This is a genomic window from Brachybacterium rhamnosum, from assembly GCF_039526185.1.
Lineage (GTDB): Bacteria > Actinomycetota > Actinomycetes > Actinomycetales > Dermabacteraceae > Brachybacterium > Brachybacterium rhamnosum.
In genome coordinates, this window is the sequence record NZ_BAAAIS010000001.1 from 54132 (window position 1) to 109312 (window position 55181).

Genomic DNA, 55181 nt, shown 5'->3' on the forward strand with positions numbered 1-55181 from the left:
TCGTCGCGGATGTCGCGGAGGAGGTCGCCCGCGCGGACCGGGACCCGGTCCTCGTCGCCTGCTTCCGGCCGCTCCCCACGGAGGCGGACGTCATGCCGCTCGCCCGTGCCCTCGCGGAGGCGGGCGCGGGGATCCTCTTCCCGGTCGCGACGGGCGGCGAGGAGCTCGACTGGGTCCTGTGGGACGAGGACGAGACGGCCTTCGCCCCCTCCCCCGCCGACGGCTTCGGGGCGGAGCCCACCGGGGACCGGCTCGGCGCGGGGGCGCTCGCCACGACGCACCTCGTGCTCGCGCCGGCGCTCGCGGTGGACCGCTCGGGGACGCGGCTCGGGCACGGCGGCGGGTACTACGACCGGGCGCTCGCCCCGGCGCGGGTCCGCGTGGTCGCCGTCGTGCATCCGACCGAGGTCCTCGCCGCAGGCGCACTGCCCCGGGAGGGCTTCGACCGACCTGTGGCCGAGGTGCTCACGGCGGAGGGTCTCGAGCGCGTGGGGGACGGCACAGGGGCGTGAGCACGCCGCGGTCGTAGAATCGACCCGGCCCCGAGGCCGGGGCCCCAGCTCATCCCGGAGGATCCCGCGTGCCCACCTATGTCTACGCCTGCAAGAACTGCGGTCACCGCTTCGAGAAGTACCAGTCCTTCTCCGAGGACTCCCTCGTGACGTGCCCCGAGTGCGCGCAGGACGCGCTGCGCAAGGTCTTCGACTCCGTGGGTGTGGTCTTCAAGGGCTCGGGCTTCTACTCGACCGACGCGAAGTCCGCGGGCGCCAGCACCGGTCCTGCGAGCTCCTCGGAGAGCAGCGGCGCCTCGAGCACCCCTGCACCGAGCACGCCCGCCCCGAGCACCGCCGCGAGCTCGAGCAGCTCCTCGTCCTCCTCGCAGGCCGCCTCCTCCTGATCCGCAGGAGCCGGGCCGCGACCCTCCGGCGCCGAGAGGTCTGAGCGTCTCTCCTCCCCATCACCGCCCCGTCCACAGCGGGCCGACGGGCGACCGTCGTGCGTCCCGCGCCGCCCTACGGTGCGGGCATGCTCCCGAGGATCCGTGCCCGTCTCCCGCTCTGGCGCCGCGCCCTGCGCCGCAGGCGCCGCCTGCTCCTGCTGCTGCTCGCCGCGGCGCTCACCGCGACCGCGCTGCCCGGCATCGCCGCGGCCGTGGTGCCGCCGGGCGCGCACGGCACGGAGGTCGTCGTCGCCGCCCGGGACCTCGACCCGGCGCAGCCCCTCACCTCGGCGGATCTCAGCACCGTGCGCGTCGCTGATCAGCTCGTGCCGCCGGGAGCCGTCTCCGATCCTGCCGCGCTGCTGGGCAGCCGCACCTCCCTCGCGATCCCCGCGGGCACCGCGCTGCAGCCGGCGCTGATGCGCGGCGGCGGGGTCACCGGGCCCGGGAGCGGCGAGGCGCTCATGGTCGTCGACGCGCCGGCCGCGCTGGCCGCGCACCTGGCGACCGGCACGGCGCTCGAGATCCTCGCGCCGGATCCCGAGAGCGGGCTCGCCCGGCGGGTCCCCGCGCGGGTGATCGAGGTGACCGACGGGTCACCAGGAGGGGCGGCGATCGCGGGGGCCGGGGGCGCCGGCACGGTCGAGCTGCTCGTGGCGGTGGGACGGGAGGAGTCCGACGACCTCGCCGCCGCGCAGCGTGGCGGATGGTTGACGGTCTCGGTCGTCGGCTAGAGTCCCCACCGATATACCCGTCCCCTTCCCCCAGCAAAGGATGAGACCCATGAAGGGCTTCAAGGACTTCGTCATGCAGGGCAACGTCATCGATCTCGCCGTCGGCGTGGTCATCGGCGGCGCCTTCACCGCACTCGTGACCGGCTTCGTCGACTACATCATCAACCCGGTCGTCGCCGCGGCCGGCGGCTCCGGCAGCATCGGCCTGGGCTACCAGATCATCGACGGCAACGAGAACACGTTCATCAACGTCGGCGCTCTGATCTCCGCGATCATCACCTTCCTCATCACGGCCGCGGTCGTGTACTTCGTCTTCGTGCTGCCCATCAACCGGGCCCGCGAGTTCGCGAACCGCAACAAGCCGGCCGAGGTCGAGGCGGCACCCGAGGACATCGTCCTCCTCACCGAGATCCGTGACGCCCTGCGGGCGAACACGACCCCCAAGGCCTGATCAGCAGCATCGGCCAGGTCCGCTCGACGGACCGATCCCCACGGCGGGGCGGGACCTCAGGGTCCCGCCCCGCCGTCGTGCGTCCGGGGTCCGCGGCGGTGTACGGTCCCGAGGTGCCCGAGACCCCCGCCCCGCTCACGACCGGCGCTGTCGACGCCGTCCTCGCCTGGTACGAGCAGTCCGCGCGGGAGCTCCCGTGGCGCCTCCCGGAGGCCGGCGCCTGGGGCATCCTCGTCTCCGAGATCATGCTCCAGCAGACCCCTGTCGTGCGGGTCCTCCCGCGCTGGATCGACTGGATGGCGCGCTGGCCCAGCCCGGCGGACCTCGCCGCCGCACCGACCGCCGAGGTGCTGCGGGCGTGGGACCGGCTCGGCTACCCCCGTCGCGCTCTGCGCCTCCAGGACTGCGCCCGCGCGATCGTCCGCGACCACGACGGCGTGGTGCCCCACGGGGAGGACGCGCTGCGGGCCCTCCCGGGCATCGGCGAGTACACCGCGGCGGCCGTCACCGCCTTCGCCCATCACGACCGCGCCGTCGTCGCGGACACGAACGTGCGCCGGGTGATCGCCCGCGCGGTGCAGGGCGACCCGCTCCCCGCGCGCTCCTCCACCGCCGCCGAGCGCTCCCGGATCGCCGCCGCGGTCCCGGAGGACGTCCCCCGCTCGGTGCGCTGGAACCAGGCCGTCATGGAGCTCGGGGCGCTCGTGTGCACGGCGCGGTCGCCGCGCTGCGAGCAGTGCCCGCTCGCGGCACACTCCTGCGCCTGGGTCGCCGCGGGGAAGCCGGCACCCCAGCCCGGGGCCCGCCGCACCCAGGCCTTCGCCGGCACCGACCGTGAGATGCGCGGGCTGATCATGGCGCAGCTGCGGGAGCACGGCGCCGTCGCGGTCACCGCTCTGGACGCCCTCGACCCCACCGACCCCGCCCGCGTCGCACGCTGCCTCGCCTCGCTGCTCGTGGACGGTCTCGCCGTGCGCGAGGACGGGCGGGTCCGTCTCCCCTGACCTCCGTCGCCGCCCGGGGCCTGCGACCCGCCGATATGATGGATCCATCATGCCGATCACCGAGACACAGCTCCCGCTATACGAGATCAAGGCCGATCTCTTCAAGGGCCTCGCCCACCCCCAACGCATCCGCATCCTCGAAATCCTCTCCTCCGCTGCGGAGGTCCCCGTCGCCGAGCTCCTCGAGGAGACCGGGCTGGAGTCCTCGCACCTCTCCCAGCACCTCGCCGTGCTGCGCCGTCACCGGCTCGTGCGCTCCGAGCGCCGCGCGAGCCACGTCTACTACCGCCTCGCGGACCCTCGCACGGCCGAGCTGCTCGCCGTCGCCCGCGCCCTGCTCCTGTCGATGCTCGACACGGACTCGCAGCGCCTGGCCACCGCGCACGAGCTGCCCGACCTCCCCCGGGTCGGCGCCTGATGCGCACCGCCGCCCCCGCCGCGCTGCGGCACGCCCTCACCCTGCTGCCCGGCCCCGGCGACTACCGCGACCTCCGCCGCACCTGGAAGGGCGACCTCCTCGCCGGCGTGACCGTCGGCATCGTCGCCCTGCCCCTGGCCCTCGGCTTCGGCGTCAGCTCGGGCCTCACCGCCGAGCAGGGCCTCGTCACCGCGATCGTCGCGGGCGTCCTCGCCGCCGTGCTCGGCGGCTCGAACGTGCAGGTCTCCGGCCCCACCGGGGCGATGGTCGTCGTGCTCGTCCCGATCGTCGCGGAGCGGGGCCCCGGGGCCGTCGCCGCCGTCACCCTCCTCGCCGGCGTGATCGTCCTGCTCGCCGGGGTGCTGCGACTGGGCCGGGTCGTCGGCATCATCCCGTGGCCCGTCATCGAGGGGTTCACCCTCGGCATCGCGGTGACGATCTTCCTCCAGCAGCTGCCGCTGCTGACCTCCGCGCAGCGCGCCGGACCGGGAGAGCTCTCCACCCACGCGATCATCGCCACCGGTCAGACCCTCGCCGCCGCCGATCCGCGCTACCTGCTGTGGGCTCTCGGGGCGGTCGCCGTGGTGGTCGCCTGCATGGTCCTCGCACCGCGTCTGCACCCCTCGGTCCCGGGCTCCCTGCTCGGCATCGCCGTGGTCGCCGTCCTGGCGGCGCTGCTGCCCTCGCCGCTCGCGCTCATCGGGACGATCCCCTCGACGCTCCCCTCCCCCTCCCTCCCCTCCTTCGACCTCGGCACCGCCCGCGACCTGCTCCCCGCCGCCGCGACCGTCGCCGCCCTCGCCGCGATCGAGTCGCTGCTGAGCGCACGGGTGGCCGCCGGCCTCGGGGACACCGGCGACTACGACCCGGACCGCGAGCTCGTGGGCCAGGGCGTCGCCTCCCTCGGCGCGAGCCTCGTGGGCGGCATGCCGGCGACCGGCGCGATCGCCCGCACCTCCGTGAACATCCGCTCGGGAGCCCGCAGCCGGCTCGCCGCGATCGTCCACGCGCTCGTGCTGCTCGCCGTCGTGCTCGTCGCCGCGGGGCCCGTGGGGCGGATCCCGCTCGCGGCCCTCGCCGGGGTGCTCATGCTGACGGCGGTGCGGATGGTGCACCTGGCCACCGTGCGCACGCTCCTGCGCTCCACGCGGTCCGACGGCCTCACCTTCGTCATCACGGCGCTGATCACCATCTCCTTCGACCTCATCGCCGCAGTGCTGATCGGGGTGGTGCTCGCGGCGGTCCTCGCGCTGCGATCGCTCTCCCGCACCACGGAGGTGACGATCGAGCCGATCAGCACCGAGCGGGCGCTGCCCGGGGACGAGGAGATCATCCAGGTGCGGCTGCGCGGGCCGCTGTTCTTCGTCTCCGCGGACCGCGTCTACGCGAAGGTCATGGGGATGGGGCACACGACGGTGGTCATCCTGCGCATGTCCGGTCTCGAGCTGGTCGACGCCTCGGGCGCGCGGATCCTCTCCGATCTCGTCACCGGTCTCGAGCGGCGCGGGATCACCGTGCTCATCAAGGGGGTGCGTCCCGAGCACACGGCGCTGCTGCGCCAGGTGGGTGTGCTCTCCGCGCTGCGGCACCGTCGGCACCTGTTCGCCGATCTCGACCCGGCGATCGACCACGCCCGCTCGCACGTGGAGCGGGCCCGCGCGGCCGGCTGACGGTCCCTCAGAGGTGGGCGATCATCCTCGTGTTGCCGAGGGTGTTGGGCTTGACGCGGGCGAGGTCGAGGAACTCCGCGATGCCCTCGTCCGGGGAGCGCAGCAGCTGGCTGTACAGCTCCGGGTCCACGATCTCCGCCATCTCCTCGAAGCCGTGGCGGGAGAAGAACTCCGTCTCGAAGGTCAGGCAGAACACGCGGGCCAGGCCCAGGTCCCGAGCGCGCTGCAGGAGCGCCTCGAGCATCCGGTGGCCCGTGCCGGTGCCGCGCAGGGCGTCGCTCACGGCGAGGGTGCGCACCTCGGCGAGGTCCTCCCACATGACGTGCAGGGCCCCGCAGCCGACGACCGTGCCGTCCTCGTCGACGGCGACCAGGAACTCCTGGACCGCCTCGTAGAAGGAGACGAGGTCCTTGCCCAGCAGGATCCCGCTGTGGGCGAGCGGCTCGACGAGCGCGTTGATGCCGCGGACGTCGGCCGGGAGTGCGAGGCGGATCGAGATGGTCACGGACGGGTCTCCTCGGGGGACGAGCTCGGTTCGGCGCCGGGGGCGACGAGGTGCCCGGTGCGGTCGGCATCGGTCCCTGCATCGGCACCGGCTTCGGTGTCGGTGCCGGCGGTGTCGTGGGTGTCGGAGCCGGCGTCGGACGTGGAACCGGCGGCGGCTCCCTCCTCGACGGCGCGACGATCGACGCGCCGGTCGAGCACCCGGTGGACGGCGTTGATGACCCGCTCGACGACGAGCGCGAGGACCACGGCGGCGACGAGGGCGACGGTGATCGCGAGCAGGTGGTTGTCCTCGAACCAGGCGCCCGCGAGCGAGCCGATCGCGCACGAGTACACGGCCCAGACGAAGGTCGAGAGCAGCGAGCGGGGCCAGAACTCGCGGTGCGGGTAGCGCACGGCTCCGGCCACGAGGTTCACGGCGGTGCGGCCGAAGGGGATGTACCGCGCCGTCATGAGGAAGATCAGCGCGCGACGCTGCAGCCCGCGCTCGGCGGCCTCGACCGCGCGGCGTCCCTTGCCCTCGCGCAGGAAGCGGAAGCGCTGCCAGCCGATGGTCCGCCCCAGCAGGTAGCCGAGGTTGTCACCGGTCCAGGCGCCGAGCCAGGCGGCGAGGCCCACGAGGATGATCGACGGGCGACCCGAGGAGGCCCACAGCGAGGACAGCGTGACGATCGTCGACTCGCTGGGCACCGAGGGGAAGAAGCCGTCGAAGGCGGCGAAGAGGTACACCATCAGGTGCACCCACCAGGCGTCGGCGACGCCGAGGATCCACTCCTCGAGGATTCCCGAGAGGTGGAGCACCTGGTCCAGGAAATGCTGCACGGGCTGCCGCTCGCTTCCCCGGGCGCACGCCCGGATTGAGGACGGGCCGGCCCCCACCCCGGAGGGTGGGGACCGGCCCGCGGCGATCAGGAGGCGTTGGCCTCCGCGCTGTCGGAGGAGTCCGCGTCCGAGCGCCCGTCGGCATCGGGATGCGCGACCTCGTCCGACCGCGCCTCGGTCATCCGCTCCACGTCGATGGCGTCGCTGATCGGCTCGAGGGAGCCGTCCTCACCGCGACGGGAGAAAGTGAGCTCGCCGAGCAGCCCCTCGCCCTGCGCGTCGACGACGATCTCGTCTCCCACCCGCACCTGGCCGAAGAGGATCTTCTCGGACAGCACGTCCTCGATGTCCCGCTGGATGGTGCGGCGCAGCGGCCGGGCACCCAGCACCGGGTCGTAGCCCTTCTCCGCGAGGAGGGCCTTCGCCGGGGCGGTGAGCGCGAGGCTCATCTCCTTCTCCTCGAGACGCGTCTCGAGCTTCGCGACCATGAGGTCCACGATCTCGACGATCTCCGACTGCGAGAGCTGCGGGAACACGACCACGTCGTCGACGCGGTTGAGGAACTCGGGCTTGAAGTGCTGCTTGAGCTCCTCGTGCACCTTGGACTTCATCCGCTCGTAGTCCGTGGACAGGTCGCCGCCGGCCTGGAAGCCCATCGACACGCCCTTGGCGATGTCCCGGGTGCCCAGGTTGGTGGTCATGATGATGATGGTGTTCTTGAAGTCGACCACCCGACCCTGCGAGTCGGTGAGACGGCCGTCCTCGAGGATCTGCAGGAGCGAGTTGAAGATGTCCACGTGGGCCTTCTCCACCTCGTCGAACAGCACCACGCTGAACGGCTTGCGGCGCACCTTCTCCGTGAGCTGGCCGCCCTCGTCGTAGCCGACGTACCCGGGGGGCGAGCCGAACAGGCGCGAGGCCGTGTGCTTCTCGCCGAACTCGGACATGTCCAGCTGGATGAGGGAGTCCTCGTCACCGAAGAGGAACTCGGCGAGGGCCTTGGCGAGCTCCGTCTTGCCGACGCCCGTGGGGCCGGCGAAGATGAACGAGCCGCCGGGGCGCTTGGGATCCTTCAGACCCGCGCGCGTGCGGCGGATCGCCTGGGACAGCGCCTTGATGGCCTCGTCCTGGCCGATGACGCGCTTGTGCAGCTCGTCCTCCATGTGGAGCAGCCGCGAGGACTCCTCCTCGGTGAGCTTGACGATCGGGATGCCGGTCGAGGCCGCGAGGACCTCGGCGATGACCTCCTCGGAGACGGTCGTGACGGCATCGGACTCGCCGTGGCGCCAGGCCTTCTCCTTCTCGTCGCGCTCGGTCTTGAGCTTCTGCTCCTCGTCGCGAAGGCTCGCGGCGAGCTCGAAGTCCTGCCCGTCGATCGCCTCCTCCTTCTTCTTCCGCGTCTCCTCGATGCGGGTGTCGAAGGCCTTGAGCTCCGGCGGGGCGGTGAGGCGGCGGATGCGCAGGCGCGCGCCGGCCTCGTCGATCAGGTCGATCGCCTTGTCCGGGAGGAAGCGGTCGTTGACGTAGCGGTCCGCGAGGTTCGCGGCGGCGACGAGGGCGCTGTCGGTGATGGTCACCTTGTGGTGCGCCTCGTAGCGGTCCCGCAGGCCCTTGAGGATCTCGATCGTGTGGACGATCGAGGGCTCGTCCACGGTGATCGGCTGGAAGCGGCGCTCGAGGGCCGCGTCCTTCTCGATGTGCTTGCGGTACTCCTCGAGCGTGGTCGCACCGATGGTCTGCAGCTCGCCGCGGGCGAGCATCGGCTTGAGGATGCTGGCCGCGTCGATCGCGCCCTCGGCGGCACCGGCCCCGACGAGGGTGTGGATCTCGTCGATGAACAGGATGATGTCGCCGCGGGTGCGGATCTCCTTGAGCACCTTCTTCAGGCGCTCCTCGAAGTCGCCGCGGTAGCGGGAGCCCGCCACGAGGGAGCCGAGGTCGAGCGTGTAGAGCTGCTTGTCCTTGAGCGTCTCGGGGACGTCCCCGGCGACGATCGACTGGGCGAGGCCCTCGACGACGGCGCTCTTGCCGACGCCCGGCTCGCCGATCAGCACCGGGTTGTTCTTGGTGCGGCGGCTGAGGACCTGCATGACGCGCTCGGCCTCGTGCTCCCGACCGATCACGGGGTCGAGGTTGCCCTCTCGCGCGGCCTGGGTGAGGTTGCGGCCGAACTGGTCCAGCACGAGCGATCCGGCGGGCTGCCCCTCGGCGGGGCCGCCGGCGGCGGCGGGCTCCTTGCCCTGGTATCCGGAGAGGCGCTCGATGACCTCCTGGCGCACGGCGGCGGGCTCGGCCTTCAGGCGGGACAGGACCTTGACGGCCGTCCCCTCGCCCTCGCGCAGCAGGCCCAGCAGGATGTGCTCGGTGCCGATGTAGTTGTGGCCCAGCTGCAGGGCCTCGCGCAGGGACAGCTCGAGCACCTTCTTCGCGCGGGGCGTGAAGGGGATGTGCCCGCTCGGCGTCTGGTTGCCCTCGCCGATGATGTCGCGGACCTGCTCACGGACGGCGTCGAGGGTGACGCCGAGGGCCTCGAGGGCCTTCGCGCCCACGCCCTCGTTCTCGTGGATCAGGCCGAGCAGGATGTGCTCGGTGCCGATGTAGTTGTGGTTGAGCAGGCGAGCCTCGTCCTGCGCCAGGACGACGACGCGGCGGGCCCGGTCGGTGAACCGTTCGAACATGGTCCTCCCCCATTCGTGGTGGTGATGGATCGAGACTACGCGCGAATCCCGGAGGGGTCAGTGCTGTTCGCCGCGGGCGTGACGACGCCGCCCCGGCTGTGCGCGCGCCGTGCCCCGCCTGGGCGCGGGCCGTGCCCGGCGGGGTGCGCGGGTGCCCCGCGTGGGGCCGCCGGGACGCGCGGCACTAGGATCCGAGGGGTCGGCCCTCCCCCGCCCCCGAACCCCTGGAGAGTCCCTGATGACGGCAGCGCTCGCGGTGACCGATCGTGCGATCGAGGCGATCCGCCGGATGATCCAGTCCGGGGAGCTCGCCCCCGGCGACCGCCTCCCCCCGGAGAAGGAGCTCGCGGAGGGGATCGGCGTGAGCCGCAACTCGCTGCGCGAGGCGGTCAAGGCGCTGTCCGTGATCCGCGTGCTGGACGTGCGCCAGGGCGACGGCACCTACGTCACCTCCCTCGCCCCGGACCTCCTCGTGGAGTCCCTCGCCTTCATGCTGGACCTCCATCAGGGCTCGGCCGAGGGGCAGATCCTCGAGGTGCGCCGCCTCCTCGAGCCGACGGCCGTGGAGCAGGCGTGCCCGGCGCTCACCGCGGAGGACCTCGCGGAGCTCGAGCGCCTCACCGAGGGGCTCGGCGGGGCCTCCGACGTCGAGGAGCTCGTCGCCTCGGACATCGCCTTCCACCGGCTGATCGTCTCCCGCTGCCCGAACGCCTATCTCCGCTCGATGCTCGACGGTCTCGCGAGCGCCACGTCGCGGGCCCGGGTGTGGCGCGGGATCACGGAGGACGACGCCGTCGAGCGGACGGTCGCCGAGCACCGCCGGATCCTCGACGCGCTGCACAGCGGACGCGGGGACCTCGCCCGCGTGCACGCGGCCGCGCACATCGCCGGGGTCGAAAGCTGGGTGCATCGCACGGCGACCGGTGCGGTCCCGGAGTCCGACGCCACCGGGTCCCCCACCGCCGACTGAGCAGGCCGCCCGCCCCGAGGCACGCGGTCCGGTCCCCGCTCAGCCCTCCCCGCGGCGCCGGTACACGCGCGCCGCCGTCCCGTGCAGCACCTGCTCGGCGACATCGGCGCCGCACGAGCGCACGAGGTCGATCAGGGGCGCGAACGCGCTCCCGGTCGAGAAGGGCTCCGGGGCGATCGGCCAGTCGCTGCCGATCATCAGCCGCTCCGGGCCGAACAGCGCGAGGGCGAGGTCGAGCACCCGCTCGAGCTGCCCCGCACGCGGACCCGAACCGCTCGTGCGGAGACCGGAGACCTTGGCGACGGTGCCCGGCGCCGCCGCGAAGGCGCGCAGCCGCCGCTCCCACTCCGCCAGGGCGCCGTCGTCCCCTGCGTCCCCGAGCGGAGGCTTGCCGAGGTGGTCGAGCACCACGGTGAGGCCCGGGACCTCGTGGGCGAGGGCCGTCGCCTGCCCGAGGTGACGGGGGAAGGCGTCGGGCACGTCGAGGGCGAGACCCGCCGCCGCGACGAGCGCGAGGCTGCGGCGCACCGCGGGGCGCTCGAGGACTCCCGGGTCGGGGTCGTCGTGGACGAGCGCCCGCACGCCGACGGTGCGCGGCAGGGCGCGAGGCTCCTCGAGGATCCGGGCGACGGCGGCAGGGTCCTCGAGCGGGAGCCAGGCGACGACGTCCGCCCGCCGGACGGGCGAGGCATCCGCCTCGATCGCGGCGGCCGCCGACTCGAGCTCGCGGGTGTGGACCACGGAGTCCTCCGCCTGGACGAGCACGACGCGGGTGACGCCGAGCCCGGCGAGCCCGGGCAGGGCCTGCGACCAGCGGGCGTCACGGCGCAGCGCCGGCGGCGCCTGCTCGAGCCAGCCGAAGCGCCCGGGCGCACGCTCCCAGAGGTGCAGGTGGGCGTCGGTGATGGCCGGGCCAGGGGCGGGATCAGGCACCGATCTGCTCCCAGAGCTCCTCGGGGATCCTCGCCGCGGCGCGGGCGAGGTTCTCACGCACCTGGTGCGCGGTGCGCATGCCGAGCACCACGGTGGTGATCGCCGGGTGCCGCAGGGGGTGCTGGATCGCGAGATCCGGCAGCTCGATCCCGTGGTGGGCGGCGGCCGCGGCGAGGGCGCGGGCGCGCTCGAGCATCTCCCGGGGTGCGGCGCCGTACTCGTAGGTGGCGTCGTCGGGCACGGTGGGCCGGGCCAGGATCCCGGAGTTGAAGACCGAGACCGCGACGACCTCGATCCCGCGCTCGAGGCAGGCGGGGAGCAGCGCCGCGGCGGCCGGCTGCTCGAGCAGCGTGTACCGCCCCGAGAGCATGACCTGGTCCACGAGCCCGGTGCCCACGGCCTTCAGCAGCACGTCGACGTCCTTGGAGCCGACCCCCACCCGGCTCACGAGCCCCTCCTCGCGCATCGCCGCGAGGGCGGGGAGCGCCTCGGCGAGCGCCTGCTCGGTGGGCCCCTCCTCGGGGTCGTGGAGGTAGAGCGTGTCGACGCGGTCGGTGCCGAGCCGCTCGAGGGACTCCTCGTGGCTGCGTCGCACGCCCTGCTCGCTCATGTCCCAGACCCGCTCGAGGTCGTCGGGCACGGCGAAGCCGTTCTCGAGGTCGTCCCCGCGCCCGGGACCGGGGCGCAGCAGCCTCCCCACCTTGGTGGACAGGAGCAGCTCCTCACGCGGGAGGCCCGCCAGCAGCGCCCCGAGCCGGCGCTCGCTCGTGCCGAGCCCGTAGTGGGGAGCGGTGTCGAACAGGCGGATGCCGCCCTCCCAGGCGGCGTCGACGGCGCCGCGGGCCTCGGCGTCGGTGGTGCGGCGGTAGAGGTTGCCGAGCTGGGCGGCGCCGAATCCGATCCTCGGCATCACCGGCCGCGTCGGCCGCAGCACCTCGCTCACGACTGCTCAGCCGGGGGCGTGGCGGGGAGCGACCAGACGTGCTCGATGCCGTCGTCCTCGGCGTCGTAGGAGTCCGCGACCTCGAGGAAGCGGTTGATGTGCTCCTGCCAGCGCTGGTTCGCGGGATCCGCGGCGAGGGTGCGGCGCATGGCCTGATAATCCTCGACCTCGACGAGGTGGAAGAGGTCGCGGCCGTCGCGCCAGATCCGCCAGCCGTGCACGCCCGCGCGTCGCAGCGCCGCGTCGAGCTCCGGGGGCACGACCGCGTGCTCCCGCACGTAGTCGGCCTCCGAGCCCTCGGCGATCCGCGTGTGCAGGGCGATGGTGCGCGTCATGCGCGGGCCTCGGGCTCGAGGCGGATCTCGAGCACGGGCAGGAGCACCTCGGGCCGGCGGATCGGCAGCGTGAAGGTCACCGTACCGGGGGCGAGACCGTCGATGGCCATGTTGTCGTGCACCGAGTGCTCGGGCTGCGCCGTCACGCGGAAGGCGACCTCGGAGCCGTCGTGCAGCAGCCGCGCGGCCCGCACGCCGCCCGGCAGCCCGGTCAGGTGGAGGCTCTGCATCGGCCACGCGGTGAGGTGCACGTAGAGCCGGTCCCCGCGCCGGGTGAGGATCGTCCCCTGCGGGGCCTCGATCCCGCGAGCCGGCCCCGCCCCGTGCACCGCGTCCCCGTGCAGGTCCATCCAGTCGCCGATCTCCGCGAGCAGCGCCAGGTCCTCGCGGCGCAGCCCGCCGCGGCCGTCGGGGCCGACGTTCAGCAGCATCGAGCCGTTCTTGCCGACCGAGTCCACGAGCATCCGCAGCAGGAGGTCTGCGCTCTTGAAGTCGTGGTTGTCGCGGTCGTAGCCCCATGAGCCGTTCGTGGTCTGGCAGGACTCCCAGCGCACCTCCTGGCCGTCCGGCCCCACCATCGGGGCGACGGGCTGGTACTGCTCAGGGGTGACGAGGTCGCCGGACAGCCCGAGGCGATCGTTGACGATGATGCCCGGCTGGAGCTCGCGCACGAGCGCGAGCAGCCGCTCGCTGTCCCAGTCCTCGGGGCCCTTGCCGTCCTCACCGGGGTAGGTGAAGTCGAAGAACAGGTAGTCGACGGTGCCGTAGCCGGTCAGCAGCTCGCGCACCTGCCCGTGGAGGTACTCGCGGTAGCGGGCCATGTCGCGGCCCGCGTCGAGCGCCGCGCGGTCGGGGTGCTCGCGCAGCGGGTGGACCCGGTCGATCGTGAAGTCCTCGTGGTGCCAGTCGATGAGCGAGTGGTAGAAGCCGACCTTCAGCCCCTCCTCCCGCAGCGCGGCGACGAACTCCGCGACGAGGTCGCGGCCGCACGCGGCGACGGAGGTGTAGTCCGTGAGCGCGCTGTCCCACAGGCAGAAGCCCTCGTGGTGCTTCGTGGTGAGGACGGCGTACCGCATCCCCGCCGCGCGGGCCGCGCGTGCGATCGTCCGGGCGTCGAAGCGGTCGGGGTCGAACAGCTCGGCATAGCGCTCGTAGTCCTCGGGGGTGCGCTGCTCCCTCGACATGACCCACTCGTGGCGGGCGGGGATCGCGTAGAGGCCGAAGTGGATGAACAGGCCGAAGCGGCCGAGGTCGAACCAGGCCCGCGGATCGGCGTGCTCGTCCTGCAGGGTCGGGGTGGGTGCGGGGGTGCTCATCGCAGGAGTCCTCTCCAGACGGGGCCGTCGGGGAATCGGTGGGTGCTGAGGGAGTCGGGGAGCATGCGGGCGCCGGCACCGGGGAGCTCGGGCGCCCGGTAGCGGCCCGCCTCGATGATCGCGGGTTCGACGAAGTGCTCGTGGAGGTGGTCCACGTACTCGATGCGCCGGTCCTGCACCGTGCCGCTGATGGCGACGTAGTCGAGCATCGCGAGGTGCTGGACCATCTCGCAGAGGCCGACGCCGCCGGCGTGGGGGCAGACGGGAACGTCGAACCTCGCCGCGAGCAGCAGGATCGCGAGGTTCTCGTGGACACCGCCCACACGCGTCGCGTCGATCTGGACGACGTCCACCGCCTGGGCCTGCAGGAGCTGCTTGAACATCACGCGGTTGTGGACGTGCTCCCCGGTCGCGACCCGGATCGGGGCGATGCGGCGCCGGATCTCGGCGTGGGCGAGCACGTCGTCCGGGCTCGTGGGCTCCTCGATCCAGTAGGGCGAGGCGGGGGCGAGCGCCTCCATCGCCGCGACGGCCTCGGCGACGCCCCAGCGCTGGTTCGCGTCGGCCGCGATCGGGAAGTCCTCGCCGAGGACCTTCCGGGCGATGCCGAAGCGGCGGAGGTCGTCCGCAGGGTCCCCGCCGACCTTGAGCTTGACCATGTCGAAGCCCTCGTCGCGTGCCTCGCGCAGCAGGCGCTCCATCTTCTCGTCGGTGTAGCCGAGCCAGCCGGGTGTCGTCGTGTAGGCCGGGTAGCCCTCCTCCCGGAGCCGCGCGATCCGCTCCGCGCGGCCGGGCACGGAGCGCTCGAGGATCTCCAGCGCCTCCTCTCGGGTCATCACGTCCTCGAGGTAGCGGAGGTCGACGAGCTCCACGAGCTCCTCGGGGGACAGCTCGGCGAGCAGGAGCCAGAGCGGCTTGCCCTCGCGCATGCACCGCAGGTCCCAGAGCGCGTTGACGACCGCGCCGATCGCCATCTGCATGACGCCCTTCTCCGGGCCGAGCCATCGCAGCTGCGAGTCCTCGATCATCGCGGCGCCCGCCCGGCCGATGCCGGCGAGCACCTCGTCGACGTCCCGCCCGACCAGGTGGTGGGAGAGCGCGCGGATGGCCTCGCCCTGCACGTCGTTGCCTCGCCCGATCGTGAACACGAGGCTCGCGCCGCTCTCGCCGGAGGAGGTCCTCAGATCGAGGTAGGCCGCGGAGTAGTCCGGGTCCTGGTTCATCGCGTCGGATCCGTCGAGGGTCCGCGAGGTCGGGAAGCGGACGTCGGTGACGTCGAGGGACGTGAAGGTGGGCATCAACAGGCTTCCTGGCAGGAGTGGCGGTCTCGCCGGGTCGCGGTCGACACCGATCCGCAGACCTCGGATGTCTATGGACATTACGGGACTGTCGGGGTGAGATCAAGGACCATCATTCCTGTAAGAAGCCCGGATCACCCTCGACGCCATCGGTCAGTGATCGGGTCTCTGTCGATGCTGGACGAATGCAGCCAGCGCCGACCGCTCTACGGTCGCCCGCCGCCCCCGGCAGCGCTCACCGCGGCTCCTCGGTGCTCGCCCTCACCGCGCCCGTGAGGTCCGGGACGGGGGCGCCGGTCGCGTCGTGCACGAGGACGGTCTCGAGCACGGCGCCGCCCCCCTCGAGCTCGATGGTCAGCTCGTCGGCGTCGATCGCGCGATCGAGCCGGTGGATCCGCCGCACCCCCACCGTGCCGCCCTCGGCGAGGAGCGTGCCGTCCGCGCCGCGCAGCCGGTGCGCCCGCACCCGCTGGCCCTCGACGAGGCGCTCGCGGATCTCGACGTGGTCGAACCTCGTGCCCGCGGGAAGGTGCGCCCGCACGGTGCCCTCCTGCTGCTCGAGGGTCTCCGCGGGGACGGGGCGCCCGAACCGGGCCTCGAGGGCCTCGGCGAGCTCGGCGACGCGCGCGGCGTCCGCCGGGTCGATCCGGCCGCGACGGTCCGGAGGGATGTTCAGCAGCAGGTTCGCACCGAGACCGATCGAGCGGTCGTGGATCGCCAGCAGGTGCGGCAGCGACTTGGGCTCCTCCCCCTCCTGCCAGAACCATCCGGTGCGCAGGGACACGTCGCACTCGGGCGGCAGGTAGCGGGGTGCGGCGGTCTCGATCGTGTCCGCGTCGTAGTTGTTGAGGTCCGCGCTCGTGGTCACGTACTCGACAGGGTCCGAGGCGAGGCCGTCCTCGTTGCCGACCCAGCGGATCGTCGCCGGGCCCATGTTGAAGATCATCGCGCCCGGCTGGAGCTCCGCGGCGAGCGCCCCGATCGCCTCCCAGTCGTACTCCCTGCCGGCGGATCCGGCACCGTCGAACCACAGCTCGTGGAGCTCGCCGTACCCGGTGCACAGCTCGCGCAGCTGGGCGAGGTAGAGGGCGTCGTAGGCGGCGGGGTCGGCGTACTCGGGGGCGTGGCGGTCCCACGGGGAGAGGTAGAGGCCGAGCTTCAGGCCGTGGCGCGCGCAGGCGTCGGCCACCTCCCGGACCACGTCACCGTCGCCGTCCCTCCAGGGCGAGGAGGCGACGGAGTAGTCGGTCGTCGCGGTGGGCCAGAGGCAGAAGCCGTCGTGGTGCTTCGCGGTCAGCACCACGTACCGGGCGCCGAGGGAGGCCGCGGTGCCCACCCAGTCGTCGGCGTCGAGGTCGCTGGGGTCGAAGATCGCCGGGTCGAGGGTGCCGTCGCTCCACTCGAGGCCGGCGAAGGTGTTCACGCCGACGTGGAAGAAGACGCCGAGGCCGTCCTCCTGCCAGGCGAGCTGCGCGACGGTGGGGACGAGGGGCGCGGGGCCGGTGCGCTCGGGTGCAGACATGCCACCATCCCAGCAGAGATCGGGTCTCTGCGCCAGTTCCTCCCAGTTCCTCCCGCACGTTCCTGTCCGGCAGCGGAGTGACGCCAGCAGACATCGGGTCTCTGTCGGTAAACCTGAGGGGCCTTCTGGCAGCGGTCGACCGTCGCCCCACCCCGCGCGCACGGCTACCCTGAGCCGCATGGACGACTCCCGCCGCCCCTCCGGGCCCTCCGAGATCCCCTCGTGGGCGATGCGCATGAACGAGGCGATCGAGCGGGTGGCGGTCCTCGTCCTCATGAGCCTCACCTGGCTCGTGCTCACCGTCGCCGGCCTGGTCCTGCTGGGCATCGGTCCCGCGACCACCGCCGCCGCCGAGGTCGTGCTGGCCCTGCGCGAGGGCGAGCGGGCCCGGGTGCTGCCCCGCATGTGGCGCACGTTCCGGGAGGAGCTCGTGCGCGCGAACCTCCGGATGCTCCCCCTCCTGCTCGTGCAGGGCGGAGCGCTCATGCTGCTGTGGATCGCGACCGCGGGGCTCGCCGGCGGCCCGGGCGCCACGCTCGCGCTCGGCGTGGTCGCCGCGATCGCGGGTGCCTGGACCACCATCGCGCTCGCGGCGATCGCCGTCTCCCCGCGGGTGCGGCGCCAGGACCCGCTCGTGTGCTGGCGCCTCGTGCTGCTGCTCCCGGGCGCCCTCCCGCTGCGCGCCGTCGCACTCGTGCTCCTCGTGCTGCTGTGGAGCCTCGCCTGCTCATTGCTGTGGCCGCTGGCCCTGCTGCTGGGACCCGCGGTCGCGGTCGAGCTCGCGGTCGCGCTCCTGTCCCGTCGCATCAGGGAGCTGCTCGCGCAGATCGACGCGTCGACCGCCGCGGCCTGAGTCCCCCGCGCGGGGAGCGATCTCCCCCGCACGGGGGACATGGGCCGCGGGGGCGCCGGGAAGGCTCGACGCATGGACACCAGACCGGACCTCACCCGCCCCCACCTCGTCACCGGCGTCGCGCTCAGCGCGGCGGCGATCCTCGCGGTGCTCACCCTCGTCCTGTTCCCGGACGGCCCCCTGCCCCAGCCCACCCCGCGGACCTCCTTCCTCATCGCCCTCACGTCCCCGGCCCTCACCGCGGGCGCCGTGCTCCTCACGGCGACGCTCGGCGTGCTGAGCGGGGGTCTCGCCCTCGCCGGGCGCATGCCCCGCACGCTCCTCGCCGCGGTCGCCGCCCTGCACGTCCTCGTGATCGGCGTGGGCACCGCCTCGATGTCCACGCTCATGGTCGCCGGCTATCTCACCGCGCTCGCGGTGCCCGTCGCCGTGGTGCTTCTCATCGTGCAGGGGCTGCGCCGGAGGGGACCGGGCCGGATCGTCGCCGCGATCGCCGGCCTCGCCCTGGTCGCCGGCCTCGCCCTCCGCGGCGGGGTGATCCTCACCCTCGCCGGGGACCTCGGACCGAAGATGCTCGCCGGGATCCCGGACATGGTGCTCGCCCTGCTCCCCGTCCTGATCGGGGCGAGCTGGGCGGTCACGCTCGTCCTCGTCGCCCGCGGCACGGAGGCCGCGCGCCGCGCGACCACCTGGGTCACCGACCACCGCGTGCCGCTGACCGTGCTCGCCGCCGCCGGTCCGCTGCCCTACGCCGCCGCGCGCGCCACCTGGCTCACCCCTTGGCCGTTGTTCGCTCCCGACGCGGTGCAGCTCACCGCCGACATGCGCCTGTGGGGGATCCTGCTCGGTGCGGGCGGCCTGCTCGGCTCGCTGCTCACCCTGCTGCTGATCACCCCCTGGGCGCAGGTCTTCCCGCGCTGGATGCCCGGCGTCGCCGGGCGCCCCGTGCCGCTCGCCGCGGCCGTCGTCCCCGGCGGCCTCGTCGCCTCCCTGCTGTGCTTCGCGGCGGTCCCGACGCTGCACGGCGCGGCGATGATGGATCCGGCGCTCGTGCTCGAGTTCGCGCTGATCTTCCCGCTGTGGCTCTGGGGCCCGTCCCTCGCGCTCGCGGTCTGGGGCTTCACCGGTGAGCGGCTCGGCGCCGGGAGCTCCGCCCGGGAGGCCAGCGCCCGGATCACCCTCCCCTCGGCCCCGGGACAGGACAGGATGGGGGCGTGAGCTCCCTGCGACGCCTCGGGCGACGGACGGCGTGGCTGATGGCCGGTGCGGCCATCGGCCTCGCCGTCGTCCTGCTCGTCGCCGCGCTCGCCGTGCTCCTCGTGGGGATCGTCGCCGGGCCCCGTGCCGTGCTGGGCACCCCGACCCCGGCAGCCTTCGCGCTGTGCGCGATCGCGGCCGTGCTGATCGGCGCCCTGCTCGGTCTCGTGCCGGGGGTCCGCGAGCTCGAGGTGACCGGCGCCCGCGCCATGCTCGGCGCGCGCGGCGAGCTGATCGTCCCGGAGGCGCCGCGCGCCGGGCACCGGGTGCGCACCGTCGCCTTCGTGGTCCTGCACCAGCTGCTGGGGCTCGCGGTCGTGTCCCTGCTCGGCATGGTCCTCCCGGGCGGCGTCGCGGCCCTCGTGGAGGCGGTCACGGGCAGCGCGACCGGTGTCGGCCCGGCGCTCCCCCTCGACGGGGGCGGACGTGCCCTGCGGGTCCCGCTCGGGCTCGCCGAGGTCGCCCTGGGTCTCGGCGGCGCGTGGCCGCTGGGCCTCCTCGCCGCCGCTCTCGCACCGCCGCTGCTGGGCCCCACCCCGGCCGACCGCCTCGCCGCCGCCCAGGCGCGCGCGGACCGCGAGGAGGAGCACCGGCGGATCGCCCGCGACCTCCACGACGGGATCGGCCACGCCCTCACCGCGATCGGGATCCAGGCCGCCGCCGCGCGGCGCGTGGGCGCTGACGACCCCGCTCTCGTGGCGGGCGCCCTCGAGGCCGTCGAGAGCACGGCCCGGGAGGCGACCGCGGAGCTCGACGCCGTGCTGGCCGTCCTGCGGGAGGAGCGGGAGGCGCCCCCGCCCACGAGCCCGCCGCCCGCGCGCTCCCTCGACGCCCTCCTGGACCGGCACCGCCGCGCCGGCATGGAGCTGCGTGCGCAGGTGGACCTCCCCGCCGACGTCGCGCCGCTCGTCTCCCGCCATCTCGAGCGGATCCTCGCCGAGCTCCTCGCCAACGCCGCCCGCCACGGCGGCACCGGCCCCGTGGACGTGCACATCGGGCACTCGGACGCCGAGCTGCGCATCGAGGTCACCAATCCCCTGCCGCACTCCCGGCCGTCGCCCCCGGGGCGGCGGAGCGGCCACGGGCTGGACGGCCTCCGCGAGCGGGCGGGCCTGCTGGGCGGGAGCCTCGAGGCCGGCCCGGTCGACGGCCGCGGTGCGCCGGCCTGGCGCGCTGTCTCCCGCCTCCCCCTGCTGACCCGACCCGAGCATCGGAGCTCCTCATGACACCCGATCCGAGCACCGGCGGCACGCGCACGGGCGGGACCCCTCTCCTGCGCGTCCTCCTCGTGGACGACGAGCCGCTCGTCCGCCAGGGCCTGCGGCTGATCCTCGACGCGGAGGAGGACATCGACGTGGTCGGCGAGGCGGCCGACGGCGCCGAGGTCCCCGCGCTCGTGCGCTCCCGGCGCCCCGACCTCGTCTGCATGGACGTCCGCATGCCGGGGATCGACGGGATCCGCGCGACGGAGCTCGTGCTGCGCGAGCCCGACCCGCCGACGGTCCTCGTGGTGACCACCTTCGCCCACGACGACCACGTGGCCGACGCGCTGCTCGCGGGCGCCTCGGGCTTCCTCCTCAAGCGGGCGACGGCCGAGGAGATGGTGCAGGCGGTGCGCACCGTGGGACGCGGCACGAGCCTGCTGTTCCCGGACACCGTCCGCACGCTGCTGCGCCCGCGGGCCCGGGGCGCGCGCCGCGCGGGGCCCGCCCTGACCCCGCGCGAGCAGGAGGTGCTCGAGCTGCTCGCGCTCGGCATGAGCAATCCCGAGATCGCCGGGCACCTCGTGCTGGGGCTCGAGACGGTCCGCACCCACGTGGCCGCCGTGCTCACCAAGCTCGGCGCCCGCGACCGCACCCAGGCCGTCGTCACCGCCTACCGCAGCGGTCTCGTGGACCCCGGGCCGGGGTGAGCGTGCGGAGCATGCACAGGCCAGGGGGGATACGCTGGGACGCGGCCGCCCGGCAGGCGCGCCCGCACCCCGCGGCGATGCGGGGGCCGTGCGTCGCCGGGAGCACACGAACCAGCTGGAACGGAGAGACATGGCTGACCTCAGGGTGGACGTGACCCGCGCGGACGCGGTGCTGATCGGTGGGGGCATCGCGAGCGCGACCCTCGCGGCGATGATCAGCGAGCTCGAGCCCGGCTGGGACGTGCAGGTGATCGAGAAGCTCGACGACATCGGCCTCGAGTCGAGCGACGGCTGGAACAACGCCGGCACCGGCCACAGCGCGCTGTGCGAGCTCAACTACACGCCGCAGGACGTCGACGGCTCGGTGAGCCCCGCCAAGGCCATCACGATCAACGAGCAGTTCCAGGTGAGCCGCCAGTTCTGGGCGCACCTCGTGGAGAACGACCGCATCGGCGACCCCGGCGCGTTCATCCACTCCGTGCCCCACATGAGCTTCGTCCACGGGATCGACAGCGTGGACTACCTGCGCCGCCGCCACGAGGCGCTCACGGCGAACCCCCTGTTCGACCGGATGCGCTTCACGACCGAGCACGCGCAGCTCTCCGAGTGGGCGCCGCTGGTCGCGCAGGAGCGGCCCGTCACCGAGACCGTCGCCGCGACCTGGTCGCCGGACGGCACCGACGTCGACTTCGGCGCGCTGACCGGCCTGCTGCTCGAGCACGCGCGCCGCGTCGGCACGACCGTCAGCACCGGCTGGGAGGTCGTGGACCTGCGTCGCATGGGCACGGACTGGGGCGTCATGTCGCGCTCCACGAGCACCGGCGAGACCCGGGTCGTGCGCACCCCGTTCGTGTTCGTCGGTGCGGGCGGCGCCGCCCTGCCGCTGCTGCAGAAGGCCGGGATCCCCGAGATCGACGGATTCGGCGGCTTCCCGATCTCCGGGCAGTGGCTGCGCTGCACCAACCCCGAGGTCATCGCCCAGCACGACGCGAAGGTCTACGGGAAGGCCGCCGTCGGCGCCCCGCCGATGAGCGTCCCCCACCTCGACACCCGGTACATCGACGGCGAGCGCTCGCTCATGTTCGGCCCGTACGCCGGCTGGTCGCCGAAGTTCCTCAAGACCGGCAGCTACACCGACCTCTTCGCCTCGATCACCCCGAAGAACGTCACCCGCATGATGGCCGTGGCGCCGCCGAACATCGACCTCATGACCTACCTCGCCTCGCAGCTCGCCGCGACCTCGAAGCAGCGCTTCGCGGCGCTCGAGGAGTACATGCCCTCCGCGCGCCCCGAGGACTGGGAGCAGATCACCGCCGGTCAGCGCGTCCAGGTCATCGCCCCGGACAAGGACAAGCACGGGGTTCTGCAGTTCGGCACCCAGGTGATCACCGCGGCGGACGGCTCGATCGGCGGCATGCTCGGCGCCTCGCCCGGCGCCTCGACCGCGACGGATATCATGATCCGCCTGCTCACGCGCATGTTCCCCGAGCGCCAGGACGCCTGGCGCCCGATCATCTCGCGGATGGTGCCCAGCTGGGGCACCTCGCTCTCCTCGGACGCCGACGCCGCGCACGCCTCCCTCGAGCGCACCGCCGCGGCCCTCGGCCTCACCCACGACTGACCACCAGGCGGCCCTCCCGGGGCCGCGGACCCGGGAGGGATCCGAATGCGCATCTCGCTGATGACCACCTGTCTGGTGGACGTGATGGCGCCCGACGTCGCCGCGTCGACCGTGCGCCTGCTCGAGCGGCTCGGCCACGAGGTGGTCTTCGACCGCCGACAGACCTGCTGCGGGCAGATGCACACGAACACCGGCTACTACACGGAGGCCGCCCCCGTGGTGCGGCAGTTCGTGGACACCTTCGAGCCCGCCCTCGACGAGGTCGACGCGATCGTCATGCCCTCGGGATCCTGCGCCGGCTGCGTCCGTGACCAGCACGCGCTCGTCGCCCGCCACGAGGGGGACAGCGAGCTCGAGGAGCGCGCCGGCCGGGTGGCCGCGAAGACCTACGAGCTCTCCGAGCTGCTCGTGGACGTGCTCAAGGTGACCGACGTCGGCGCCTACTTCCCGCACACCGTCACCTACCACCCCACGTGCCACTCGATGCGCGTGCTCAAGGTGGGGCCGCGCCCGCTGAAGCTCCTGCGGGCCGTCGAGGGCATCGAGGTGGTGAACCTCCCGGAGTCGGACACCTGCTGCGGCTTCGGCGGGACGTTCTCGGTGAAGAACGACGCGACCTCCGACGCGATGGTCACCGACAAGGCCGCGAACGTGGTGCGCACGGGCGCGGACTTCGTCGTCGCCGGCGACGCCTCGTGCCTCATGAACATCGGCGGGAAGCTGCACCGCACGGGCGCGGCGCCCAAGCCCGTGCACCTCGCGCAGATCCTCGCCTCGACCCGCGAGGAGCCGTTCGTGCCCTCGGAGACGATCCTCGGGAGGGCCTCATGAGCGCGACCGTGAACCTCGGCATGCCGGCGGTGCGCCCGCAGCACGCCTCCCCCTCCTCGACGCTGCGCGGGACCCGCGGGTTCCCCACCGCCGCCCGCGAGGAGCTGACGGACGAGGTCCTGCGCGGCAACCTCCGCCATGCGACGACGACCATCCAGGCCAAGCGCGCCGGCGTGGTGCGCGAGGTGCGCGACTGGCAGAAGCTCCGCAACGCCGGCAGCGCCCTGAAGTGGCAGGTCACCGATCACCTCCCGGAGCTGCTCGAGCAGCTCGAGGCCTCCGTGACCGCGGCCGGCGGCACCGTGCACTGGGCGCGGGACGCCGAGGAGGCCGGCGAGATCGTCACCTCCCTCGCGATCGAGCGCGGCGCCCGCGAGATCCTCAAGGTCAAGTCGATGGCCACGCAGGAGATCGCGCTGAACGAGACCCTCGAGCACGCGGGCATCCGCGCGATCGAGACGGACCTCGCCGAGCTCATCGTCCAGCTCGCCGGGGACACCCCGAGCCACATCCTGGTCCCCGCGATCCACCGCAACCGCGCGCAGATCCGCGAGATCTTCCTCGAGTCGATGCCGGACCTCGACCCCTCGATCACCGACGACCCCGCCGAGCTCGCCGGCGCGGCCCGCCGCTACCTGCGCGAGAAGTTCCTGGACTCCCCCGGCTCCGTCGCGGTCTCCGGCGCGAACTTCGCCGTCGCGGACACCGGCACCCTCGTGGTCGTGGAGTCCGAGGGCAACGGCCGCATGTGCCTGACCCTCCCGCGCACCCTCATCTCCGTGGTGGGGATCGAGAAGGTCGTGCCGAGCTTCCAGGACCTCGAGGTGTTCCTCCAGCTCCTGCCGCGCTCCTCGACCGGGGAGCGGATGAACCCGTACACGACCCTCTTCACGGGCGTGCGCGAGGGCGACGGCCCGCAGGAGTTCCACCTGGTGCTGCTCGACAACGGCCGCTCCGCAGTGCTCGAGGACCCGGACGGCCGCTCCGCGCTGCACTGCATCCGCTGCTCCGCCTGCCTGAACGTGTGCCCCGTGTACGCGCGCGCCGGCGGCCACGCGTACGGCTCGACCTACCCGGGCCCGATCGGGGCGATCCTCTCCCCGCAGATGACCGGGGTGCAGGACAAGGACGACCCCTCCGCGACCCTGCCGTACGCCTCGAGCCTGTGCGGGGCGTGCTACGACGTGTGCCCGGTGAAGATCGACATCCCCGCGGTCCTCGTGCACCTCCGCGCGAAGGACGTCGACCGTCGTCGCGGCACCCGCGGCGAGTTCCACGGCGCCTGGGACGTGTCGATGAAGGGCGCGAGCCGGCTCATGTCCTCCCCCCGCGCCTACGACATCGCCGTGCGCTCCGCGGGCACGCTCGCGAAGGTGATGCCGGGCAAGAACATCGGCACGCTGCCCCATGCGCTGCCGATCGTCCCGGGCTGGACCGACCACCGCGACCTGCCCAAGCCCGGGCCGTCCTTCCGCTCCTGGTGGGACCAGCACGAGAAGGAGCGTGCCGCGGGCTCCTCGTCGGGAACGGGCGCCGCACCGGCGACGAGCGGCGACGAGCAGCAGGAGGGCCAGGCATGAGCACGAGGCCCGCCGCCCGTCCCGTCCACACCCCGGGGCTGAGCGCCAAGGAGGAGATCATGGCGCGGCTCCGCGCCGCCCTCGACGTCCCCCGCCGCGACGCGGTCACCGAGGCGGCCGACGTCCCCCGCGACTACCAGCGGGCCGACGACCGCCAGGAGGTCTCCACGGACCCCGCCAAGGTGCGCGACGTGCTCGCCCAGCGCATCGCGGACTACCGCGCGACCGTGCACCGCACGACGCCCTCGCAGCTCCCGGCCGCGATCGCCGAGGCGCTCGACGGCGCCGGGTCGGTGATCGTCCCGCCCGGCGTCCCCGAGGACTGGACCTCCGAGGTCACCGCGGCCGTGCAGGTCGACGACGGCACCCCCGGCCCCCGCGAGCTCGACGTGATCGACGCGGTCCTCACCGGCTGCCACACGGCGATCGCGGTGACCGGCACGCTCGTGCTGCGCTCCGACGACCTCTCCGGACGCCGGGCGCTGACCCTCGTCCCGGACCGCCACGTGGTCGTGGTGCAGGCCGACCAGGTGGTGCTCGGCGTGCCCAAGGGCATCGAGCGCATGGGCGAGGACCCCTCCTCCCCCTGGACCCTGATCTCCGGGCCGAGCGCCACGAGCGACATCGAGCTCGAGCGCGTCGAGGGTGTGCACGGCCCCCGGCAGCTGCACGTCGTCCTCGTCGACCCCGAGCCGGAGCCCGAGCCGGAGCCCGAGCCCGACTCCTCCGCCCCGGGCGACACCCCCGCCCCGACATCCCAGGAGACCTCCCGATGACCGTCCCCTCCCCCGCGACCCGCGACCGCGGCGCGCTGCTCGCCCTCGCCGCCGGGCCCTACCGGGCCGAGGTCTCGACCGTGGGCGCGACCCTCGAGTCGCTCACCGTCGACGGCCGCGACCTGCTGGTCCGCAGCCCCGAGCAGGGTCCCATGGCCCACTACCGCGGGGCGATCGTCGCGCCGTGGCCCAACCGCATCGGGGACGGCGCCTACACCTGGGACGGCCAGGAGCTGCAGACCCCGATCACGGAGGTCGAGCGGGGCAATGCCCTCCACGGCCTGGTCTCCTTCCAGGAGTTCGCGGTCGCCGAGGCCGGGGAGGACGAGCTCGTGCTGCGCACCGAGCTGTTCCCCACCCCCGGCTACCCCTTCCACCTGCTGCTCACGGTGCGCTACGCGCTGCACGAGGGCACGGGGCTGACGACCACCGTCACCGCCCGCAACCTCGGCGCCGCGGACGCCCCCTACGGCGTGTGCCCCCACCCGTACCTGGTGGCGGGGCCGGAGCCGCTGGACACGTGGACCCTGCAGGTGGGTGCGGCGACCGTGCTCACGGTGACCGAGGACCGCCTGCTGCCCACCGGCACCGTCCCGGTCGCCCCGGGCTCCGACTTCGACTTCTCGTCGCCGCGCGTGATCGGCGACCTCTTCATCGACCATGCGTTCACGGATCTCGCGCGGGACGAGGACGGCCGGCTGAGCGTCACCATCACCGCCCCGGGCGGCACGGGCGTGGAGCTCAGCGCGGGCGAGGAGTGCCCGTGGCTGCAGCTGCACACCGGGGACCGGCCCGAGCCGGAGAACCACCGGCTGGGCCTCGCGACCGAGCCGATGACCTGCCCGCCGGACGCCTTCCGCTCCGGCACCGACGTGGTGCGGCTGCGTCCGGAGGCGGAGCACACCGCGGCCTGGTCGATCCGCGGCTGGTGACCGCCCGTCGCTGAGCGGCGCACCGCACGACGAGCTCGGGCCCGTCACCCCCGGAGGGTGACGGGCCCGAGCTCTCGGATCACCGCGGATCAGTCGCGGTGGGCCTCCTCGTAGGCGGAGCGCAGCGAGGCGGCGACGCGGCCGCGATCGGGCACCTCGTAGCCGTTCTCGCGGGCCCACTCGCGGATGCGGGCGGAGTCGCCGGAGGAGGCGGCGCGGCCGGCGCGGGTGGTCGAACGGCGACCGCCCACGCGGCGGGCCTTCGCGGTCCACTCGCCGATGTCCTCGCGCAGCTTCGCGGCGTTCTCCTCGGAGAGGTCGATCTCGTAGGAGACGCCGTCGAGCGAGAAGCTCACCGTCTGCTCCGCCGTCGAGCCGTCGATGTCGTCGACGAGCTCCACATAGGTCTTCCGGGCCATGTCGGTACCTCCTAGGTACACGTTGTTCTCCGACTTCCTGAGAAGTGGAGGTCGATGGGCGTGCACCATTATGTGCGCGGTGGCCGGATATTCACAACCGCCGCGCCGAATTCAGGAGGAATTCCGTGCCGTTCCGGTTCCCTCCGCCGCATCCGGATCGTCGATTCCGTGACGGAGCCGGTATTCCTTCTCCGCCGCCTTCTCGGCGTCGCGCTCATTCTTGTCCGAGCGCAGCAGCGAGCGCATCACGAACCAGAACACGAGGCCCACGCCGACCGGCGGGAGCAGCGAGCCCGCCTCGTACCAGAATCCGCTGTCCATCTCAGGCCCCCGGCTTCACGAGCGGGAAGAGGATCGTCTCGCGGATGCCGAGGCCGGTGATCGCCATGAGCAGGCGGTCGATGCCCATCCCCATGCCGCCCGTCGGCGGCAGGGCGTACTCCATCGCCTCGAGGAAGTCCTCGTCCAGGAGCATCGCCTCGTCATCGCCCTGCGCGGCGAGGCGCGCCTGCTGCTCGAAGCGCTCACGCTGGATGACGGGGTCCACGAGCTCGGAGTAGCCGGTGCCGAGCTCGAAGCCCCGCACGTAGAGGTCCCACTTCTCGACGACCCCGGGGGTGTCGCGGTGGGCGCGCACGAGCGGGCTCGTCTCGACCGGGAAGTCCCGCACGAAGGTCGGAGCATGGAGGTGGTCCCCCACACGGTGCTCGAAGAGCTCCTCGACGAGCTTCCCGTGCCCGAACTTCGGATGGTCGAGATCGAGATCGAGGGAGCGGGCGATCGCGCGCAGCTCCTCGACGGTGGTCTCCGTGGTGATCTCCTGGCCGAGGGATTCCGAGAGGGAGCCGTAGACGGTGATCTTCTCCCATTGGCCGGAGAGGTCGTATTCGGTGCCGTCGGCGAGCGTGACGACCTGGGATCCGGTGACCGCCTCCGCGGCCTCCTGCACGAGCTGCTGCGTCAGCTCGCCGATCGTGTCGTAGTCCCCGTACGCCTGATATGCCTCGAGCATCGAGAACTCCGGGGAATGGGTGGAATCCGCGCCCTCGTTGCGGAAGTTCCGGTTGATCTCGAAGACGCGGTCGAGGCCGCCCACGGCCGCGCGCTTGAGGAAGAGCTCAGGCGCGATCCGCAGGTAGAGGTCGAGGTCGAAGGCGTTCATGTGGGTGACGAACGGCCGTGCCGCGGCACCCGAGGGGATCACCTGCAGCATCGGCGTCTCGACCTCGACGAACTCGCGGCGGTCGAAGGAGCTGCGCAGCGAGCGCATGAGGCCGGCGCGCTGGCGCACCGTGTCCCGCGCCTGCTGGCGCACGATGAGGTCCACGTACCGGTGGCGCACGCGGGACTCCTCGGAGAGGTCCGCGTGGAGCACCGGGAGCGGGCGCACGGCCTTCGCGGCCATCCGCCAGGCATCGGCGAAGATGCTCAGCTCGCCGCGGCGGGAGGCGCCCACGCGGCCGTGGAAGAACACGTGGTCGCCGAGATCGACGTCCGCCTTGTACTGGGAGAGGCGCTCCTCGCCCACCTCGGCGAGGCTCAGCATGATCTGCACGCGCTCGCCCGTGCCGTCCTGGACGGTCGCGAAGCACAGCTTGCCGGTGTTGCGCTGGAAGACGATGCGGCCGGCGATGCCCACCTCGACCTGCGTCTCCTGCCCGGCCTCGAGGTCGCCGTGCTCGGCGCGGACCGCCGCGATCGTGGTGGTGACCGGCACGGAGACCGGGTAGGCCTCCTCGCCGCGGTCGAGAAGCCGCTCCCGCTTGGAGCGGCGCACCGCCATCTGGTCGGAGGTGTCCGGCTGCTCGGCGGCGGGGGTCTCGTTGCTCATGGACGCGATTGTCCCACGACTACCCCGGACGGGGCCCGTGAGCTCAGGGTGCTGTCAGCGACACCACGGCCGCGTCGAGCAGACGCGTGCCCTCGACCCGGGCGGCGAGCACCACGAGGGCCTCCCCACGGTGCTCCGGGGTGATCGGGTCGAGGGTCGCGGGGTCCACGGCGAGCGCATAGGCCCACTCCGCCTCGTCCGACGCGAGCGCGTCGTCGAGGGTCCCGAGGACGGCGCCGACGGAGGGCGCGGCCTCCCGGGCCGCCGTGATCGTTCGGGAGAGCACGAGGGCGCGGTCGCGCCCCGCGTCCGAGAGGTAGGTGTTGCGGCTCGAGCGTGCGAGGCCCGAGGGCTCCCGCTGGATCTCCACGGGCTCGATCCGCACCGGGAGGTCGAGGTCGGCGACGAGGCGGGTGAGGATCGCGAGCTGCTGGGCGTCCTTGCGGCCGAACACGGCGACATCGGGCGCGGCGAGGGTCAGCAGCTTCGTCACGACGGTGACGACCCCGTCGAAGTGCCCGGGCCGGGCGGCGCCCTCGAGGAGCGTCCCGGCGCGCCCGGCGCTCACCGAGACGGTCGGCGGGAGCACCGGGTACATCTCCTCGGCCGAGGGCGCGAGGACGAGGTCAACGAGCCCGTCGACGGCGGCGAGGTCCGCGTCGAGGTCCCGCGGATAGGCCTCGTAGTCCTCCCCCGGGCCGAACTGGAGAGGGTTGACGAAGTCGCTGAGGATCACGTGGTCCGCGACCTCGCGCGCACGGGCGACGAGCGCGAGGTGGCCGTCATGGAGGGCGCCCATCGTCGGGACCAGCGCGACGGTCCCCGGCAGGGCGGCGCGGGCCTCGCGGAGGGCCGCCTTCGTGGTGACGAGGGCGGTGGTGCGGTCGGGGCCGGGGCGGGTCATGCGTCCTCCGTGTCGGGGTCCTCGAGCAGGGCGCGGATCCGCTGCTCCGTGAGGGAGGGTAGTCCTGCGCGGTCCAGGGCCGCGCGCGCGAGGGCGCGGTAGGTGGCGGAGGTGTCCGCGGGATCACCGGGCAGGGCGGTCGCGTCGAGATCGTCGAGCGCGCCGAGGTGCGAGGCGACGGTGCCCGCGTCCCCGCGCACCACCGGTCCCGTGAGCGCGGCGGAGCCGTGCCGCAGGGCGTTGTCCAGGGCGGCCTCGAGCAGGGGCCGCAGCAGATGCCCGGGCTCCTCGATCCCGATCCGCGCGAGCGCCTCGCGGGCCTGGTCCACGAGGACGACGAGGTGGTTCGCGCCGTGCGCGAGGGCCGCGTGGTAGAGCGCGCGGTCCCCCTCGGGCAGCACGAGCCCCTCCCCGCCGAGCTCGACGACGAGCGCCGCGGCGATCGGCGCGAAGAGCTCGCTCGCCGTGATCGCCATGGGGCAGCCGAGCAGTCGCGGCAGGTCGTCGCGGGTGCCGGTGAAGGTCATGGCGGGGTGGATCGCGAGCGTCGCGCAGCCGGCCTCGGCGAGCGGGGCGAGCACCTCGGTCCCGTAGCGGCCGGAGGTGTGCGCGACCAGCTGACCGCCGGGCGCGAGCCCCGTCGCGGCGATGCCCGCGGCGAGCGGGCCGAGCTGGTCGTCGGGCACGGCGAGCAGCAGCATCTCGCTGCGCTCGACGATCGCGGGCACGTCGAGCAGCGGCACCCCGGGCAGGAGCTCCGCCGCCCGCTCCCGGGAGGCGTCGGAGACGGCGTAGGCGCCGGTGACCGCGTGGCCCTCCGCGCGCAGCGCCGCACCGAGCACGGCGCCCACGCGGCCCGCGCCGATGATCCCGATGCCGAGCCGGGGCGCGTCGGCGGTCATCGCGCCTCCCCCGCTCCGGTCGCGGCGGCGGGCTCGGACGTCCCGCGGGAGGCCGGTGCGGCCGCGGCCAGCGGCGGGACGGGCCAGCCGTCGCGATCGGTGTAGCGGCGGGCGGTCGCGGCGTCGAGGGCCAGGGCGGCGTGCAGCGCGAGGGCGTCGGCCCGCGGCAGGGCGTCGAGCGCGACCGTGTGGCCGGCGACGGCGACGGAGAGGTCCAGGGTCCCGAGCCGGCGGGCGAGCGGGCCGTCCCCCACGGAGATCTCCTGGACGCGGTCGCGGGGGACGATCTGCACCCGGCGGGCGAGGAGACCGCTGCGGCGCACCACGGCGCCGGGGAGCAGGACGGTGACGACGGTGCGCCGGTCGTACCACTGCAGGGGGTGCGGCGCGCGCAGGCCGGGCAGCTCCCGGGCGGGCACGGTGAGCAGCTGCTCGAGCGCGGCGAGGTCGTCGTCGGTCCCGAGCGGCGGGGCGAGATGGCCGATCGTCGACGCGAGCTCGTCCGGGGTGCCCACGGGGAGCACGCTGCGCGCGCCGCTGTCCTCGTCCTCGTCGATGCCGGCGACGGTGACGGTCACGGCGGTCCAGCGCGGGGCGCGCCACAGCAGCGGCCGGCGCAGCTCGAGGCGCTGGATGCGGCCCGGGGCGATCGTGTCCGCCCGGGTGTTCGCGAGGCCGCGGCGCATCCGCAGCCCGGAGTCGGAGACGCGGGAGACGAACCCCCAGCCGCTCTCGATGCGGCCGAACACGTAGCGCGGGACCGCGATCACGGCGGGGAGCAGCGGCACGAGGATCGCGATCGACAGCCCCTCCTGCCAGATCGCGAGCGCGATGGTCACACCCAGGCCGATGACGCTCGCGGCGAGGCCCAGCAGGAAGGAGCTGTCACGCAGCAGGGAGCGGACCAGGCGCTCCGTGGGGATCTCGGCGATCAGCTCGCCGTCGGTGACGCCGTCGTGCAGGATCTCCCGGGCCCTCGCGGCGAGGTCCGGCTCCTCCGCCGGGCGGTCCGCGGGCCCGGTCACTGCCGCGGTCCCCGACGTCGCCGCGACCGCGGGTCCGGTCGTGTCCGCGGGGCCGCCGTCGGCCGGCGGCCCGACCACGGCGGCGGGCGCGGTCCCGGCCGCGACCTCGAGGATCCGCCGGCGCAGGTCCTCCGCCTCCGCGGAGCGCACGTAGGCGATGTCGAGGTAGGAGTCCCCGCCGCCCGCGACCTCGATGCGCACCTTCGCGAGGCCCAGGAGACGCGCGAGCAGAGGACGCTCGAGGGAGACGGACTCGATCCGGGCGCGAGGCGCGAACTGGCGGGTCCGGTTCAGCAGACCGCTGCGCAGCACGACGCCCTCGGCGTCCACCCCGTAGCTCGTGGCCCACCACGACAGCGCCGAGATCACGACGCCGACCACCACCGCGATCGCGAGGACCCCCAGGCCGATCAGCAGCCGCCGCACGGTGAAGTCCCCCACGAGCGCGGCGAGGTTCTGCGCGGTGAGGACCGCGACCGCACCGACCACGATCCGCCAGCCGGTGACCAGCGGGGTCAGCGGATGGGTGCGACGATGTCCGGACGGGAGCGCGGGGCTCACAGCGCCGCCATCCGGTCCACGCCGCGCTCCGCGAGGAGGGCACGCAGACGCTCCGCCTCGTCCCGCGGGAGGCCGGGCAGCGAGGGCGCCTCGTCGGAGGCGCCGGTCGTGAGCTCGAGGGTCGCGAGGCCGTAGCGGCGCTCGATCGGTCCCTCGCCGATCGTCACGGACTGCACCCGGCCGTAGGGGACCGTCGAGATCGTGCGGAACATGATCCCGCGCGCGATCACGAGCTCCTGCTCGCCGTCGAGATAGCCGATCGCCCGCACCCGGCGCGGGGTGAGCAGCAGCGACTGGACGATCACGGCGAGGGGCACGACGGCGACCGCGGCGATCCACCACCAGGAGGTGACCGCCGCGAGCACGACGGCACCGACGGCCAGGGCGAGGGCGATCACGTACCCCGGGATCGCCGCCAGGTAGCGGGCGGGGACGAGCGACGGCGACACCGGGCGCAGTCCGTCGACGCCGAGCAGCCGCTCGTCGCGGATCGTCGGGGCGGGATCGTGCCCGGCGACGGTCTCGTGCGGGGCGCTGTGCTCGTCCGGTGCGGTGGGCTCGTGCGGCGCGGTGGGCTCGTCGGGCGAGGAGGTCATGAGGACATCGTGTCACCGATGCCGTGGCACGGGCCTCCCCGGAGGTCGACGGACGGTCCGACGGACGTCGTCCCTCGCCCGGGCGCGCGGCTCAGGACCCGACCTGCGCCCGCTCCCCGCCCTCGCCGTCCTGCGGGGGCAGCGTGCCCCAGCGCTCCACGACGACGCCGAGCACGCCCAGGGCGGTGCCCGCGAGGGCCGCGGCGGTGCTCGGCACCACCGCGCTCCACAGTTCGCCGGTGCCGGTGATCAGGAGGAACAGCGCCTGCCCGGAGAACAGCCCGCCGACGATCGCGCCCGTGTAGGCGCAGGCCCGGGCGATCAGCACCGTGCGGTAGGCGGTGGGCAGGTCGATCTGGTGACGGCGCGGGGCGACCGTGGGGTGCTCGTCGCGTTCCCGGCTCTCCGCCATGTAGCGCCGCAGCGGGAGACCGTGCACGAGGAGCACGCCGATGAGAGCGAGCTCGACGACCGTGGTGAGCCAGCCCGTGACGGGGACGCTGCGGCCGCGGGCCGCCATGACGTCGAGGACCTGCGCGCCGAGGCCGGTGCCGATCAGCCAGATCAGCACCAGCAGCGGGATGCTCAGCGGCTTCACGAGCGCGCGTATCCCGGGATCGCGGGACCGGGGCGCAGTCCGTCCCGGTCGGGGGCGGCCGCGGCGAGCGCGGCGACCTCGCCGTGCCCGGGCAGCAGGGCCCCGGGACGGGCGAGCCGCCACGGCTCCAGGACGAAGGCGCGCTCGTGGGCGCGCGGGTGCGGGAGGGTGAGCTCCTCGTCCTCGCTCGTGTGCGCGCCGTAGGCGATGACGTCGACGTCGAGCGTGCGCGGGCCCCAGCGCACGAGGCGCTCGCGACGGGCGTCCTGCTCGAGGCGCTGGCACTGCGCGAGCAGCGCGAAGGGCGACAGCACGGTGCGCACGCCGATCACGGCGTTGAGGAAGGCGTCCTGCTCGACCCCGCCCACCGGGTCCGTCTCGACCACCGGGGAGGTCCAGTCCACCTCGACACCGGGCGTGCGGTCCAGGAGCGCGAGCGCCCGCGCGAGATGCCCCTCGCGGTCCCCGAGGTTGGTGCCCGCGGCGAGCACCGCGTCGACGGGCTCGGCGTCGCGGACGATCCGCAGCCGCACGTCGTCCACGGGCAGGCCGACGGGCGCCGCGGGCTTGTGCACGGCCACCTCGATGCGGCGCACGAGCGGGTCGCCGATCGTCCCCAGGACGCGGGCGGCGAGGCGCTCGGCGAGGGTCTCGACGAGCGCGACGGGCTCGCCCTCGATCTCCTCACGGGCGATCCGCGCGACCTCGGCGTAGTTCACGGTCCGCTCGAGACGGTCGCCGCGGCCGGCGGCGGCGGTGTCCACGTGCAGAGCGACGTCCACGACGAACTGCTGGCCGAGCTCGGTCTCCTCGGCGAGCACGCCGTGGCGGCCCCAGGCGCGGATCCCGGCGACCTCGATGCGGTCACGGGCGGGCTCGGTCGCGGCGAGGCTCATGCGCGTTCCTCCTGTCGGGTCCCCCGGGCATGACGCAGGCGGTCGCCGACCCGCACCGCGGCGAGGTTCGCGGGCACCTCGTGCACGCGCACGGCCCAGGCGCCGCGCTCCGCGCTGTAGGCGCTGATCGCGGCCGTCGCCGCGTCCCGGTCCACGTCGAGAGCCCCCACGAAGCGCTTGCGGGAGGCCCCGATGAGCACGGGCAGGCCGTGGGAGGCGATCGCGTCCCAGTGCGCGAGCAGCTCCCAGTTCTGGTCACCGGTCTTGGAGAATCCGAGCCCCGGGTCCGCGACGAGGAAGTCGTCCTCGAGGCCGGCGGCGCGCAGCGCCCCGAGGCGGGCATCGAGCTCGGCGGCGCTCTGCGCGGCGACGTCCTCGTAGACGGCGAGGTCGTTCATGACGTCGCTGTGGCCGCGCCAGTGCATCGCGATGAACACCGGCGGGGTGCCCAGGCGGGTGCGCAGGCCCGCGGCGATGGTGCCCATGTCGCGGTCCGCGGAGCCCGCGGAGACGTCGTTGACGATGAGTGCGCCGGCCTCGACGGAGGCCGCGGCGACGGAGGAGCGCATGGTGTCCACGCTCAGGGTGACCCCCTCGGCGGCGAGGGCGGCGACCACGGGGACCACGCGCCGCAGCTCCTCCTGCTCGTCGACGCGGGGAGCGCCCGGGCGGGTGGACTCGCCGCCCACGTCGATGATGTCCGCACCCTGCTCGAGCAGCAGCCGGGCGTGGGCGACGGCCTCCTCGTAGCGGTCGTGGTGGCCGCCGTCGGAGAAGGAGTCGGGGGTGACGTTGAGGACGCCCATGACGAGGGTGCGGTCCTCCCCCAGCGACGCGGGCAGCCCCCGGGGTCGACGCACCGGCGTGCCCACGGCTCAGCCCCGCTGGATGAGGCTCATGGCCTCGGCGCGGGTCGCGCCGTCGCGCAGCTGACCGCGCACGGCGCTGGTCACGGTGCGGGCGCCCTCGGCGCGAACGCCGCGCATGGACATGCACTGGTGCTCCGCCTCGATGACGACGATCGCGCCGGCCGCGCCGAGCTCCTCCATGAGGGCCTCCGCGATCTGGGTCGTGATCCGCTCCTGCACCTGCGGGCGCCGCGCGTACACGTGGACGAGACGGGCGAGCTTGCTCAGCCCCGTCACACGGCCGTTCCCCGGGATGTAGCCCACGTGGGCGACGCCGTGGAACGGCAGCAGGTGGTGCTCGCACAGGGAGTGGAATCGGATGTCCCGCACCAGCACGAGCTCCTGGTGGTCGATCTCGAAGGTCGTGGACAGCGGCTCGTGCGCGTCCTTGTCGAGACCCTCGAAGACCTCCGCGTACATGCGCGCCACCCGCGCCGGGGTGTCGCGCAGCCCGTCGCGGTCGGGGTCCTCCCCGATGCCCGCGAGGATCTCGCGGACACCGGCGGCGACGCGGTCCAGGTCGACCGGCATCTCAGTACCCCGTCCCGTCGGTCTGCCCCGGGGCGCCGGGGATCCCGGGGCCGTCGCCGCCCGGGTGGGGCAGCTCGGGGGCGCCCGGCTGCAGCGGCTCGCCGGCGTCGTGGGACTCGGTGCCCGTGCCGGTCGTGCTCACGCCGACGCTCGGCGGGGCGAGGGCGGGACGGTCGGTGTCCGACTGCCACACCTCGCGCCGCGGGTGCTTGCGGACATCCGCGAAGATCGCGGCGAGGTCGTGCTCGTTGAGGGTCTCCTTCTCGAGGAGCTCCTCGACGAGCCGGTCCAGCACGTCGCGGTTCTCCGAGATGACGGCCCAGGCCTCGTCGAGGGCGTTGTCGAGCAGGGCGCGGACCTCCTGGTCCACGATGCTCGCCGTCTCCGCACTGTAGGCGGGGCCCTGCCCCTGCTGCATGCCCACGAAGACCTCGTCCTGGTCGCCGGAGAGGGCGACCTGACCGATCTTCCCGCTCATGCCGAGCTGCGTGACCATCGTGCGCGCGATCTTCGTCGCGTTCTGCAGGTCGGAGCTGGGGCCGGTGGTGACGTCGTGGAAGATGCTCTCCTCGACGGCGTAGCCGCCCATGGCGTAGGCCAGGCGGTCCAGCAGCTCGTTGCGGGACTGGTAGTTGCGGTCCTGGGTGGGGACCACCATCGTGTAGCCGCCCGCGCGGCCGCGCGGCAGGATCGTCACCTTGGTGACCGGGGCGGAGTTGTTCATGGCCGCCGCCACGAGCGCGTGGCCGCCCTCGTGGTACGCGGTCATCTGGCGCTCGCGCTCGGACATGACCTTGGAGTACCGCTGCGGGCCCATGGACACGCGGTCGATCGCCTCGTCCAGCGCCCGGTTGTCGATGATCTGGTTGCCCGAGCGGGCCGTGAGCAGAGCGGCCTCGTTGAGCACGTTCGCGAGATCCGCGCCGGACATGCCGATCGTGCGCCGGGCGACGGCCTCGAGGTCGACGTCGTGCGCGAGCGGCTTGCCCTTGGCGTGCACGGTGAGGATGTGCAGGCGGCCCTTGAGATCGGGCGCCTCGACCGCGATCTGGCGGTCGAAGCGGCCCGGGCGCAGCAGCGCCGGGTCGAGGATGTCCACGCGGTTGGTGGCGGCGATGAGGATGACGTTCTGGTTCTCGTCGAAGCCGTCCATCTCGACGAGCATCTGGTTCAGCGTCTGCTCGCGCTCGTCGTGGCCGCCGCCCATGCCGGCTCCGCGATGGCGGCCCACGGCGTCGATCTCGTCGATGAAGATGATCGCGGGGGCGTTCTCCTTCGCCGTCGAGAAGAGGTCGCGCACGCGGCTCGCGCCGACGCCCACGAACATCTCCACGAAGTCGGAGCCGGAGATCGAGTAGAAGGGGACGTTCGCCTCGCCGGCCACGGCCCGCGCGAGGAGCGTCTTGCCGGTGCCGGGAGGGCCGTACAGGAGCACGCCCTTGGGGATCTTGGCGCCCACGGCCTGGTACTTGCCCGGGTCCACGAGGAACTGCTTGATCTCGTCGAGCTCCTCGACGGCCTCCTCGGCGCCCGCGACGTCCGCGAAGGTGACCTTCGGGGACTCCTTGTTGAACAGCTTCGCCTTGGACTTGCCGAACTGCATCGCCCGGCCGCCGCCGCCCTGGGCGTTCATGATGAGGAACCAGAACAAGCCGATGAAGATCAGCAGCGGCAGGAAGGACACCAGGAGGGTGGACCACCAGGAGCTGGTGGCGATCTCGTCGGTGTAGCCCTTCTCGGGGTCCGCGGCGGTCACGGCGGAGACGACGTCGTCCGCGCGGGCGGTGACGTAGGAGAACTGGACCTTCTTGCCCTTGTCCTCGTCCCCGTCCTTGTAGTTCTCGGTGAGCACGAGGTCGACGCGCTGCTGGTTGCCGTCGATGATCTTCGCCTGCTCGACGGTGCCGCCCTCGAGCAGCGCGAGACCCTGCTCGGTGTCGACCTGCTGGTAGCCGTCCCGACCGAGGAAGGTGAACAGGACCATGCCGGCCAGCAGCGCCACCACCACCCAGATCGCGATGGAGGTGAACGGGCGCTTGCGCCGCCCGGACCGGGAGGTGGTGGGGTCGTTCGCCATGTCAGCCCTCGTAGACCGAGCGCTTGAGGACGCCCACGTAGGGGAGGTTCCGGTAGGTCTCCGCGTAGTCGAGCCCGTAGCCGATGACGAACTCGTTGGGGATGTCGAAGCCGAGGTAGCGCACGTCGATCTCGACCTTCGCGGCGTCCGGCTTGCGCAGCAGGGTCGCGATCTCGACGGACTTCGGGCCGCGCGAGCGCAGGTTCGCGAGGAGCCACTTCAGCGTGAGCCCCGAGTCGATGATGTCCTCGACGATGAGCACGTGGCGGTTCGAGATGTCCGCGCCGAGGTCCTTGAGGATGCGGACGACGCCGGAGGACTTGGTGCCCGATCCGTACGACGAGACGGCCATCCAGTCCATCTCGACGCTGAGGTCCGTCGCGCGGGCGAGGTCGGCCATGACCATGACGGCGCCCTTGAGCACGCCCACCATGATCGGGGGCTCGTCCGCGTAGTCCTCGGCGATCTGCCGGCCGAGCTCGGCGAGCCGATCGGCGATCTGCTGCTCGGTCAGCAGCACGCGATCGACGTCGGGGTGGATGTGCGTCTGGGGCACGCGGGTCTCCTCCGTGGGTGCGTGGGTGCGGTCGCCGCGGCTCGAGGTCCTCAGGGGTCACCCCTTCGCCATACCAGCATTCCGTCGCGACGAGCGACCTCGATCCTACCTGGAAGGGGCACCGCTGCCTGACCGTGCCATGAGACGGCCAGGGAGTCCGCGGCGAGCACCTGCCGGCGCAGCAGCGACTTGCCCGAGGAGGTGCCCGCGGCGGCCGCCGCACGGCGCGAGGCGTCGCGCAGCACGCGGGTGCGCAGCGGGGCCGGGGCGGCGGCGAGGGCGTGCACGTCCAGCAGCAGCAGGTCCCGCTCCTCCCGGAGCTCGCCGCCGTCGCGGGTGAGCGCCGCGAGCAGCTCCTCGGCCTCGGCGTCGAGATGGTCGGCGTCGGGGCGCACGAGCTCGGCGGTGCGGGCGAGGTTCTCGTCGATCTGCTCGCCGAGCAGCTCGCGCAGCAGCGGGAGCGCACGATGGCGCACTCGGGCGCGCAGCAGGGACTCGTCCGCGTTCATCGGGTCCTCCCACCACTCGAGCTCGTGCACGCGGCAGATCTCCTCGGTGTCCGCGCGGCGCAGCCAGGTGCTCTCGTCGCGGCCGCTGCCGAGGAAGGGTCGGAGGATCGCTCCGCGGCGGCGCGGGATCCCGGCGAGGGCGCGGGGCCCAGCGCCTCGGGCGAGGCCCATGAGCACCTGCTCGGCCTGGTCGTCGAGGGTGTGGCCGAGCAGCAGCGCGAGCGCGCCGCGCTCCTCGACGAGGCGGTCGAGGGCCTCGTGGCGGGCGGTGCGCGCGGCGGCCTCGACGCCGCCGCCGCTCGTGAGGTCCACGTCGACGCGCAGCACGATCGCCTCCGCGCCGAGGTCCTCCGCCTGGACCCGCGCCCGCTCGGCGACGCCGGCGGAGCCGTCCTGGAGGCCGTGGTCGACGATCGCGGCGAGGGTCCCGAGCCCCATGCGGCGCCCCACCCACACCGTGGTGGCGAGCAGGGCGAGGGAGTCCGCCCCGCCGCTGAGCCCCACGACGAGGGTCGGGGTGTAGCGGGCGGCGTCGGTGTCGTCGGCGAGCTGCTCGATCCGCTCGGTGAGCGCGAGCCGCACGGCCGTGCGGGCGCGGGCGACGACGGGCGGCGGTCCGGCCATCACTCGCCCTGGACGAGCTCGGCGGCGACGGCGTCCGCCGCGGCGCGGGCCTCCGCGGCGCGCGAGCCGTCGAAGCCGTGGACGACGATCGAGTAGCCGACGGTCCGGCCGTCGGGGAGGACGGCGGTCCCCGCGAGCGCCGAGGACCCGCCCAGGTAGCCGGTCTTGCCCCGCACCAGGCCGCGGGCGGTGCTCGCCTCCCCCTCGGAGAACCGCTCGGCGAGGGTCCCGGAGAGCCCGGCGATCGGCACGTCGTAGAGGATCGGGGTGAGGGCCGGCACGCCGCCCGAGGCGACCTCGCCGAGCACGGCGGCGAGCAGGGCGGGCGGGACCCGGTTCTGGGTCGAGAGGCCCGAGGCGTCGCGGATCACGAGGTCGTCGAGGTCTCTCGAGGGCACGCCGACCTCGGCCGCCAGCTCGCGCACCCCGTCGGTGAGGGCGGCCGCGGCCCCCTCGGGCGTGGTCGGCTCGCCGCGGGCGGCGGCGAGCAGGTGCCCGAGCAGCTCGGCGGTCGTGTTGTCGGAGATCTGCAGGGTGTGGCGGACGATCTCGGAGAGCGGCGCGGACTCGACCTCGACCGCGGCGGCGCCCTCCGGGGCGGCTCCCTCGGAGACGGCCCCCTCCACGTCCACCCCCTGCTCCCGCAGCAGCTCGGCGAAGCGGGAGGCGACGTCCCCGACGGGATCGGAGGACTTCGGCCCGTACTCCTCCCCGTCGAGCCAGCCCTCGTCCAGGGCCATCGCGGCGGTCGGGGTGACCCAGCCGCCGGCGGTGCCGTTGCTCCCCCACGCGGGGTTCTGCCCGCCCTGGATCGCGGAGGTGTCCACGGCGAGCCGGACCGTGGCGCTCCCCTGCTCCCGGGCGAGCTCCGCGGCGCCCTTCGCGAGGGTGCGGAGGTCGCCGTCGTCGAGCGTCATGTCACCCTCGCCCTGCAGCACGACCGTGCCGTCGCTCACGAGTGCCCGTGTGGTCAGGGTCTCCCCGGGGTCCACCTCGCTCAGCAGGGCGGCGGCGGTGAGCAGCTTGAGGGTCGAGGCGGGGACCCGGGCCGTCCCGGCATCGCGCTCGGCGATCACGTCGCCGGTCCCGGCGTCCACGACGCTGTAGGCGAGGTTCCCGTCCACCACGGGGTCGGAGGAGTGCTCCTCCATGCGGGAGGCCAGGTCGGCGGCGGTTTCCGGGTCCACGCTCGGCGCGACCTCACCGCTCGGGGCGGGCACGGTGACGCGCTCGTCGTCCTCGGCGGCGGCGCGCGGGCCGGCCTCCTGCCCGCTCTCGGAGGAGACGGTCGTGAGGACCCCGGGGAAGGCGTCGGCGAGGTCGCCCACCACGTAGAAGCTCAGCGGGACGGCCGCGCACAGCGCGATCGCCGTGTTCCGCCATATGCGCTCGGAGACCATTCCCCCACGATAGAGTGTCGAGGTCAGTACGAGAGCCCGCTGGGCCAGGAGCAATGGAGCGGCAGTCGTGGAATTCGACGTGACCATCGAGATCCCCCGGGGGAACCGCAACAAGTACGAGGTGGATCACCACAACGGTCGCATCCGGCTGGACCGGATGCTGTTCACCGCCACCCGCTATCCCGATGACTACGGGTTCATCGAGGGCACCCTCGGTGAGGACGGCGACCCGCTGGACTGCTTGGTCCTGCTCGAGGAGCCGACCTTCCCGGGCTGCCTGATCCGCTGCCGTGCGCTGGGCATGTTCCGCATGCGCGACGAGGCCGGCGGCGACGACAAGATCGTGGCCGTGCCCGTCGGCGACCGGCGTCAGGTGCGTCGTCAGGAGCTCACGGACGTCTCCGAGTTCCACCGCCTGGAGATCCAGCACTTCTTCGAGGTCTACAAGGACCTCGAGCCGGGCAAGAGCGTCGAGGGCGCCCACTGGGAGGGCCGTTCGGACGCCGAGGCCGAGATCCGTCGCTCCTACGAGCGCGCCGTCGGCACCGAGCACGAGAACGAGTTCACCCGCGTCGACTGAGCGCGGCGCGTCCGGGGCACGGCCCCGACCGAGCGGAAGGGCCCCGGATCCTGTGATCCGGGGCCCTTCGACGTCGGGTGCGGGTGTCGCCGGGGTCAGCCGCGGCGGGCGTCGACCTGGTCCGGCGCGGTCCCCTCGACGGTCTCCCCCTGGACGGTGACGGCCTGGGCGAAGATGTCCTCGAGGGCGGAGACGACGCTGCGGGAGACGGCGCGGGCGCCCGCCCCGCCGATCACGGCGCCGATCCCGAAGGGGAGCAGCCGGCCCAGCCAGAGGCTGCCGCTGCGGGAGAGCACGCGGCGCCGCACGTACTTCGAGACCTGCTTCGTCACGAGCGAGGGGACGACGCCGCCGCCGGCGAGCACGCTCCCCCACTGGTGGCCGGAGCGACCCATCGCACGGGCGATGATCTGCTCGCCGCGCTCCCCGCTGAGGACGGCCATGAGCACGAGCCGGCGCGTGTTGCGGTCGCGCATGTCGATCTCGTGGATCTCCGCCGTCGCGAGCATCGCGAAGGCCGCGGCCTCGCCGAAGCTGAGCCCCTCGCCGACGGTCAGTCCCATCGCCGCGATCGTGCCGATGCCGGGGAGGGCGGCGGCGCCGCCGATCCCGGCGCCGCTCGCGGTCGCGAGCAGCGTGAAGCGGCGGGAGATCATGCGCAGCAGCTCGGCGCGGTCCGCCTCGGGGTGCGCGGCGCGCAGGTGCGCGACGTAGCGGCGCGCGAGCGGCGCCTGCGCGGCGACCGCGGAGTCGAGCACGGCGATCCAGCGCTCGTCGAGCGCGCTGTCGCCCTCCTCCGCGGGGATCTGGGCGGGGGTGTTGTCGGTCGAGGTCACCGGGTGCTCCGTTCCGTCGGTGGTGGGACGGGGACAACCTACCCGGAGAGCCCGGGACCGCCCTGCGCGGCGCGGTCCGGGGCGGCGCCGGTCCTCAGCGGCGGGCGGTGTCGACGACGACCTCGCCGTCGCCGAGGCGCTCGATGTCCCCGGTCAGGCCCAGGCGCCGCACGGCCTCGGGCAGCCCGGCGAGGCGGGGGACGTAGGTGTTGTCCGAGAAGGAGCGCGGGACCGATCGGTCGTGGCAGAGCACGCCGTGCAGGTGGTCGGTCTCGTGCTGGAGGATGCGGGCTGTCCAGCCCCGGTGCTCCTCGTCGACCTCGCGCAGCTCACCGGTGGGCAGCAGCTCCGTCGCGCGCAGGCGCACGCGCCGGGAGCGGGGGACGATCGAGCTGAAGCCGTCCACGGAGAGGCAGCCCTCCCAGGCGTAGACCTGCTCGGTGCCGAGCAGCTCGACGGCGGGGTCGAGCAGGGCCCGCAGGGCGAGCGGGCGGCGCTCGAGGAGGTCGTCCTCCTCGTCCTCCCCCTCGTCACCGGCGTAGCGGTCCTCGACGACGACCATCTGCAGCGGCAGTCCGATCTGCGGGGCGGCGAGCCCGACCCCGGGCGCCTCGCGCATGGTCAGGGTCATCGCGTCGGCGAGCTCGGGGAGGAGCTCGGCGAGGCCGGCGTCGAGACGTGCGACGGCGCCCGCGGCGCGGCGGCGCAGCGCGGGGTGCCCCGTCTGGACGATGCGCAGCGGCGCGTCCGCGCTGTCGCGACGGTCGAGGAGGCGGCGGGCGAGATCGGAGATGTCCACCGGACAAGTATGGGCCACCGGTGCGCAGCCGACCTGGGCAGACGGTGGTCCCTGTCACAGGAGAGATGGGCTACACTCTCCCTGCCGGTGCAGGGAAGCACCACGCGATCCTGCGGAGTACCGGTGAGCACTGAGCAGTACTACTTCACAACGGATCGTCCGGCACGTACCTGCCGGTGAAGGGAATCACCATGGCTACCGTCACGTTCGACAACGCCTCGCGCGTCTACCCGGGCCAGGAGCGCCCGGCCGTGGACAACCTCAACATCGAGATCGGCGACGGCGAGTTCCTCGTCCTCGTCGGCCCCTCGGGTTGCGGCAAGTCCACCTCGCTGCGCATGCTCGCCGGTCTCGAGGAGATCGACGCGGGTCGCATCCTCATCGGCGACCGCGACGTCACCGACGTCCCCCCGAAGGATCGCGACATCGCGATGGTCTTCCAGAACTACGCCCTGTACCCGCACATGACCGTCGCGGACAACATGGGCTTCGCCCTGAAGATCGCGGGCACCCCGAAGGCGGAGATCCGCAAGCGCGTCGAGGACGCGGCTGCGATCCTCGACCTCACCGAGTACCTCGACCGCAAGCCGAAGGCGCTCTCCGGCGGTCAGCGTCAGCGTGTCGCCATGGGCCGCGCGATCGTCCGCTCGCCCCAGGTGTTCCTCATGGACGAGCCGCTCTCGAACCTCGACGCGAAGCTGCGTGTGTCCACCCGCACCCAGATCGCCTCGCTGCAGCGTCGTCTCGGCGTCACCACGGTGTACGTGACCCACGACCAGACCGAGGCCATGACGATGGGCGACCGCGTGGCCGTCCTCAACGCGGGCGTGCTCCAGCAGATCGACACCCCCCGCCGCATGTACGACCACCCGGACAACGTCTTCGTGGCCGGCTTCATCGGCTCCCCCGCGATGAACCTCATCGAGGAGAAGCTCACGGATCAGGGCGTGCAGTTCGGCGGCGCGACCCTCCCCGTGGACCGCACCACCCTCTCCGACACCAACGAGTCCTCCGTGACCGTGGGTGTGCGCCCCGAGGACCTCGAGCTCGTCGGTGACGGCCAGGGCCTCGCGGTCGAGGTCGACGTGGTCGAGGAGCTCGGCGCGGACGCCTACGTCTACGGCCGCCTCGCCGGCGCCGACGAGACCGCCAAGCCGGTCATCGCCCGCGTCGACGGCCGCCGCCCCCCGATGAAGGGGGAGACGGTGTACTTCCGCCCCAAGGAGGGCCACCTGCACCTGTTCGACGTGAAGTCCGGCCAGCGTCTCGGCGACTGACCTCCCAGGACTCGTCCTCGACGGGCGTCCGGCCACCGGCCGGGCGCCCGTCGCCCGTCCCCGGGGGCGCAGGTCCCGGCATCTCCCGTGCGAGGTGACCCCGACCTGGGGGACAATGGAGCCATGGCACCCCTGGAGATCACCGCGTCCCGTGCGGATCCGGCCCTGCTGGACCTGCCCTGGGAGCAGCCGCTGGAGGACTGGCCCGACGAGATCCTGGCCGCCCTCCCCCGCGGCATCTCCCGTCACGTGGTCCGCTTCGCCCGGGTCTCGGGCCGTGTGCTCGCCCTCAAGGAGATCGACCACACGCTCGCCCGCCGCGAGTACGACATGCTCAAGGTCCTGGGCCGGCTCGGCATCCCCGCGGTGACGCCGTTCGCGGTGATCTCCGGCCGCACGACGCCGCAGGGCGATCCGCTGGACGCCGTGCTCATCACCCGGCACCTGCAGTTCTCGCTCCCCTACCGCGCCGTGTTCAGCCAGGTCTCCCGGCAGGACACCGCGCACCGGCTGCTCGACGCGCTCGCGGTGCTCCTCGTGCGTCTGCACCTCGAGGGCTTCTACTGGGGCGACGTGTCACTGTCCAACACGCTCTTCCGCCGTGACGCGGGCGCCTTCGCCGCGTACATCGTGGACGTCGAGACCGGCAACCTGCACGAGCAGCTCTCCGACGGCCAGCGCAGCTACGATCTCGACCTGGCCCGCACGAACATCATCGGCGAGCTCATGGACCTCCAGGCCGGGGACATGATCGACCCGGAGTCGGACCCGGTCGAGGTGGGCGACGACCTCGTGCGCCGCTACAACGACCTCTGGGACGCGCTCACCGCGCGGGAGCAGTTCTCCACGGACGACCGCTGGCGGGTCTCCGCCCGCATCGAGAAGCTCAACAAGCTCGGCTTCGACGTGGGCGAGCTCGAGATCACCACGGACCTCGACGGGACCTCGCTCTCGATCCGCCCCAAGGTCGTCGACGCGGGCCACCACGCCCGCCGGCTCATGCGGCTGACGGGCATCGACGCGCAGGAGAACCAGGCCCGCCGGCTGCTCAACGACCTCGACCACTACCGCGCCGCGACCGAGCAGCAGGCCGAGGAGGAGGAGTTCGTCGCCCACGAGTGGCTGCAGCGGCAGTACGAGCCCGTGGTGCGGGCGATCCCGCGCGGCATGCGCTCCAAGCTCGAGCCGCCCGAGTTCTTCCACGAGGTGCTCGAGCACAAGTGGTTCCTCTCCGAGGAGCGCGGCGCGGACGTCAGCCTCGACGACACGGTCCGGGACTACATCCTCACCGTGCTCGTCCACCGTCCCGACGAGAAGTCCCTCGTCACGACCGAGACCTCGGCGCTGCCGATCATCGAGTCCTGAACCCGCCGGGGCCGCTCACGGCCCCGGGCGCACGAGAGGGGCGGCACCGTCCGGTGCCGCCCCTCTCGTGCTGGTGGAGCGAGGTCAGGCGCGGCCCTGCGCGGCGCGCACGCCGGCGATCTCGTAGAGGGAGATCGCGGCGGCGACGGAGGCGTTGAGGGACTCCGTGCGGCCGGCCATCGGGATCGAGACGACCTGGTCCGCGGTCTCGCGCGCGAGCCGGGACAGGCCCTTGCCCTCCGCGCCGACGACCAGCACGACCGGCTGGGTGCCGAGCTCGAGCTCGCGGCTGGTGACGTCGCCGTCCGCGTCCAGGCCCAGCACGAACACGCCCTGGGACTTGAGCGAGGAGAGCGTGCGGTTGAGGTTCGTGACCTGGGCGACGCGCACGCGGCCGGCGGCGCCCGCCGCGACCTTCCAGACGCTCGCGGTCATCGACACGCTGCGACGCTCGGGGAGGATCACGCCGTGCGCGCCGAAGGCGTCGGCGCTGCGGAGGATCGCTCCGAGGTTGCGGGGATCGGTGATGCCGTCCAGGGCGATCAGCAGCGGCGGCTCGAAGGCGTCGGAGGCGATCTGCAGGAGCTCGTCGACCTCCGCGTACTGGTACGGAGGGATCGTCAGCGAGACGCCCTGGTGCACCGCGTGGTCGGTGCGGCGGTCCAGGTCGGAGCGGGGCACCTCGGTGACGGGGAGGTTGCGCGCGGCGGCGAGGCGCATGATCTCGCGCACCCGCTCGTCGACCTCGATGCGGGTCATGAGCATGAGCTGGGTCGCGGGGACCTCCTCGCGCAGTGCCTCGAGCACAGAGTTGCGCCCGGCGACCTGGTCGCTGCCGGGACTCGCCTTCGCGCCGGAGCTCTTCTTCGCGCCGCCCGCGTAGGCCTTGTGACCGGGGCGGTCCTGGGCCTTGGGCGTGGGGCCCTTGCCCTCGAGGGCGCGACGGCGCACACCGCCGGAGCCGACGGTCGCGCCCTTCTTCGAATGGCGCATGGCGCCGCGCCGTGAGCTGTTGCCTGCCATGGGGTTCCTTCTTCCTCAGCTGCGCGGTGCGAGCGTCCAGCGGGCGCCGTCGGCCCCGTCCTCGACGCGGATGCCGGCAGCGGTCAGGGCATCGCGGATCTCGTCCGCGCGCGCCCAGTCCTTGTCCGCACGGGCGGCCGCCCGTGCGCTCAGCTGTGCCTGGACGAGCGCGTCCAGGGCGTGGTGCTCGGTCTCGTCCCCGGCGCCGGCGTCCTGCCACTGCGCGCCGAGGGGGTCGAGGCCGAGGACGTCGAGCATCGCGCGCAGCCGCGCGAGCCCGGCCGCGACCTCCGACGCCTCGCCGCCGGCGGCGAGCAGGGCGTTGAGCGCGGAGAGCTCGCGGTGCACGACGGCGAGCGCCTCGGGGACGGCGAGGTCGTCGTCCATCGCGGCGGTGAACTCCGCCGGCAGCTCCACGGCGCCGTGATCGACGTCGGGTGCGGCGGCGGGGGCGTGCTCGGTGCCCGCGAGCTGCTCGGCGGCACGGCGGGCGGCGGCGCCGAAGCGCTCCCAGACCGTCTTCGCCTCGCGCAGCGAGCTCGCGTTGTACTCGACGTTGGCGCGGTAGTGGCCGGAGACGAGGGCGAGCCGCACCACCGGCACCGGGTTCTCGGCGAGCGCCTGCGCGGCGGTGACGAAGTTGTCCAGGCTCTTGCCCATCTTCAGCCCGTCCACGGTGAGCATGCCCGAGTGCATCCAGCGCTGCGCGAAGCCGTGGCCCGCGGCGTGGGACTGGGCCTGCTCGTTCTCGTGGTGGGGGAAGCGCAGGTCCAGGCCGCCGCCGTGGATGTCGAAGGTCTCCCCGAGGTACTTCAGGCTCATCGCGGAGCACTCGAGGTGCCAGCCGGGCCGGCCGCGTCCCCAGGGCGTGTCCCACGAGGCGGTCGCGGGCTCGGAGTCCTTCGCGGCCTTCCAGAGGGCGAAGTCGCGGCGGTCCCGCTTGCCGGGCTCGGTCTCCTCGCCGGAGTCCTGCATGTCCTCCGGGCTCTGGCGGGTGAGCGCCCCGTACTCGGGGAGCGACGCGACGGAGAAGTACACGGAGCCCCGGCCGTCCGGGTAGGCGTGGCCGCGCTCGATCAGCCGCTCCATGAACGCGATCATCTCGGGGACGTGGCCCGTGGCGCGCGGCTCGTAATCGGGTCGACGGTTGCCGACGGCGTCCAGCAGGGCGTGGAAGTCACGCTCGAAGCGCAGCGACCAGGCCCACCACTCGGCGTCGTTCTCCGCGGCCTTCGCGAGGATCTTGTCGTCGATGTCGGTGACGTTGCGGACGTGGGTGACCGCGTACCCGCTGCGCTCGAGCCAGCGCACGAGCACGTCGAAGGCGAGGAAGGTGCGCAGGTGCCCGAGATGCGGGCCGCCCTGTGTGGTGGGGCCGCACACGTACAGCGACACCGCCCCCTCGCGCACCGGCGTGAGCGCGGTGGTGGTGCGGGTGGCGGTGTCGTGCAGGTGGAGAGTCACGCCGACCAGGGTACCGGGCGCGCGGCCCGGGATCGCCCTGGTGGGGCGCGGGTCTCAGGAGGAGCTGGAGGAGGTGGCGGTCGTGGCCGCCGGCTTCCCGTAGAGCTCCTCGAAGGTGTCGTCGTAGGAGACCGTGTTGCTGCGGCGCTTGCCCTGGACCGCGCCGACGGCGGACTGCGCCGTCTCGATCGTGGTCTCGGGGGCCTTGAGCTTCTTGGAGACGAGGAAGGCGACCAGGCCGGCGATCGCGCCGAGCAGGATGAACACGCCCGCCACGATGAGGAAGGAGGCCCAGGCCGGCAGCCCCAGGGCCTGCAGCCCGGTGGCCGCGGCGAACAGCAGCATCACCCAGGCGGAGAGCAGGAGGAAGAGCAGCACCGCGGCGCAGGCGGCGATGATGCCGACCTTGATGCCGAGGGCGGTGAGCTCCTTCTTGGCGATGTCGATCTCGTGATGGACGACGCCGAGGATCTCGTCCTTGATGGACTGGACGAGCTCACCGATGGACCGCTGGGTCGGCGGCGTGCTCGGATCGTTCGTGGTGTTGATCATGGTCGGAGCCTATCGCAGGGTTCGCAGGGTCAGGAAAGGGTGACGCGGGGCCGGCGGTCAGTCGACCGAGATCCGCTTGCGCTTGGGCGACTCGGCCCGAGGGCCGGCGGAGCTCGAGCGGCGCACGACGACCGTCGGGGCGACGGCGACGTCCCGGGCCTCGACCTCGTGGCCGGAGACGCGCTCCACGAGGAACTGCGCGGCGAGCGCCCCGAGGCGATCGGAGTTCGGGTCGACGCTCGTGAGCTGGGCGATGCCGGAGGAGGCGAGCGAGGTGTTGCCGTAGCCGGCGACGGCGAGCTGGTCCGGCACGGAGAAGCCGGCCTCGCGGGCGGCGGAGAGCACGCCCACGGCGGTCACGTCGTTCGCGCAGGTGACGGCGGTGGGCACGTGGCTGCCGCGCAGCAGCATGTTGCCGGCGGTCTGTCCCACCTGCTCGGTGAAGTCACCGGGCTCGATGCGCGCGTGGTCCTCGAGGCCGTGGCGCGCCATGGCGCGACGGAAGGCGTCCGCGCGCTCGCGGGCCACGGCCGCGCCGACCCCGCCGACGTGCGCGATGTCCCGGTGGCCCAGGCCGACCAGGTGGTCGACGAGCAGGCCCTGGCCCACCTCGTCGTCGATGCGGACGGTGTCGATGCGGCCCACGTACTCCTGCGAGCAGCCGATGCCCACGAAGGGGCGGTCGCCGGTCGCCGCGATGACGCTGTCCATGTCCGCCAGGTCGGAGACCATGAGGAAGCCGTCCACGCCGAGCCGCACGAGGGACTCGATCGCGTCGGTGTCCGCGGCGACGGGGTACTCGGGGACGCGGCGACGGGTCGGGACCACGACGGCGGTGCGGCCGGTCGCGGTGAGCTCGATGCGGATCGAGCGCACGAGGTCGGAGATCCAGGTGTTGCGCATCGTGTTGACGAGCACGGCGACGACGCCGCGGTGGTCGGTCTCGCCCGCGAGCTCCTCCAGCGGGAAGCGGAGGCGCTCGGCCTCCTCCTGCACGCGGCGGCGGAGGGCGGGGCGGATGTCGTCCATGCCGCGCAGGGCGCGCAGGGCGACCGCGCTCGAGATGCCCAGGGAGTTGGCCACGTCCCGCAGCGAGCCCTGGGGGGAGGTCGAGGACGAGGCCGCCTCGTCGCGCTCGGTGGGGGCCGGGTCGCCGGCCGGGGTCTTCGCGTCACTGCTCATGGACCCATTGAACCGCATCGGTGGGCGGGGACGGGCCTTCCCGGGCGAGTCCCCCGCCACGTCGGGGCGGGGGCTATCCCCCGCGGGATCCGTCGGAGTCCCCGGTGGGGCCGGTCGCGGGCCGCCGCATAGTGTCCTGTCCATGGACGACACCTCCGCCCCGCCGGCCCCCGGCCGCACCCGGTCGGCCCCGCGCCGCGCCCGGGTGACCCCCGCCTCGCTGGCCTCCGTGGTCATCGGCGGGATGCTCCTGCTCACCTGGTTCTGGATCTCGCTGACCCTGCTGCTGACCGGGATCGGCAGCCTGCCGGCTCTCGGCAGCGGGTTCCTGCTTCTCGTGCCGTGGGTGGTCGCCATGCGGGCCGCCGTGATCGTGGAGCGCCGCCGCGCGGTCGCCGTCCACGGCCTCGAGGTGATCGTGCCCGCGCGCCGCCGCTCGGCGCGCACCGGGTTCGCGGGGTGGCTGCACGGGATGTGGCTCGACGTGTGCTCGGGCTGGTTCTGGAAGGGCGTGCTGCACCACCATCTCGCGATGCTCGTCGCCGGGGTCTTCGCCCTGCTCTCGCTCGTGGCCCTGTTCGTCTCCTGGGTCGCCGTCGACGTCGCCGTGCGCCACGGCGCGCTCACCCTGGGCACCGTCGAGCTCCCCCGCTGGGGACTCGCGGGGATCGGCGCGGCCGCGCTCGTGGTCTCCCTGCTGATGCTCGTGCTGGGTGCGCTCTCGGACCGCGGGCTCGCCCGTGCGATGATCTCCGGCTCCGAGGAGGACCTGCGCGGCCAGGTCGCCGAGCTCGCCGTGCGCCGCCAGGGGGCGGTCGACGCCGCCGCCCAGGAGCGGCTGCGGATCGAGCGGGACCTCCACGACGGCGTGCAGCCGCGGCTGGTGGCGCTCGGCATGACGCTCGGCATGGCGCGCCAGAGCATCCGCACGGACCCGGACCGCGCCGAGGAGCTCGTCACCCGGGCGCACTCGGAGACCAAGGCGGTCATCACCGATCTCCGCCAGCTCGCCCGGGGCATCCACCCGGCGGTGCTCACCGACCGCGGGCTCGACGCGGCGCTCTCCGCGCTCGCCGCCCGCTCCGCGGTGCCTGTCGACCTCCAGGTGGACCTGCCCCGCCCGCTGGACCGGGAACGCGAGGCCGTGGCGTACTTCGTGGTCGCCGAGGCGCTCACGAACATCACCAAGCACGCGGGGGCGCGCCGCGCCTCGGTGACCCTCGCCCAGACCGAGGACTCCCTGCGCGTGCGCATCGAGGACGACGGCCGCGGCGGCGCCCGCGTGCACCGCGACGGCCGCTCGACCGGTCTCGCGGGCCTCACCGACCGGGTGCGCGCGACCGGCGGCCTGCTCGAGGTCGCGAGCCCCGAGGGCGGCGGCACCGTGCTGCTCGCCGTGGTCCCCCTGCCCGACGCCGCTCCGCCCCGCTCCCCCGCGACGCCCGCCCGCGTCGCCGTCCCCGCCCCTGAGGAGGCCACCCGATGAGGATCGTCATCGCCGACGACGCCGTGCTGCTGAGGGCGGGCCTCGAGCGCCTGCTCACCGACGCCGGCCATGAGGTCGTCGCCGCTGTGGGCGAGGCGACCCCGCTGCTCCACGCCGTCACCGAGCACTCCCCCGATCTCGCCGTGATCGACGTGCGCATGCCCCCGAGCTTCACCGACGAGGGGGTGCGGGCGGCGACCCTCATCCGGGCGCAAGACCCGGACGTCGCCCTGCTCGTGCTCTCCCAGTACGTCGAGGAGCGCTACGCCTCCGAGCTCATCGCGGACTCCCCGCGGGGCCTCGGCTACGTGCTCAAGGACCGCGTCGCCGACGTCGAGGACTTCCTCGGCGTGGTCGACGAGGTGGGCCGGGGCGGCACCTGGCTCGACCCGGAGGTGGTCCAGCAGATCTTCGTGCGCTCCCGGCGCCGGAGGGTGCTCGAGCAGCTCACTCCGCGCGAGCGGGAGGTGCTCTCGCTCATGGCGCAGGGTCGCTCCAACCAGGCGATCGCCGATGCCCTGTTCGTCTCCGCGGGGAGCGTGGAGAAGCACATCTCCTCGCTCCTGACCAAGCTCGACCTCCCGCCCGTGGACGGCGAGAACCGCCGTGTCATGGCGGTGCTGCGCTACCTGGAATCGGAGGACCGCTCATGACCGCCCTGCCTCCTGCTCCCGCCCCCGCCGCCGCGCCGGCCGCGGAGCCCCGTCACCGTCTCGACCCGCCCCGGCACCTCACCCCGGATCCTCGCCGCGACCGCCCGTGGCGCACGGCGAGCGTGCTCCTGGGCTCGCTGATCGTCCTGCTGGTCCTGGTGCTGCTCGCGGCGAGCGTGCTCATCCCCTGGTACCTCGACCGGAACATGACCACCGTCGCCTCCACGCAGGAGCTCGGCAGCCCGACCGCGCTCTCGCTCGAGGCCGATGTGGGCGACGTGACCGTCGTCCGGGAGGCGGACGCGCAGCAGGTCACGCTCTCCCTCGTGGAGTCCGGCGCGACGACGCCGCCGCCGGCCGGGGAGACCGTGCTCGCACGGTTCACGGACTCCGGCACCGCCCAGCACCCGGCGATCTCGGTGCGCCAGCCCTCCGGTGGGAACCCCGTGCCGTGGCTCGACGACACCCGGGACCTCCTGCTCGTGGTCCCCGAGGACCTCGACCTCGACCTGGACATCCAGCTGGACTACGGCGACGTCGAGGCCCAGGGCTCCTTCTCGGCCCTGGACGTGCAGGCCTACACCGGCGCCGTGGACCTGCAGGACCTCACGGTGACCGGCCCGCTCACGGTCGCGACGGACTTCGGCGACGTCTCCGTCGACCTCGCCGCCCCCGTCACCTCCGGCGTCGACATCACGAGCGACACCGGTGAGGTCGACCTGGGGCTCGCCCCCGATGCCGCCGGGGACGTCCGGATCGCCGCGGACCTCGGCAGCGTCACCGTCCGCGCGCCGGGCACGGCGCGCCGCACCGTCGACGCCGTCACCGACCTCGGCGAGACGCGCGTCGATCCGCTCATCACCGGGGCCGACGGCGACATCGTCGGCCACATCGCGGTGGAGTCCTCGTCGGGGGACGTGGTCATCACCCGCTGACCCCGCACGAGGAGGACGCCGGCCGCGACGGGATCCCGTCGCGGCCGGCGTCCTCGCTGCCGGTCCGGTCCGCGCCTCGGATGCTGACCGCTCGTCCCGGTCAGCCCTTGCCGGTGAGGCCCTTCTGGATGAGATCCATGACCGAGGAGTCGGCGAGGGTCTGGGTGTCCCCGACCTGTCGGTTCTCGGCCACGTCGCGCAGCAGGCGGCGCATGATCTTGCCCGAGCGGGTCTTGGGCAGCTCCGTGACCAGGAGGACCCGCTTCGGCTTCGCGATCGGGCCGATCTCCTTGCCCACGTGCTGGCGCAGGATCTCCACGGCCTTGTCCTCGCCACCGGCCTCCGCGATCGCGTCCTCGGTGCCCGAGCGCAGGATGACGAAGGCGACCACGGCCTGACCGGTGGTCTCGTCGGCCGCGCCGACCACGGCCGACTCCGCGACCCACTCGTGGCTGACGAGGGCGGACTCGATCTCGGTGGTCGAGAGGCGGTGACCGGAGACGTTCATGACGTCGTCCACGCGGCCCAGCAGCCAGATGTCGCCGTCCTCGTCCTTGCGGGCGCCGTCCCCGGCGAAGTACTTGCCGGGGAAGCGGGACCAGTAGGTCTCCTCGAAGCGCTCCGGGTCGCCCCAGATGCCGCGGAGCATCGACGGCCACGGCTCGGTGAGCACGAGGTAGCCGCCCTGGCCGTTCTCCACGGGCTCGCCCGCGTCGTTGAGGACCTCGGCGCTGATGCCGGGGAGCGGCACCTGCGCGCTGCCCGGCTTGGTCGCGGTGACGCCCGGGAGCGGCGAGATCATGAGCGCGCCGGTCTCGGTCTGCCACCAGGTGTCGACGATCGGGCAGCGGTCGCCGCCGATCACGCGGCGGTACCACATCCATGCCTCGGGGTTGATGGCCTCGCCGACGCTGCCCAGCAGGCGCAGGGAGGAGAGGTCGAACTTCGCGGGGATCTCCTCGCCCCACTTCATCGCGGTGCGGATCGCGGTGGGCGAGGAGTACAGCTGGGTGACCTTGTACTTCTCGACGATCTCCCACCAGCGGCCCTGGTGCGGGGTGTCCGGGGTGCCCTCGTAGATGACCTGGGTGGTGCGGTTGACCATCGGCCCGTAGACGACGTAGCTGTGCCCGGTCACCCAGCCGACGTCGGCCGTGCACCAGTAGACGTCCGTGGAGGGCTTGATGTCGAAGGCCGCGCGGTGCGTGTACGCGGTCTGCGTGAGGTAGCCGCCCGTGGTGTGGACGATCCCCTTGGGCTTCCCGGTGGTGCCGGAGGTGTAGAGGATGAACAGCGGGTGCTCGGCCTCGACCCAGACGGGCTCGTGCTCGACGGAGGCGGTCTCGCGCGCCTCGTGCCACCACACGTCGCGGCCCTCGATCCACTCGACGTCCCCACCGGTGCGGCGCACCACGAGCACCTTCTGGACCGACGCGCCGCCGCCGGCGAGCGCCTCGTCGACCGCGGGCTTGAGCGCCATCGCCTTGCCGCGGCGGAACTGGCCGTCCGCCGTGATGACCACGCGGGCCTCGGCGTCCTCGATGCGCGAGCGCAGGGCATCGGCGCTGAAGCCGCCGAAGACCACCGAGTGCGGGGCGCCGAGGCGGGCGCAGGCGAGCATCGCGAAGACGGCCTCGGGGATCATCGGGAGGTAGATCGCGACCCGGTCGCCGGTGCGCACACCGAGATCGGTGAGCACGTTCGCCATCCGCGAGATCTCGTCCTTCACCTGGGCGTAGGTGTAGGTGCCGTCGGAGCCGTCCTCGTACTCCGCGAGCAGCGCGACCTGGTCGCCGTGGCCGGACTCGACGTGGCGGTCCACGGCGTTGTAGGCGGCGTTCAGGGTGCCGTCGGCGAACCACTTCGCGAACGGCGGGTTCGACCAGTCCAGCGTCTCCGTGAACGGGGTCTTCCAGCTCAGCAGCTGCGCGCGCGAGCGCCAGAAGCCGAGGCGGTCACGAGCGGCCTCCTCGTAGAGCGAGGGGCGCGCCACGGCGTTCTGGACGAACTCGGTGGGCGGCGGGAAGGTGCGGCTCCCGGAGCCGAGGTGGTCGATCCCGGTGACGGCGTCGTCGGACATCAGCGCTCCTGTTCCTGAGCCCGCGAGGGCCCTGGGCGTTCGGTTCGGCACCCACCATAGCGCCTGAGACCCAGGCCACAGGTCGCAGTCCGAGGTTCCGGGCGGCGCCGTCCGCGCCCCCGCGCGCGGTGCCCTCAGCCGTCCTGTCGGGGATGGATCTCGAGCGCGATCCCGTCGGGATCGGTGACGTGCACGGCGCTCACCCCCTCGCCCTCGACCACGCGCGCCTCGTGCCCGGCCGCGGTGAGCCGGTCGGCCAGCGACCGGAGATCCTCCGTCGTGGAGAAGCCCAGACGCACCTGGAGCGCGTCG

The 55181-nt window shown here is 73.4% G+C and carries 55 protein-coding genes (2 of these 55 cut by a window edge); 23 read left to right on the forward strand and 32 right to left on the reverse strand.

What is annotated here, in order from left to right:
• From ABD080_RS00285 to ABD080_RS00315, 7 genes are all read left to right on the forward strand, one after another.
• Nucleotides 1-512, forward strand: partial view of a 5-formyltetrahydrofolate cyclo-ligase gene (locus ABD080_RS00285; protein WP_343903255.1) — the 3' portion only. Its footprint begins 187 nt before the window's first position; 512 of the gene's 699 nt are visible here — the last part of the coding sequence; its start codon lies beyond the left edge, outside the window; it ends in the stop codon at nt 510-512.
• Between the two features lie 68 nt (nt 513-580).
• Nucleotides 581-898: an FmdB family zinc ribbon protein gene (locus ABD080_RS00290; protein ID WP_343903256.1), complete on the forward strand. Its 318-nt coding sequence runs from the start codon at nt 581-583 to the stop codon at nt 896-898.
• A gap of 128 nt (nt 899-1026) precedes the next feature.
• Nucleotides 1027-1674, forward strand: coding sequence for an SAF domain-containing protein (locus tag ABD080_RS00295; protein WP_343903257.1), 648 nt, complete (start codon nt 1027-1029; stop codon nt 1672-1674).
• A 49-nt stretch (nt 1675-1723) separates the two neighbouring features.
• Entirely contained in the window at nt 1724-2125 is a 402-nt protein-coding gene (gene mscL / locus ABD080_RS00300) for a large conductance mechanosensitive channel protein MscL (RefSeq protein WP_343903258.1), read from the forward strand.
• A gap of 113 nt (nt 2126-2238) precedes the next feature.
• On the forward strand, nt 2239-3129 hold the full coding sequence (locus ABD080_RS00305) for an HhH-GPD family protein (protein WP_343903259.1): 891 nt from the start codon (nt 2239-2241) through the stop codon (nt 3127-3129).
• A 49-nt stretch (nt 3130-3178) separates the two neighbouring features.
• Nucleotides 3179-3547: an ArsR/SmtB family transcription factor gene (locus ABD080_RS00310; protein WP_343903260.1), complete on the forward strand. Its 369-nt coding sequence runs from the start codon at nt 3179-3181 to the stop codon at nt 3545-3547.
• The gene (locus ABD080_RS00315; RefSeq protein WP_343903261.1) at nt 3547-5217 is read left to right on the forward strand and encodes a SulP family inorganic anion transporter; all 1671 of its coding nucleotides are present in this window, start codon (nt 3547-3549) and stop codon (nt 5215-5217) included. The genes ABD080_RS00310 and ABD080_RS00315 overlap by 1 nt, the downstream gene beginning before the upstream one ends.
• A gap of 7 nt (nt 5218-5224) precedes the next feature.
• On the opposite strand, the gene ABD080_RS00320 is transcribed toward ABD080_RS00315, so the two are convergent.
• The 3 genes from ABD080_RS00320 to ABD080_RS00330 all read right to left on the reverse strand — a co-directional run bounded on the left by ABD080_RS00320 (nt 5225) and on the right by ABD080_RS00330 (nt 9221).
• The gene (locus ABD080_RS00320) at nt 5225-5722 is read right to left on the reverse strand and encodes an amino-acid N-acetyltransferase (RefSeq protein WP_343903262.1); all 498 of its coding nucleotides are present in this window, start codon (nt 5720-5722) and stop codon (nt 5225-5227) included.
• Complete coding sequence (locus tag ABD080_RS00325) at nt 5719-6543, reverse strand: DedA family protein (RefSeq protein WP_343903263.1); 825 nt, start codon at nt 6541-6543, stop codon at nt 5719-5721. Before ABD080_RS00325 ends, ABD080_RS00320 begins: the two co-directional genes overlap by 4 nt.
• An 86-nt stretch (nt 6544-6629) precedes the next feature.
• Nucleotides 6630-9221, reverse strand: coding sequence for an ATP-dependent Clp protease ATP-binding subunit (locus ABD080_RS00330; RefSeq protein ID WP_343903264.1), 2592 nt, complete (start codon nt 9219-9221; stop codon nt 6630-6632).
• Nucleotides 9222-9459: 238 nt separating this feature from the next.
• Here ABD080_RS00330 and ABD080_RS00335 point away from each other — a divergent pair, with 238 nt between their 5' ends.
• Nucleotides 9460-10191 carry a FadR/GntR family transcriptional regulator gene (locus ABD080_RS00335; RefSeq protein WP_343903265.1) on the forward strand — a complete coding sequence of 244 codons (732 nt, stop codon included), beginning with the start codon at nt 9460-9462 and terminating at the stop codon, nt 10189-10191.
• Between the two features lie 39 nt (nt 10192-10230).
• Here ABD080_RS00335 and ABD080_RS00340 read toward each other — a convergent pair whose 3' ends face one another.
• The 6 genes from ABD080_RS00340 to ABD080_RS00365 all read right to left on the reverse strand — a co-directional run bounded on the left by ABD080_RS00340 (nt 10231) and on the right by ABD080_RS00365 (nt 16538).
• Nucleotides 10231-11124: an amidohydrolase family protein gene (locus ABD080_RS00340; RefSeq protein ID WP_343903266.1), complete on the reverse strand. Its 894-nt coding sequence runs from the start codon at nt 11122-11124 to the stop codon at nt 10231-10233.
• Nucleotides 11117-12034, reverse strand: a complete 918-nt coding sequence (locus ABD080_RS00345) for an aldo/keto reductase (protein WP_343903267.1) — start codon at nt 12032-12034, stop codon at nt 11117-11119. The genes ABD080_RS00340 and ABD080_RS00345 overlap by 8 nt, the downstream gene beginning before the upstream one ends.
• A gap of 29 nt (nt 12035-12063) precedes the next feature.
• Nucleotides 12064-12402: an L-rhamnose mutarotase gene (locus tag ABD080_RS00350; RefSeq protein ID WP_343903268.1), complete on the reverse strand. Its 339-nt coding sequence runs from the start codon at nt 12400-12402 to the stop codon at nt 12064-12066.
• Nucleotides 12399-13718, reverse strand: a complete 1320-nt coding sequence (locus ABD080_RS00355) for an alpha-L-fucosidase (RefSeq protein WP_343903269.1) — start codon at nt 13716-13718, stop codon at nt 12399-12401. Before ABD080_RS00355 ends, ABD080_RS00350 begins: the two co-directional genes overlap by 4 nt.
• On the reverse strand, nt 13715-15016 hold the full coding sequence (locus ABD080_RS00360) for an enolase C-terminal domain-like protein (RefSeq protein WP_343903270.1): 1302 nt from the start codon (nt 15014-15016) through the stop codon (nt 13715-13717). Before ABD080_RS00360 ends, ABD080_RS00355 begins: the two co-directional genes overlap by 4 nt.
• A gap of 235 nt (nt 15017-15251) precedes the next feature.
• Nucleotides 15252-16538, reverse strand: coding sequence for an alpha-L-fucosidase (locus ABD080_RS00365; RefSeq protein ID WP_343903271.1), 1287 nt, complete (start codon nt 16536-16538; stop codon nt 15252-15254).
• A 178-nt stretch (nt 16539-16716) separates the two neighbouring features.
• On the opposite strand from ABD080_RS00365, the gene ABD080_RS00370 reads away from it, so the two are divergent.
• The 9 genes from ABD080_RS00370 to ABD080_RS00410 all read left to right on the forward strand — a co-directional run bounded on the left by ABD080_RS00370 (nt 16717) and on the right by ABD080_RS00410 (nt 26300).
• A complete protein-coding gene (locus ABD080_RS00370) occupies nt 16717-17391 on the forward strand; it encodes a DUF624 domain-containing protein (protein WP_343903272.1) in 675 nt (224 codons plus the stop codon).
• A gap of 72 nt (nt 17392-17463) precedes the next feature.
• Nucleotides 17464-18609: a hypothetical protein gene (locus tag ABD080_RS00375; RefSeq protein ID WP_343903273.1), complete on the forward strand. Its 1146-nt coding sequence runs from the start codon at nt 17464-17466 to the stop codon at nt 18607-18609.
• Nucleotides 18606-19874, forward strand: a complete 1269-nt coding sequence (locus tag ABD080_RS00380) for a sensor histidine kinase (RefSeq protein ID WP_343903274.1) — start codon at nt 18606-18608, stop codon at nt 19872-19874. Before ABD080_RS00375 ends, ABD080_RS00380 begins: the two co-directional genes overlap by 4 nt.
• A complete protein-coding gene (locus ABD080_RS00385) occupies nt 19871-20560 on the forward strand; it encodes a response regulator transcription factor (protein ID WP_343903275.1) in 690 nt (229 codons plus the stop codon). Before ABD080_RS00380 ends, ABD080_RS00385 begins: the two co-directional genes overlap by 4 nt.
• Nucleotides 20561-20690: 130 nt before the next feature.
• Nucleotides 20691-22181: a malate:quinone oxidoreductase gene (locus tag ABD080_RS00390; RefSeq protein WP_343903276.1), complete on the forward strand. Its 1491-nt coding sequence runs from the start codon at nt 20691-20693 to the stop codon at nt 22179-22181.
• A 45-nt stretch (nt 22182-22226) separates the two neighbouring features.
• Nucleotides 22227-23012, forward strand: a complete 786-nt coding sequence (locus ABD080_RS00395; RefSeq protein ID WP_343903277.1) for a (Fe-S)-binding protein — start codon at nt 22227-22229, stop codon at nt 23010-23012.
• Nucleotides 23009-24592, forward strand: coding sequence for a lactate utilization protein B (locus tag ABD080_RS00400; protein WP_343903278.1), 1584 nt, complete (start codon nt 23009-23011; stop codon nt 24590-24592). Before ABD080_RS00395 ends, ABD080_RS00400 begins: the two co-directional genes overlap by 4 nt.
• On the forward strand, nt 24589-25368 hold the full coding sequence (locus tag ABD080_RS00405) for a LutC/YkgG family protein (protein ID WP_343903279.1): 780 nt from the start codon (nt 24589-24591) through the stop codon (nt 25366-25368). Before ABD080_RS00400 ends, ABD080_RS00405 begins: the two co-directional genes overlap by 4 nt.
• Nucleotides 25365-26300: an aldose 1-epimerase family protein gene (locus ABD080_RS00410; RefSeq protein ID WP_343903280.1), complete on the forward strand. Its 936-nt coding sequence runs from the start codon at nt 25365-25367 to the stop codon at nt 26298-26300. The genes ABD080_RS00405 and ABD080_RS00410 overlap by 4 nt, the downstream gene beginning before the upstream one ends.
• An 89-nt stretch (nt 26301-26389) precedes the next feature.
• Here ABD080_RS00410 and ABD080_RS00415 read toward each other — a convergent pair whose 3' ends face one another.
• The 15 genes from ABD080_RS00415 to ABD080_RS00485 all read right to left on the reverse strand — a co-directional run bounded on the left by ABD080_RS00415 (nt 26390) and on the right by ABD080_RS00485 (nt 40637).
• Nucleotides 26390-26719, reverse strand: a complete 330-nt coding sequence (locus ABD080_RS00415) for a histone-like nucleoid-structuring protein Lsr2 (protein WP_137771058.1) — start codon at nt 26717-26719, stop codon at nt 26390-26392.
• A 111-nt stretch (nt 26720-26830) separates the two neighbouring features.
• Nucleotides 26831-27040: a hypothetical protein gene (locus ABD080_RS00420; RefSeq protein ID WP_343903281.1), complete on the reverse strand. Its 210-nt coding sequence runs from the start codon at nt 27038-27040 to the stop codon at nt 26831-26833.
• Nucleotide 27041: 1 nt separating this feature from the next.
• On the reverse strand, nt 27042-28550 hold the full coding sequence (lysS, locus tag ABD080_RS00425; protein WP_343903282.1) for a lysine--tRNA ligase: 1509 nt from the start codon (nt 28548-28550) through the stop codon (nt 27042-27044).
• A gap of 43 nt (nt 28551-28593) precedes the next feature.
• Nucleotides 28594-29454 carry a pantoate--beta-alanine ligase gene (gene panC / locus ABD080_RS00430; protein ID WP_343903283.1) on the reverse strand — a complete coding sequence of 287 codons (861 nt, stop codon included), beginning with the start codon at nt 29452-29454 and terminating at the stop codon, nt 28594-28596.
• Entirely contained in the window at nt 29451-30356 is a 906-nt protein-coding gene (locus ABD080_RS00435; RefSeq protein ID WP_343903284.1) for a Rossmann-like and DUF2520 domain-containing protein, read from the reverse strand. The genes panC and ABD080_RS00435 overlap by 4 nt, the downstream gene beginning before the upstream one ends.
• Nucleotides 30353-31942: a PH domain-containing protein gene (locus ABD080_RS00440; RefSeq protein ID WP_343903286.1), complete on the reverse strand. Its 1590-nt coding sequence runs from the start codon at nt 31940-31942 to the stop codon at nt 30353-30355. The genes ABD080_RS00435 and ABD080_RS00440 overlap by 4 nt, the downstream gene beginning before the upstream one ends.
• Complete coding sequence (locus ABD080_RS00445; RefSeq protein WP_343903287.1) at nt 31939-32538, reverse strand: PH domain-containing protein; 600 nt, start codon at nt 32536-32538, stop codon at nt 31939-31941. The genes ABD080_RS00440 and ABD080_RS00445 overlap by 4 nt, the downstream gene beginning before the upstream one ends.
• Before the next feature lie 91 nt (nt 32539-32629).
• Nucleotides 32630-33136 (reverse strand): DUF3180 domain-containing protein, encoded by a 507-nt coding sequence (locus ABD080_RS00450; protein ID WP_343903288.1) that lies wholly within the window; start codon nt 33134-33136, stop codon nt 32630-32632.
• Nucleotides 33133-34032, reverse strand: a complete 900-nt coding sequence (gene folK, locus ABD080_RS00455; RefSeq protein WP_343903289.1) for a 2-amino-4-hydroxy-6-hydroxymethyldihydropteridine diphosphokinase — start codon at nt 34030-34032, stop codon at nt 33133-33135. Before folK ends, ABD080_RS00450 begins: the two co-directional genes overlap by 4 nt.
• The gene (gene folP / locus ABD080_RS00460) at nt 34029-34838 is read right to left on the reverse strand and encodes a dihydropteroate synthase (protein ID WP_425546100.1); all 810 of its coding nucleotides are present in this window, start codon (nt 34836-34838) and stop codon (nt 34029-34031) included. The genes folK and folP overlap by 4 nt, the downstream gene beginning before the upstream one ends.
• 69 nt (nt 34839-34907) lie before the next feature.
• On the reverse strand, nt 34908-35471 hold the full coding sequence (folE, locus tag ABD080_RS00465; protein ID WP_343903291.1) for a GTP cyclohydrolase I FolE: 564 nt from the start codon (nt 35469-35471) through the stop codon (nt 34908-34910).
• A 1-nt stretch (nt 35472) separates the two neighbouring features.
• Nucleotides 35473-37548 carry an ATP-dependent zinc metalloprotease FtsH gene (gene ftsH, locus ABD080_RS00470; RefSeq protein WP_343903292.1) on the reverse strand — a complete coding sequence of 692 codons (2076 nt, stop codon included), beginning with the start codon at nt 37546-37548 and terminating at the stop codon, nt 35473-35475.
• A gap of 1 nt (nt 37549) precedes the next feature.
• Complete coding sequence (hpt, locus tag ABD080_RS00475) at nt 37550-38104, reverse strand: hypoxanthine phosphoribosyltransferase (RefSeq protein ID WP_137771070.1); 555 nt, start codon at nt 38102-38104, stop codon at nt 37550-37552.
• A 50-nt stretch (nt 38105-38154) separates the two neighbouring features.
• A complete protein-coding gene (gene tilS / locus ABD080_RS00480; protein ID WP_343903293.1) occupies nt 38155-39237 on the reverse strand; it encodes a tRNA lysidine(34) synthetase TilS in 1083 nt (360 codons plus the stop codon).
• Nucleotides 39237-40637 (reverse strand): D-alanyl-D-alanine carboxypeptidase/D-alanyl-D-alanine-endopeptidase, encoded by a 1401-nt coding sequence (locus ABD080_RS00485; RefSeq protein ID WP_343903294.1) that lies wholly within the window; start codon nt 40635-40637, stop codon nt 39237-39239. Before ABD080_RS00485 ends, tilS begins: the two co-directional genes overlap by 1 nt.
• Nucleotides 40638-40704: 67 nt before the next feature.
• Between ABD080_RS00485 and ABD080_RS00490 the strand changes: the two genes are divergently transcribed.
• Nucleotides 40705-41217: an inorganic diphosphatase gene (locus ABD080_RS00490; RefSeq protein ID WP_137771073.1), complete on the forward strand. Its 513-nt coding sequence runs from the start codon at nt 40705-40707 to the stop codon at nt 41215-41217.
• Between the two features lie 95 nt (nt 41218-41312).
• Here ABD080_RS00490 and ABD080_RS00495 read toward each other — a convergent pair whose 3' ends face one another.
• Both ABD080_RS00495 and ABD080_RS00500 read right to left on the reverse strand, forming a co-directional pair.
• Nucleotides 41313-42053 carry a hypothetical protein gene (locus ABD080_RS00495; RefSeq protein WP_343903295.1) on the reverse strand — a complete coding sequence of 247 codons (741 nt, stop codon included), beginning with the start codon at nt 42051-42053 and terminating at the stop codon, nt 41313-41315.
• A 94-nt stretch (nt 42054-42147) separates the two neighbouring features.
• Nucleotides 42148-42852: a peptide deformylase gene (locus ABD080_RS00500; RefSeq protein ID WP_343903296.1), complete on the reverse strand. Its 705-nt coding sequence runs from the start codon at nt 42850-42852 to the stop codon at nt 42148-42150.
• 191 nt (nt 42853-43043) lie between these two features.
• Here ABD080_RS00500 and ABD080_RS00505 point away from each other — a divergent pair, with 191 nt between their 5' ends.
• A complete protein-coding gene (locus ABD080_RS00505) occupies nt 43044-44129 on the forward strand; it encodes an ABC transporter ATP-binding protein (protein WP_137771076.1) in 1086 nt (361 codons plus the stop codon).
• 123 nt (nt 44130-44252) lie between these two features.
• On the forward strand, nt 44253-45494 hold the full coding sequence (locus ABD080_RS00510; protein ID WP_343903297.1) for a DUF4032 domain-containing protein: 1242 nt from the start codon (nt 44253-44255) through the stop codon (nt 45492-45494).
• A gap of 84 nt (nt 45495-45578) precedes the next feature.
• On the opposite strand, the gene rlmB is transcribed toward ABD080_RS00510, so the two are convergent.
• Genes rlmB through ABD080_RS00530 form a run of 4 tightly spaced genes read right to left on the reverse strand, consistent with a single transcriptional unit; the run spans nt 45579 to nt 49715 of the window.
• Complete coding sequence (gene rlmB / locus ABD080_RS00515) at nt 45579-46517, reverse strand: 23S rRNA (guanosine(2251)-2'-O)-methyltransferase RlmB (protein WP_137771078.1); 939 nt, start codon at nt 46515-46517, stop codon at nt 45579-45581.
• A 15-nt stretch (nt 46518-46532) separates the two neighbouring features.
• Nucleotides 46533-47981, reverse strand: coding sequence for a cysteine--tRNA ligase (gene cysS / locus ABD080_RS00520; RefSeq protein ID WP_137771079.1), 1449 nt, complete (start codon nt 47979-47981; stop codon nt 46533-46535).
• Nucleotides 47982-48035: 54 nt separating this feature from the next.
• Entirely contained in the window at nt 48036-48533 is a 498-nt protein-coding gene (locus ABD080_RS00525; protein ID WP_137771080.1) for a phage holin family protein, read from the reverse strand.
• Between the two features lie 57 nt (nt 48534-48590).
• Nucleotides 48591-49715, reverse strand: a complete 1125-nt coding sequence (locus ABD080_RS00530; RefSeq protein WP_240811121.1) for a LacI family DNA-binding transcriptional regulator — start codon at nt 49713-49715, stop codon at nt 48591-48593.
• A gap of 142 nt (nt 49716-49857) precedes the next feature.
• On the opposite strand from ABD080_RS00530, the gene ABD080_RS00535 reads away from it, so the two are divergent.
• Genes ABD080_RS00535 through ABD080_RS00545 form a run of 3 tightly spaced genes read left to right on the forward strand, consistent with a single transcriptional unit; the run spans nt 49858 to nt 52789 of the window.
• Nucleotides 49858-51201 (forward strand): sensor histidine kinase, encoded by a 1344-nt coding sequence (locus ABD080_RS00535; RefSeq protein WP_343903298.1) that lies wholly within the window; start codon nt 49858-49860, stop codon nt 51199-51201.
• The gene (locus ABD080_RS00540) at nt 51198-51854 is read left to right on the forward strand and encodes a response regulator transcription factor (protein WP_137771083.1); all 657 of its coding nucleotides are present in this window, start codon (nt 51198-51200) and stop codon (nt 51852-51854) included. Before ABD080_RS00535 ends, ABD080_RS00540 begins: the two co-directional genes overlap by 4 nt.
• A complete protein-coding gene (locus ABD080_RS00545) occupies nt 51851-52789 on the forward strand; it encodes a DUF4097 family beta strand repeat-containing protein (RefSeq protein WP_343903299.1) in 939 nt (312 codons plus the stop codon). Before ABD080_RS00540 ends, ABD080_RS00545 begins: the two co-directional genes overlap by 4 nt.
• A 100-nt stretch (nt 52790-52889) precedes the next feature.
• Here the strand turns inward: ABD080_RS00545 and acs are convergent, their stop codons facing one another.
• Nucleotides 52890-54869, reverse strand: a complete 1980-nt coding sequence (gene acs, locus ABD080_RS00550) for an acetate--CoA ligase (RefSeq protein WP_343903300.1) — start codon at nt 54867-54869, stop codon at nt 52890-52892.
• A 134-nt stretch (nt 54870-55003) separates the two neighbouring features.
• Nucleotides 55004-55181, reverse strand: the 3' end of a protein-coding gene (locus tag ABD080_RS00555; RefSeq protein WP_343903301.1) for a VOC family protein. It continues 620 nt past the right edge of the window; 178 of the gene's 798 nt are visible here — the last part of the coding sequence; the start codon falls outside the window, past its right edge — the gene reads right to left on this strand; the stop codon is at nt 55004-55006.

What these genes read in the sequence shown, in the direction of transcription:
- ABD080_RS00295 (WP_343903257.1), top strand. Translation starts at nt 1,027, where the DNA reads ATGCTCCCGAGGATCCGTGCCCGTCTCCCGCTCTGGCGCCGCGCCCTG.
- mscL (WP_343903258.1), top strand. Translation starts at nt 1,724, where the DNA reads ATGAAGGGCTTCAAGGACTTCGTCATGCAGGGCAACGTCATCGATCTC.
- ABD080_RS00310 (WP_343903260.1), top strand. Translation starts at nt 3,179, where the DNA reads ATGCCGATCACCGAGACACAGCTCCCGCTATACGAGATCAAGGCCGAT.
- ABD080_RS00315 (WP_343903261.1), top strand. Translation starts at nt 3,547, where the DNA reads ATGCGCACCGCCGCCCCCGCCGCGCTGCGGCACGCCCTCACCCTGCTG.
- ABD080_RS00330 (WP_343903264.1), bottom strand. Translation starts at nt 9,221, where the DNA reads ATGTTCGAACGGTTCACCGACCGGGCCCGCCGCGTCGTCGTCCTGGCG.
- ABD080_RS00335 (WP_343903265.1), top strand. Translation starts at nt 9,460, where the DNA reads ATGACGGCAGCGCTCGCGGTGACCGATCGTGCGATCGAGGCGATCCGC.
- ABD080_RS00345 (WP_343903267.1), bottom strand. Translation starts at nt 12,034, where the DNA reads ATGCCGAGGATCGGATTCGGCGCCGCCCAGCTCGGCAACCTCTACCGC.
- ABD080_RS00350 (WP_343903268.1), bottom strand. Translation starts at nt 12,402, where the DNA reads ATGACGCGCACCATCGCCCTGCACACGCGGATCGCCGAGGGCTCGGAG.
- ABD080_RS00355 (WP_343903269.1), bottom strand. Translation starts at nt 13,718, where the DNA reads ATGAGCACCCCCGCACCCACCCCGACCCTGCAGGACGAGCACGCCGAT.
- ABD080_RS00360 (WP_343903270.1), bottom strand. Translation starts at nt 15,016, where the DNA reads ATGCCCACCTTCACGTCCCTCGACGTCACCGACGTCCGCTTCCCGACC.
- ABD080_RS00365 (WP_343903271.1), bottom strand. Translation starts at nt 16,538, where the DNA reads ATGTCTGCACCCGAGCGCACCGGCCCCGCGCCCCTCGTCCCCACCGTC.
- ABD080_RS00370 (WP_343903272.1), top strand. Translation starts at nt 16,717, where the DNA reads ATGGACGACTCCCGCCGCCCCTCCGGGCCCTCCGAGATCCCCTCGTGG.
- ABD080_RS00375 (WP_343903273.1), top strand. Translation starts at nt 17,464, where the DNA reads ATGGACACCAGACCGGACCTCACCCGCCCCCACCTCGTCACCGGCGTC.
- ABD080_RS00385 (WP_343903275.1), top strand. Translation starts at nt 19,871, where the DNA reads ATGACACCCGATCCGAGCACCGGCGGCACGCGCACGGGCGGGACCCCT.
- ABD080_RS00390 (WP_343903276.1), top strand. Translation starts at nt 20,691, where the DNA reads ATGGCTGACCTCAGGGTGGACGTGACCCGCGCGGACGCGGTGCTGATC.
- ABD080_RS00395 (WP_343903277.1), top strand. Translation starts at nt 22,227, where the DNA reads ATGCGCATCTCGCTGATGACCACCTGTCTGGTGGACGTGATGGCGCCC.
- ABD080_RS00400 (WP_343903278.1), top strand. Translation starts at nt 23,009, where the DNA reads ATGAGCGCGACCGTGAACCTCGGCATGCCGGCGGTGCGCCCGCAGCAC.
- ABD080_RS00405 (WP_343903279.1), top strand. Translation starts at nt 24,589, where the DNA reads ATGAGCACGAGGCCCGCCGCCCGTCCCGTCCACACCCCGGGGCTGAGC.
- ABD080_RS00410 (WP_343903280.1), top strand. Translation starts at nt 25,365, where the DNA reads ATGACCGTCCCCTCCCCCGCGACCCGCGACCGCGGCGCGCTGCTCGCC.
- ABD080_RS00415 (WP_137771058.1), bottom strand. Translation starts at nt 26,719, where the DNA reads ATGGCCCGGAAGACCTATGTGGAGCTCGTCGACGACATCGACGGCTCG.
- ABD080_RS00420 (WP_343903281.1), bottom strand. Translation starts at nt 27,040, where the DNA reads ATGGACAGCGGATTCTGGTACGAGGCGGGCTCGCTGCTCCCGCCGGTC.
- lysS (WP_343903282.1), bottom strand. Translation starts at nt 28,550, where the DNA reads ATGAGCAACGAGACCCCCGCCGCCGAGCAGCCGGACACCTCCGACCAG.
- panC (WP_343903283.1), bottom strand. Translation starts at nt 29,454, where the DNA reads ATGACCCGCCCCGGCCCCGACCGCACCACCGCCCTCGTCACCACGAAG.
- ABD080_RS00435 (WP_343903284.1), bottom strand. Translation starts at nt 30,356, where the DNA reads ATGACCGCCGACGCGCCCCGGCTCGGCATCGGGATCATCGGCGCGGGC.
- ABD080_RS00445 (WP_343903287.1), bottom strand. Translation starts at nt 32,538, where the DNA reads ATGACCTCCTCGCCCGACGAGCCCACCGCGCCGCACGAGCCCACCGCA.
- folK (WP_343903289.1), bottom strand. Translation starts at nt 34,032, where the DNA reads ATGAGCCTCGCCGCGACCGAGCCCGCCCGTGACCGCATCGAGGTCGCC.
- folP (WP_425546100.1), bottom strand. Translation starts at nt 34,838, where the DNA reads ATGGGCGTCCTCAACGTCACCCCCGACTCCTTCTCCGACGGCGGCCAC.
- folE (WP_343903291.1), bottom strand. Translation starts at nt 35,471, where the DNA reads ATGCCGGTCGACCTGGACCGCGTCGCCGCCGGTGTCCGCGAGATCCTC.
- ftsH (WP_343903292.1), bottom strand. Translation starts at nt 37,548, where the DNA reads ATGGCGAACGACCCCACCACCTCCCGGTCCGGGCGGCGCAAGCGCCCG.
- tilS (WP_343903293.1), bottom strand. Translation starts at nt 39,237, where the DNA reads ATGGCCGGACCGCCGCCCGTCGTCGCCCGCGCCCGCACGGCCGTGCGG.
- ABD080_RS00485 (WP_343903294.1), bottom strand. Translation starts at nt 40,637, where the DNA reads ATGGTCTCCGAGCGCATATGGCGGAACACGGCGATCGCGCTGTGCGCG.
- ABD080_RS00505 (WP_137771076.1), top strand. Translation starts at nt 43,044, where the DNA reads ATGGCTACCGTCACGTTCGACAACGCCTCGCGCGTCTACCCGGGCCAG.
- ABD080_RS00510 (WP_343903297.1), top strand. Translation starts at nt 44,253, where the DNA reads ATGGCACCCCTGGAGATCACCGCGTCCCGTGCGGATCCGGCCCTGCTG.
- rlmB (WP_137771078.1), bottom strand. Translation starts at nt 46,517, where the DNA reads ATGGCAGGCAACAGCTCACGGCGCGGCGCCATGCGCCATTCGAAGAAG.
- ABD080_RS00525 (WP_137771080.1), bottom strand. Translation starts at nt 48,533, where the DNA reads ATGATCAACACCACGAACGATCCGAGCACGCCGCCGACCCAGCGGTCC.
- ABD080_RS00530 (WP_240811121.1), bottom strand. Translation starts at nt 49,715, where the DNA reads ATGAGCAGTGACGCGAAGACCCCGGCCGGCGACCCGGCCCCCACCGAG.
- ABD080_RS00535 (WP_343903298.1), top strand. Translation starts at nt 49,858, where the DNA reads ATGGACGACACCTCCGCCCCGCCGGCCCCCGGCCGCACCCGGTCGGCC.
- ABD080_RS00540 (WP_137771083.1), top strand. Translation starts at nt 51,198, where the DNA reads ATGAGGATCGTCATCGCCGACGACGCCGTGCTGCTGAGGGCGGGCCTC.
- ABD080_RS00545 (WP_343903299.1), top strand. Translation starts at nt 51,851, where the DNA reads ATGACCGCCCTGCCTCCTGCTCCCGCCCCCGCCGCCGCGCCGGCCGCG.
- acs (WP_343903300.1), bottom strand. Translation starts at nt 54,869, where the DNA reads ATGTCCGACGACGCCGTCACCGGGATCGACCACCTCGGCTCCGGGAGC.